This window comes from Polymorphospora sp. NPDC051019, from assembly GCF_040683055.1.
Taxonomy (GTDB): Bacteria; Actinomycetota; Actinomycetes; order Mycobacteriales; family Micromonosporaceae; genus Polymorphospora; species Polymorphospora lycopeni.
On the sequence record NZ_JBFBCH010000017.1, the window covers coordinates 1 to 54,848 of the forward strand.

Here is a 54,848-nt window from a genome sequence, read left to right on the forward strand (position 1 = left end):
CCCGCCGCCTACGAAGCCACCGCCCACACCAACACGATCAGCAAGGTAGCCTGACCAACTCATCGACCCTGTCCGTCAAATCGGGGCAAGACCACGGGAGGGGGTGGCCACCGGCCACCCCCTCCCGCGATCGTTCCTCCGGATCCTCGGTCAGACCTTCGCCTTCCCCAGGATCCGGTTGACTGTTGTGCCGCAGACCGGGCACTTGCCCTTGGCCATGTTCATCCCGGTCTTCGACACGGTGACCGTGCCTTCGAAGTCGCGCTTCTCCTTGCATTTGACGCAGTAACCGTTGTAGGTCTGGGCCTGATCGGCCACGATGTCCTCCTCGTCCGTTTTGTCGGGCGGTTGACTCCCGACGTGCACCCTGCGGTGAGAGCCATCCGGGCTCCGGCGCTGGGGGAACCTGTGGGCCACCTGATGTGACCACCGGTCCGGCGGACCCTACCCAGGTGTGGTCGGGTTCATGTCAGCGACGCGTCGACCTGTGAGCAAGCCGACGACGAGAGTGTGCATGCCGGAATAGATCGCATAAGTCAGGTTCGCTGGGACACGCCGGGTGAAGGCCCTCAGAAGTCACCTCGGGGGGCGGTTGGACTCCCCCGTGGATGATCCCCTAACGTGGGATGGACCGCTCGAGAACGCGCCAGAAGGACCGCGTCTCGCGGTCAACTGGCGCATGCCGTCAAAGAATTTTTTCGGACGACTGGTCGCTAACCGTTACTTTCCTGGCGCAACTCGGCACGTTGACACTTGCGGTGACCAGGCCATCAGGCATTAGCGTGCCATCGTGAACCAAACCCGGGGCGACGCGGGCCGGTAATGGCTGGGGCGCGGAAGCCGGTCGTCGAGGTACGGCGCAGCCAGCGCCGGCGCCGGACGGTGTCCGCCTACCGGGAGGGCGAGCGGGTCGTCGTCCTGATCCCCGACCAGTTCTCCCGCGCCGAGGAGACCGAGTGGGTCGACCGGATGCTCGCCCGGCTCGCCGCCCGCGAGGAGCGCCTCTGCCGCTCCGACGCCGAGTTGCTGGTCCGCGCCCAGCGCTTGATCACCCGCTATCTCAGCGAACACGCCCGGATCGCCGTACCCGCCAGCGTGCGGTGGGTCACCAACCAGAACGGCCGGTGGGGCTCCTGCACCCCCGCCGACCGCACCATCCGCATCTCCCACCGGATCCAGGAGATGCCCGAGTGGGTCATCGACTACGTGCTCCTGCACGAGTTGGCCCACCTCGTCGTGCCCAGCCACAACGCCCGGTTCTGGGAGCTGGTGGGGCGCTACCCGAAGACCGAACGTGCCCGTGGCTACCTTGAGGGGGTGGCCGCCGCCACCGGGGTCGTACTCGCCGACTGAGGGCCGGCCGAGGGCCTGCCGTCCCGCCGCGCCGGCCGAGGGCCCGCCACCCTGTCGCGCCGACGGCGGACTAGGGTCTTGCGGGTGGCACGACGAGTGGTGGTGGCGCTGATCGGCCCGGTGCGCTGGGCTCCCCCCGGCATCGAACCGGCCGCCTGGCGGGCGGCGCTCGCCGAGGACGTGGTCGACCTGCTGGCCACCATGAACGAGGTCGAACCGGCCATCGCCGCGGTCGCCGCCGACCGGCCGCTCGCCGACGCGGTCGCCTGGCCCGGGATGCCGATCTACGACCTGCCGACGCGTGACGTCAACGCCGCCCTCGCCGCCGCCGCCCGGGACGGCTTCGAGCAGGCTGCCGTGGTCACCACCGACGCACCGGACGTGCCGGGGCTGATCCTCGGCAAGCTGCTCCGCCCACTGACCACCCGGCCACTGGCCGTCGCCCCGGCCGAGGGCGGCGGGGGCCTGCTCGGCGTGGCGAGCCGGCTGCCGGTGCCGGACTGGCTGCCGCCGGTCGACCTCGACACCGCCGACCCGGCCGTGGTGCGGGCGGCGGCGCCCCGCCCCGCCGACGTCGTGGTGACGCCGGCGTGGCGGCGGCTGCGTGGTCCGGCCGACCTGGCCACCCTGGATCCGGCGGTCGAGGGCTGGGACAGCACTCGTCTCCTGCTCAGCCCCTGACCCGCGGCGTCAGCGCTGGTCCGGCTTGTCGCCCCCGAGGTCGGTGTCCGGGCCGAAGTCGAAATCGTCGAGATCGCCGAGATCGAGTTGGGTGCGGGCGTACGCGTCCGGGTCGGCGAAGTCGTCGCCGGACGGCAGCAGGTCGGGGTGCCCCCACAACGCGTCCCGGCCGGAGATGCCCCGGTGCTCGGTCAGCGCCGCCCACACCGCCGCCGCCTCGCGCAGCCGGCGCGGGCGCAGTTCCAGCCCGACCAGGGCCACGAAGGTCTGCTCGGCGGGTCCGCCCGCCGCCCGGCGCCGCCGGAACGCCTCACCGAGGCGTACGACGTTCGGCAGCCGCTCGCCGGCCGCGCTGTCGACGACGTGGCACACCCAGCCCTCGACCAGGGCCAACGCGGTCTCCAGGCGGGCCAGGGCGGCCTTCTGGGCGGGCGTGTCCTCGGGCGTGAAGATGCCTTCGAGCGCGATCGCCTGCATCGACTCCGGGTTCATCGGGTCGACCCGGGTCATCGCCTCCTCGATCGCCTCGCGGTCGACGGTGATGCCGGACGCGTACGCCTCGACCGCCGTCAGCACGTGCCCGCGCAGCCACGGCACGTGGCCGAAGAGCCGCTGGTGCGCCGCCTCGCGCAGCGCCACGTAGAGCCGTACCTCGTCCTCGGGCAGCTCCAGGCCCTCGCCGTACGCCTTGATGTTGGCCGGGATCAGCGCGGCGGTGCCGGCCGGGCCGAGCGGCAGCCCGATGTCGCCGGCCGACAGCACCTCCGCGGCCAGCGAGCCGAGCGCCTGACCGAGCTGGCCGCCGAAGAGCGCGCCACCGAGCGCGGCCACCATCGACTGCATCGGTCCGAGCTGGGCGCGGGCCTCCGGCGGCACCAGGTCGCCCATCGCGCCGACCATGCGTCCGGCGACCGGGTCGCAGAGCTTCTGCCACACGTCGAGCGTTTTGAAGATCCACTCGTTGCGGTTCCACGCCACCGACTTCTTGATCCCTGACGGCAGGGAACTGGCCGGTTCGAGCCACAGGTCGGCGAGGCGCAGTGCCTCCTCGACGGTGTGGCGCTCATAGACGTTCACCGCCGGATCGCCGGCCGCGGCCAGTTGACCGGCCGCTACCTGGCGCGCCAGGTCCCAGTTGACGGGCCCGTTGCCGGGCGCCGCGAGCAACTGCTGCAACTGGGCCATGAACTGCTGCATCTGCTGCGGGTCGTTGGGGTCGGGCGGCTGGCCACCCGGGAGCGCGAAGCCGAACGGAATATCAGGCACCCGTCAACCGTACGCGCGTCGGCGGCCGTGATGCCCGCCCCCGGCTTCTGCTCAGGGAGAACTCCGGGCGGCACCGTCAGGGACGATAGGTACTCTTCCGCGCATGAGACGTCGCGGGGTCACGGTTCTGATCGGTGCGCTCTTCACCGCGTTGCTCAGCATCGGCGTGCTCGCCGCGCCGATCCCGTACGTCGTTCTCGGCCCCGGTCCGACGGTCGACACGCTGGGCACCGAGGACGACAAGGAGGTCATCCAGATCTCCGGCACGCCGACGTCGACGTCGCAGGGCCAGCTACGGCTGACCACGGTCGGTGTGCAGCCCGACGTGAAGCTGCTCGCGGCGATCATCGGCTGGTTCTCCGACGACGAGGCGGTCGTACCCCGTGAGCTGATCTACCCGCCGAACGAGACCAGGGAACAGGTCGACCAGCGCAACGCCGAGGACTTCGCCGCCTCGCAGACCAGCGCGGAGACGGCGGCGCTGCGCAAGCTGGGTTATCCGGTGCAGGTGGTGGTCAAGGTGGTGAGCCCGGGTGGGCCGGCCGATGGCCAACTCCAGGTCGGTGACGTGATCACCTCGATCGACGGGCAGCCGGTGACGACCGCGGCCGGGCTGACCGGGGTGATCCGCGGCAAACCCGCCGGCAGCACGGTGACCGTCGGCTACACGCGGAACGGGGCCGCGGCGACCGTGCCGCTGACCACCCGGGCGGAGAGCGGCCAGCCGCCCCGCGTCGGCGTGGAGATCAGCCAGGAGCAGCCGCACCCGTTCGAACTCAAGATCGACCTGGACGAGATCGGCGGTCCGAGCGCCGGCCTGATGTTCGCCCTCGGCATCATCGACAAGATCGATCCGGAGGACCTGACCGGCGGGCACGTCATCGCCGGCACCGGGACCATCGACGACGTGGGCAACGTCGGCGCCATCGGCGGCATCCCGCAGAAGCTCGTCGGCGCCAAGGCGGCCGGCGCCAAGGTCTTCCTCGTACCGGCCGACAACTGCGAGGAAGCCGTCCGCAACGCCCAGCCCGACCTGCCGCTGTTGAAGGTCGGAAACCTCGACGAGGCCCTCGCCGCGCTGGAGGCGGTACGGGCCGGACGGGAGGCTCCCAGGTGCTGAGACCGACGGCGACCCGAGGCTTGACAAATCACAGATGGAAACACCCCGTAGTCTTGGTCACTGGTCGGAGCGGGTCGAACTCGAAGTGCGGAGCCAAACGTGGTCATGCGTAGCAGTCCCATGCCGAGAATGAGCCGACGCGGGCGGGTGACCGTCAGCGTGCTGATCGGCGTATTCCTGCTCTTCACCCTGCTCGGGTGGGGCGTGCAGGCGTGGACCGATTGGCTCTGGTTCGACGAGGTCGACTACACGCAGGTCTTCACCGGGGTGCTTACCACCCGCATCCTGCTCTTCCTGGCGATCGGCCTGGCGATGGCGGTGCTCATCGGCGGCAACCTGTGGCTGGCCTACCGGCTCCGGCCGCTGCTGCGCCCGCACTCGCCGGAGCAGGCCACGCTGGACCGCTACCGGATGTTGCTGAGCCCTCGGATCGGCACCTGGATCGCGGTCATCTCGATCGTCGTCGGCCTCTTCGCCGGCCTGTCGGCGCAGAGCCGGTGGAGCGAGTGGCTGCTCTTCCGCAACTCGCAGGAGTTCGGCGTCACCGACCCCGAGTTCAACGCCGACATCGGCTTCTACATCTTCGAGTTCCCGTTCTGGCGCTATCTGATCGGTGTCGGCTTCACCGCCGTGGTCCTCTCGGTGATCGGCGCGCTGGCCGTGCACTACATCTTCGGCGGGGTACGGCTGCAGGGCGTGGGCGACCGGATGACCAACGGCGCGCGGGCCCACCTGACCAGCCTGGTCGCCGTCTTCGTGCTGCTCAAGGCCGTGGCGTACGTGCTCGACCGGCGTGCCCTGCTGCTGGAGTACAACGAGGAGGCGAAGATCTACGGCGCCGGCTACGCCGACATCAACGCGTTGCTGCCGGCCAAGGAGATCCTGGCCTACATCTCGATCGTGGTCGCCATCGCGATCATCGTCTTCTCCAACGCGGTGATGCGCAACCTCGTCTGGCCCGGTGTCTCGCTCGCCCTGCTGGGCATCTCGGCGGTGGCGATCGGCGGCATCTACCCGTGGGCGGTGCAGACCTTCGAGGTCAACCCGAGCCTGCGGGACAAGGAGTCGGAATACATCGGCCGCAGCATCGAGGCCACCCGCCAGGCGTTCGGGCTGGCCGACGCCACGACCACACCGTACGGGGCCAACAACCTGACCCCGCCCGAGTCGCTGGCCACCGACACCAACGTCGTGCCGAACATCCGGTTGCTCGACCCGCAACTGGTCTCCGAGACCTACACGCAGTTGCAGCAGGTCCGTGGCTTCTACGACTTCGGTCCGAAGCTCGACATCGACCGCTACAACGTGAACGGCAGGACCCAGGACTACGTCGTCGGCGTTCGCGAGATCAACTACCGTGGCCTGAGCGAGCAGCAGAGCAACTGGATCAACCGCCACACCGTCTTCACCCACGGCTACGGCCTGGTGGGCGCGCCGGCCAACCAGGTGGTCTGCGGCGGGCAGCCGTTCTTCGTCTCCGGCTTCCTCGGCGACCAGGCCCAGGAACAGTGCTCCTCGTCGACCGAGCAGATCCCGGCGCAGCAGCCGCGGATCTACTACGGCGAGCAGATGGACGCTACCGACTACGCGATCGTCGGCCAGGTCGACGAGGGTCGCAACGTCGAGTTCGACCGGCCGACCAGCGGCGGCGGCGAGGACTACTACACCTACACCGGCGAGGGCGGCGTCGCCATCGGCTCGTTCGCCCGCAAGCTGCTCTACTCGATCAAGGAGCAGGAGACGAACTTCCTGCTTTCCGACGCGGTCAACGAGAACTCCAAGCTGCTCTACGTCCGTAACCCGCGCGACCGGGTGGAGAAGGTGGCGCCGTTCCTGACCGTGGACGGCGACCCCTACCCGGCCCTGATCGACGGCCGGGTCCAGTGGATCGTCGACGGCTACACCACCGCCGCGACCTACCCGTACGCGGAGCGGATCAACCTGCAGACCGAGACCGCGGACGAGCTGACCGGGCTGGGCACCTTCGCGCTCGCCCGGGAGAACGTCAACTACATCCGCAACTCGGTCAAGGCCACCGTCGACGCCTACGACGGCACGGTCCGGCTCTACGAGTTCGACGAGTCCGACCCGGTGCTCAAGGCGTGGAACAAGGCGTTCGGCGGTGACCTCATCACTCCGAAGGCGGAGATCCCGGCCGAACTGAACCAGCACTTCCGCTACCCCGCCGACCTGTTCAAGGTGCAGCGCAACCTGCTGGCGAAGTTCCACGTCACCGACCCGTCGGAGTTCTTCTCCGGGCAGGACTTCTGGGAGGTGCCGAACGTCCCGGACGCGCCGGACAGCAACAAGAAGCAGCCGCCGTACTACCTCTACACCCAGTTCCCCGGGCAGGAGGGGCCGCGCTTCCAGCTCACCTCGGCGGTGACCCCGGCCGGCCGGCAGAACCTCGCCGCGCTGATCTCGGGCTCCTACGTGGACGGTAAGCCGCAGTTGGCGATGTGGGAGCTGCCCGACCAGACGGCGGTCTCCGGCCCGGTCCAGGTGCACCAGCGGATGACCAACAACGCCACGATCCGGCAGCAGCTCAACCTGCTCTCGTCCAACCAGGCCCAGGTCCAGTACGGCAACCTGCTGTCGCTGCCGTTCGGCAACGGCATGCTCTACGTCGAGCCGGTCTACGTGAAGAGCAACCAGCAGAACGCCTATCCACTGCTGCAGCGGGTGCTGCTCTCGTACGGCGACGGCGGCTCGTACGTCGTACTGGCCAACAACATCAAGGAAGGCATCGAGCAGCTCATCGAGCAGGGTCGCCAGGCGGGTACCGGACAGCCGCCACCGACCGGTAACGAGCCACCGCCGACCGGCAACGAACCGCCGCCGATGACCGGTCCGCTCGCCGAGGCCGCGGCCCAGGTGCAGACCGCCATCGCCGAGGTCAAGGCGGCGCAGACGTCGGGCGACTTCGAGCGGTACGGCCGCGCCCTGGCCGCGCTCGACCAGGCGATGACGGCGTTCCAGCAGGCCCAGCAGGCGGCCGGCGGTGGCGCCCCGGCCAACCCGCCACCGGCGTCTCCGTCGCCGGGCGCGTCGGAACCGCCGCCACCGTCACCGACGCCGTCGGGGTAACCGGCAGCATGCGAGAGGGGCCCGCCATGGCGGGCCCCTCTCGTTCTGCCCGGCCGTCGCTGCGATGTGTCGACGGACGGCGGGACTTCTCCTGGTCGGCGGCATTGCCCGGGGCTCGGCTGCGGGAGTGGACGGCGGTGCGCTAGTGTTATCCCGGCACGAACGAGCGAGACCACGGCCAAGCCCCGAAACGGGTACGGCGCGAGTCAGCGGCGTGAGGCGACGCGGTGCGAAGTCAGCGCGGCGTCAGGCAGCGCGGGGTGGAGCAGCTCGGTAGCTCGCTGGGCTCATAACCCAGAGGTCGCAGGTTCAAATCCTGTCCCCGCTACCACGGAAACGGCCCCGAAGAGAGATCTTCGGGGCCGTTTCGCTGCGCCCGATGGGATCTGTCCGCCCGACCCGATTCTCAGGCAGTGATCTCGATGGTCCTGGCCGGCCTGATCCTCGCCGGGATGGGCGGTCCGACGAAGCGGGTCCAGGACACCTATGTCGCGGGCTCGCCGGACGGATCCGCGATCATCGTGACCACGAAGGTGCCGCGTCCGGCCACCGTGTCGGCTCTGCGCGAGGCGTTCGGCACCGAGCGGGTCAGCGGATCCCGGATCACGACGGTGCCCAGACGCGTGCGCTGAACTCGGGAAACCGTCTGATCCACCGGCGGAGCCCCGGCCCGTGGGTGCGCCAGCCGCGCCCGGGGCCGGGGCTGTTTTGCGGGTGTGACGATGGGTGCGCTAGTGTTGTCCAGGCACGAACGAGCACGGCAAGTGTGAGGCTGGACAGCCAAACACAAGCCATCGCTCAGGCTACGCGGGGTGGAGCAGCTCGGTAGCTCGCTGGGCTCATAACCCAGAGGTCGCAGGTTCAAATCCTGTCCCCGCTACGAGATGAACGGCCCCGGAGAGAGATCTCCGGGGCCGTTTCGTTTCAGCCGTGTACGGGCAGCACCCGCCTCGAGGGGGCGAAATGAGTGAGCCGGTAGCCGACGTGGTGGCCAGGGGCTACGACCGGGTGGCGCAGGCGTACGCCGGGCTCGAGGACGGTGTCGAGTGGCCCCGACTGCGCCGGCTGCGGGAACTGCTGGCCCGGCTGCCGGACAGGTCCCGGGTGCTCGACCTCGGTTGCGGCAACGGGGTTCCGGCCACCGCCGAGATTGCTAAACGGCACGTCGCGGTCGGTGTCGACGTGTCACCCCGCCAGATCGAACTCGCCCGGCAGAACGTCCCGGACGCGACGCTGTCCGTCGGCGACGTCCTGGAGCTGCGCTACGAGCCCGGATCGTTCGACGCGATCGTCGCCTTCTACACCTTCGACCACATCCCGCGCGAGCGCCTGCCGGAGATGCTCGACCTGATGCGCGGCTGGCTTGCCGACGGCGGCTGGGCGCTGTTCACGGTCGAGGCCGAGGAGCAGGTCGACACGGTCGCGAAGTGGCTGGGCGAGCCGATGTTCTTCAGCTCGTACGACGCGGAGACCAGCCGGCGACTGGTCGTCGAGGCCGGCTTTGAGATCGTCGACGCCGAGGTCGAGGAGCAGTTGGAGGGCGGCCACCCGGTCAGCTACCTCTGGATCACGGCCCGTCGGCGCGAGGAGGAGCGGTGAAGAACCCCGACGAGTGGGACCGGGCGTACGCGGCCGCCGGCCTGGCGTTCGATGTGGAGCCACATCCCGAGTTGGCGCGGGCGGTCGGTGACCTGCCGCCCGGGCGGGCCGTGGAGTTCGGCTGCGGGGAGGGACGTCCGGCGATCTGGTTGGCCACCCGGGGCTGGCGGGTCACCGCCGTCGACTTCTCGCAGGTGGCCGTCGACCGGGGGCGGCAGGTGGCGGACCGGCACGGGGTCGAGGTCGACTGGCAGGTCGCCGACGTACAGGCGTACGAGCCGGCCGGTCCGATCGACCTTGCCGTGGTGCTCTACCTGCACATCGGCAGCGCGGAGATCGCGACGGTACTGCGCCGGGCCGCGGCCGCGCTGGCGCCGGGCGGCACCTTGTTCGTGCTCGGCTGGGACCGGAGCAACGCCGTCGCGGGGACCGGGGGCCCGCGACCGGCCGATCTGCTCTACGACGCCGCGGAACTGACCCGTGCGGTCGCCGGGCTGCGGGTGCGGCGGGCCGAGGCGGTGCCGCAGCTCGGCTCGGCCGACGCGGCCGACCTGGTGCTGACGGCGTACCGGCCGCCGGCCTGACCGGACCGCCACACTCCGGCTACCTCCCAAACGATCGTTTGGCTATCGTTCGGGGAAAGTCGCCGCTCCAGAAGTTGGTGGTCCGATGTCAGAGGCTTTCCTCGTCGGCGGGGTCCGCACCCCGATCGGCCGGTACGGCGGCGTGCTCGCCGGCGTACGGCCGGACGACCTCGCCGCCCTGGTGGTCGGTGCCGCCGTGGAGCGCGCCGGCGTCGAACCGGCGGCGGTGGACGAGGTGATCCTCGGCGCGGCCAACCAGGCGGGCGAGGACAACCGGAACGTGGCCCGGATGGCGGTGCTGCTCGCCGGCCTGCCGGACGAGGTGCCCGCGTACACGGTGAACCGGTTGTGCGCGAGCGGCCTGACCGCGGTCGCGAACGCCGCGCAGGCGGTCCGGGCCGGCGACGCGGACATCGTCGTCGCCGGCGGCGTCGAGTCGATGACCAGGGCGCCGTGGGTGACCGAGAAGCCGGCGACCGCCTGGGCGAAGCCGGGCGCCACCTTCGACACCGCGCTCGGCTGGCGCCTGGTCAACCACCGGATGACCGGGCTCGACGGGGGCAAGGCCACCATCTCGATGGGCGAGACCGCCGAGGAGGTCGCGAAGCTCGACGGAATCAGCCGGTCGGCCAGCGACGCGTACGCCCTGCGCAGCCAGGAGCGGGCGGCGGCGGCGATCGCGGCCGGCCGGTTCGCCGCCGAGATCGTGCCGGTGCCGACCCGGACCGGACCTGTCGACACCGACGAGTGCCCGCGGCAGACCTCGCTCGACCGGCTGGCCGGCCTCAAGCCGGTGTTCCGGGCGGACGGCATCGTCACCGCCGGCTCGTCCAGCCCGCTGTCCGACGGCGCCGCGGCCATCGTGGTCGCCAGCGCCGAGGCCGTACGCCGGTACGGGCTCACCCCCCGCGCCCGGATCCTGGCCGGTACGTCCGCCGGGGTGCCGCCGCACCTGATGGGCCTCGGGCCGGTGCCCGCGACCGAGAAGGCGCTCGCCCGGGCCGGACTGTCCATCGGCGACCTCGATGCGGTCGAACTCAACGAGGCGTTCGCCGCCCAGGTGCTGGCCTGTGCCGGCCGGCTCGGCGTCGACGGGGAGCGGCTCAACGCCGACGGCGGGGCGATCGCGCTCGGCCACCCGCTGGGCGGCTCCGGCACCCGGCTGGTGGTCACCCTTCTCGGCCGGCTGGAACGCGACGGTGGCCGGCGCGGCCTGGCGACGATGTGTGTCGGTGTCGGCCAGGGCGCGGCGCTGCTGGTCGAGCGGTTGTAGATCCGGCCCGGTGCCGGCGCGGTGGCGGGTCCGGCCACTGTGTAGTGTCGGCCCGGCTCCGAGTCACGACCCGCGCGTGGGGTGACGGCTACGGGTTGGTAAATGTGTTGGCTGATCGGCTGAAGCCGTCAGCCCGGGACTCGACCTAGGCTCCGATGCCATGTTGTTATCCCATCGCCGGAAAGACGCCGGCCCGGCCATCGCCGAGTTCTGGCGGTGGTGGCCACAGGGCCGCCCGTGCGTGGAAGCCGCCATCGCCGACGGTGACTGGTCGCCGGCGCTCGTCGCCGAGATCGCCGGCCGGGTCAAGGCCATCCACAAAGGTCTGGAGTGGGAGTTCTCGCGGGGCAACCGGTCGAGTCATCTGCTCGTCGTCTCCGCGGCCGGTGACGCCCGGTTGCGGTCGATCGCCGAACGGTGGCGGCGGGCCGCCCCACCTCCGGACCGGCACTGGGAATTCCAGTCCACCCGCCAGCCCGACCCCGACGCGCTGAGCGCTGCCCTCACGGTCGCCGGCTTCGAGGTCAAACTGCCCGACCTGGCGTACGGGTTCGCCGTCGACAGCGGTCGCCACGAGGTCGACATCGTGGTCTACCACCCGATGTTCGGGCAGATGCCGGTCCTGGAACGACTCCGGGTGGTGTTCCTGGCCCTGGACTGGCTGCTCGGCGAGGTCGCCGCCGAACTGTGGATCGGCACGGTCGAGACCGCCGTCGAGCCGACCCCCGACATGCGCGGCGGCGAGGCGCTGGTGGCGGCGGTGGCGGACGTGGCCGCCCAGGTCGACGACCAGACCTGGGAACTGCGGGAGTTGCGGGACGGCCGACGGACCTACATCGCCTCGCTCCGGCATCCGCTCAAACCGGTCCGGTGGCCGCATCTCGACACCCACCTGCGGGTCGAGGTCGGCTTCCCGGGCGTCGGTGACAGCGGGATGCCCGACGACACCACCCTGGCCGACCTGCGGGCGCTGGAGGCCCGGCTGATGGCGGCGCTCGGTGCCGACGCCGTACTCGTCGCGCACGAGACGCGCGCCGGGCGGCGGATCTTCCACTGCTACGCCGAGGCCGATCGGCCGACCGAGGCGACCGCGGCGGCGGTGATCGGCGGCTGGGCACGGGGCCGGACCAGGGTCCGCTGCCGGCCCGATCCCGGCTGGGAGGGTATCCGTCACCTGGGCTGATCCGGGCTGTTGGGGTACGCGACTTGCTCCCGGCCGTCAGGATGGACCCATGTCTTCACTCGGAAAGTGGTGGGTGCGGCTCGGCGCGCTGGTCAGCACCCTGACTCTGGCGGTGTTCGTGCCGGCGGCGGCCTGGGCCGCCCAGACCGGCGTCGACGGGGTGGCCGGTGAACTCGCCCGTGGTCGCGGGCGTGGCTTCGGTGGCTTCCTCATCGGGCTGTGCTGTCTGTTCGTGGTCGGGATCATCGTGGTCGCGCTCGTGCTGGTGATGCGCAGGAGGGGTGGCGGCCGGCGCTGACCCGCCCCGGCCCGCGTGGTGCCGGCGTACGACGTCGGAGCCGCGCCGCGCGTTCAGGTGGCCAGGGCGGCGCGGGCCTCGGCGACGAACTCGTAGGCGGCCGTGCGCGGGGTGGCCCGGCCGAACTGCACGTCCTCGGCGTGGGCGACCAGCAGGGCCCGGATCCGGGCGTGGCCCTTCGGCGGCGGTGCCGGCGCGGGGCCGAAGTGCTCCGCCATCCGGGCCTCGAACGTCACCGTGCGCTTCATCTTCTCGTCGGTCAGGTTCGCGTTCACCGCGTCCCGGACCCGGGCGTTCGGGCTCAGCCCACGCTCGGTGCCGAGGATGGCGCCAGCCTCCGGATCGTTCACCAGAAAGTTGATCACGTCGACCACGGTGTCGGCGTGCCGGGTGCCCCGGAAAGCCGCCCAGTACATCGACGCCTGCGTCCACTGCCCCTTCGGCGAACCCGGGTAGGAGACGACCCGGAGATCATCCTTGGTGTACCGCTGCAACTCGGTGAGCTCGTTCGACCACGCGAACGACGTGGCGGCCCGGCGGTTGACGACGAGTTGCCGGGCAGCCTCACCGCCGTTGGCCTGCTGGGTCACCGCCGCCGACGGGGTGGCCCGGGAGGCACGGGCACGCTGCCACAGTTCGAACCAGCGGGTCACGTCCGACTCGCTGAAGCCGATCTCGCGGCCCTGGTAGAACTCCTTGCCCTGGGTCCGCAGCCACAGCCACAGCGCCCGGTGGTCGGCGGAGGCGTCCATCGTGCCGGCCGTCTGCCCGCCGCTCGCGCGGGTCACCTCCGACGCCCACCGGAAGAACTCGTCGTACGTCATGCCGATCCGCGGCTCGTCCAGTCCGAGCCGGTCGAGCAGCGACCTGTTGTAGACCATCGCGGGCGTGTTCGCGGCGGCGGCGACCGCGACGGTACGCCCGCCGACCTGCCCGTACTGGGCCAGGCCACGGGGGAACTGGCTGAGGTCGAGCGCGCCGGAGGCGACGTGACCGCTCAGGTCCAGCACGATGCGGCTGTCGACGTACTCGGTCAGGTAGTCGTCGTCGATCTGGAACAGGTCGGCGACGTTGCCGGCCGCGGCCTGGGTGGCCAGGCGCTCGTAGTAGCCGGTCTCGCCCTGCCAGGTGACCCGGAACGTGACCTCGGGGTGCCGGGACGAGTAGAGCTGCAGCGCCCGCTCGGTCAGTTCGGCGCGGCGTTCGCCGCCCCACCAGAAGACGGACAACTCGACGCGGTCCCCGCTGTCGACCGTACGGTCGTCGGTGCACCCGGTGAGGCCGATGGTGGCGAACAGGACGAGCGCCAGCATCGGGGAGAGTCGGCGTAGCCGGCCTGGGGCGGGGGAGAGCCGGCTCAGCCGGCCTGGAGTGGGGGCGTGGCGGCTCAGCCGGCCTGGGGCGGGGGTGAGGCGGCTCAGCCGGCCTGGAGCGGGGGAGAGCCGGCGGCGCGGCTGCCCCGGGGGCGGGGGCGGGGCGGGTACGGCAGGTAGCACGGCATCTCCAGATGGGCGCCGCCGGTGCACGGCGATCCGGATCATTTACACAGGTGGGCCGGCGGGGTGTCAACGGACTGCCGGTCAGGCTGGCCGGACAGGACGGCTGAAAGCGCCGGATGGTAGCCGGATCAGGTGGCGTGTCCGGGTGGCGGGCCGGCCCGGTGCCGGGGCGGGGCGAACGGGGCCGCGTGATGTACTGACCGGGTGAAACTGCTGCACTCGGGCAAGGTCCGCGACGTATACGCCGACGGCGACGATCTCATCCTGGTCGCCTCCGACCGGGTTTCGGTCTACGACGTCGTGCTGCCGACCCCGATCCCGGACAAGGGCAGACTGCTCACCCAGCTTTCGCTGTGGTGGTTCGAGCAGCTTGCCGACCTGGTGCCCAACCACGTCGTCTCCGCCACTGACGTACCGGCGGAGTTCGCCGGCCGGGCGATCCGTTGCCGCCGGCTGGAGATGGTTCCGGTCGAGTGCATCGCCCGGGGCTACCTGACCGGTCTCGGCCTGAAGGAGTACGAGCGGAGCGGGTCGGTCTCCGGCCTCCAGCTCGGCCCCGGCCTGGTCGAGGCGTCGAAGCTGCCCGAGCCGATCTTCACCCCGACGACCAAGGCGCCGGTCGGCGAGCACGACGAGTTCATGACGTACGCCGAGGTCGTCGACAAGGTCGGCGCGGAGACGGCGGAGCAGCTGCGGGACATCACCGTACGGGTCTACCGGCGGGGCGCCGAACTGGCGGCCGAGCGGGGGATCATCGTCGCCGACACGAAGATCGAACTGGGCTGGGCGCCGGACGGCACCCTGGTGCTCGGCGACGAGGTGCTCACCTCGGATTCGTCGCGGTTCTGGCCGGCGGACTCCTACGAACCGGGCCGGACCCAGTTCTCGTTCGACAAGCAGTACCTGCGGAACTGGGCGGCCGGCACCGGATGGGACAAGCAGGCGCCCGCGCCGGAGGTGCCGGCCGAGGTGGTCGAGATGACCCGGGCCCGCTACGTCGAGGTCTACGAGCGCCTGACCGGCCGCACCTGGTGACCCCGTACCCCACGATCTGACCCGCGCCGCGACCCGTGACCCCGTACCCGCGATCTTGCACTTGTCGCCGCCCGATCCGGGCGAATGGGGGAGACAACCGCAAGATCGCGGGAAGGTGGGGGTGGTCAGTCGACCCAGTCGAGGGTGCGGGCGACCGCCTTTCGCCACTGGGCGAGTTCGCGGTCGCGGTGCGCCGAGTCCATCGCCGGCCGCCACCGGGCGTCCTCGCGCCACTGGGCCCGTAGCGTGTCCAGGTCCGGCCAGTAGCCGACGGCCAGCCCGGCGGCGTACGCGGCGCCGAGGCAGGTCGTCTCGGCGACCGTCGGCCGCACCACCGGCACGTCCAGCACGTCGGCGAGGAACTGCATCAGCAACTCGTTGGCGGTCATGCCGCCGTCGACCCGCAGCCGGCGCAGTGCCACGTCGGAGTCGGCGTTCATCGCGTCGACGACCTCTCGGGTCTGCCACGCGGACGCCTCCAGCACCGCCCGGGCCAGGTGCCCCTTGGTGATGTAGCCGGTCAGCCCGGCGATGACGCCCCGGGCGTCGGTGCGCCAGTGCGGGGCGAACAGCCCGGCGAACGCCGGCACGATGTAGCAGCCGCCGTTGTCGTCGACGGTGCGGGCCAGCGTCTCGACCTCGGCGGCGGTGGAGATCAGGCCCAGGTTGTCGCGCAGCCACTGCACGAGCGACCCGGTCACCGCGATCGCGCCCTCCAGGGCGTACGTCGCCGGCCGGTCACCGATCCGGTAGGCGACCGTGGTCAGCAGCCCGTGGCCGGACACGACCGGGGTGGCACCGGTGTTCAGCAGCAGGAAGCTGCCGGTGCCGTACGTGCACTTGGCCTCGCCGGGCTGGAAGCAGGTCTGGCCGAACAGGGCGGCCTGCTGGTCGCCGAGGGCGCTGGCCACCGGCACCCCGGCCAGCGTGCCGCGCGCCTCGCCGTACACCTCGGCCGACGACCGGATCTGCGGCAGCATCGCGGCCGGGATACCGGCGGCGGCGAGGATCTCCTCGTCCCAGTCGAGCGTGCGCAGGTCCATGAGCAGGGTCCGGCTGGCATTGGTGACGTCGGTGACGTGCCGCCCGGTGAGCTTCCAGATCAGCCAACTGTCCATGGTGCCGAAGAGCACCTCACCGCGCTCGGCCCGCTCCCGCAGCCCGTCGACGTGCTCCAGCAGCCACATCAGCTTCGGCCCGGCGAAGTAGGTGGCCAGCGGCAGCCCGGTCCGGGCCCGGAACCGCTGTTCGCCGTACGCCTCGTCGAGCCGCCGCAGTTGCCCGCCGGTCCGGGTGTCCTGCCAGACGATCGCGTTGTGCACCGGCCGGCCGGTGTCGCGGTCCCAGACCACCGTCGTCTCGCGCTGGTTGGTGATGCCGATGGCGGCGAGGCGCTCCGGGACGATCGACGCGGAAGCGAGTGCCTCGCGTACGACGGTCTCGACGTTGGCCCAGATCTCCTCGGCGTCGTGCTCGACCCAGCCGGGCCGGGGGAAGATCTGCCGGTGCTCGCGCTGGGCCACGGTGACAATGGCACCGGTGGAGTCGAAGACGATGCACCGCGAAGACGTGGTGCCCTGGTCGATGGCGGCGACGTACGAGTCGGTCACCCGAGCACCGTAACGCCGGGGCCGGGCCTTCGCGAGCCGCTGGTAGCGTGCCGGGATGGCGTTGTTCGATCTTCCGCTGGACCGGCTGTGGACCTACCGGCCGGAGGTTGCCGCACCGGCCGATCTGGACGGATTCTGGGCCACGACGCTCGCCGAGGCGCGGGCCGCGGCCGCACCCGCCGAGGTGCGCCGGTTCGAGACCGCGCTGCGCGGCGTGACGACGTACGACGTGACGTTCACCGGCTTCGCCGGTCAGCCGGTGCGGGCCTGGCTCAACCTGCCGGCGGCCGCGTCCGGGCCGCTGCCGCTCGTCGTCGAGTTCATCGGGTACGGCGGCGGCCGGGGTCGCCCGCACGAGTGGTTGCTGTGGTCGGCGGCCGGCTACGCGCACCTGGTGATGGACACCCGTGGCCAGGGCGGGATGTGGCGGGGCGGGGACACCCCCGACCCGGGGCCGGACGGCGCCGGGCCGTCGGTGCCGGGGTTCCTGACCCGCGGCGTGCTCGACCCGGCCGGCTACTACTACCGGCGGCTGCTGACCGACGCGGTGCGGGCCGTCGACATCGCCCCGGAACTGCCCGGCGTCGACGCGTCCCGGCTGGCCGTGGTGGGCGGCAGCCAGGGCGGCGGGCTGGCGCTGGCGGCGGCGTCGCTGTCGGGCGGCCCGGTGCGGGCGGTCGTGTCGCAGGTTCCGTTCCTGTGCCACGTACGGCGGGCGGTGACGATCACCGACGCCGACCCGTACGCCGAGCTTGTGCGCTTCTGCCGGGTGCACCCGGAGCGGGCGGCCGCCGCACTGTCCACGGTGGACCATGTGGACCTGCTGCACCTGGTGCCCCGGGCGACCGCGCCGGCGCTGTTCAGTGCGGCGCTGATGGACCAGACGTGTCCACCGTCGACGGTGTTCGCGGCCTACCACGCGTACGCGGGGCCGAAGGAGATCGAGGTCTACGAGTGGGACGGGCACGAGGGTGGCCGGGCGCACTTCGCCGCCCGCAGCCTGGAGTTCGTCGCGGCACATCTGCCCTGACCGCCCTCTCCTTCCCCGCGATCTTGCAGTTGTCTCCCCCCTTTGTCGGGTTCGTCGGGCGACAACTGCAAGATCGCGGGGAGTGGGAAGGTCAGGCGCGACGCCACTTCTGGTTGGCGCCGCCGTTGCACTCCCAGAGCTGGAGCGGGGTGCCGTCGGCGGAGTTCCAGGCGGAGACGTCCACACACTTGTTGGCCTGTGGATTGACCAGGTCGCCGGCCGCGCTCAGCACGAACTGCTGGGCCGGATTGCCGCTGCAGTTGGCGAGCTGGATCGCCGCGCCGTTGGCGGACGAGCCCCACGCCACGTCCATGCACTTGCCCAGCGCGCGCAGCGTGCCGTCGCCGGGAGCGGTCCACTGCTGCGCGGCGGTGCCGTTGCAGGTCCAGAGCTGGAGCCGGGCGCCGTCGACGGAGTTGCCGCCGGGCACGTCGATGCACTTGTTGGCGTAGCCGACGATGGCGTTGCCGCCGCCCCCGCCGTTGTTCTGGTGGGCGTAGACACGTACGTAGTCGATCGTCATCTGCTGCGGGAACTGGGTGGTGCCGTCGGGGTAGCCGGGCCAGTGGCCGCCCACCGCCACGTTGAGGATCATGAAGAACGGGTGGTCGAAGACCCAGCGGTTGCCCCGGAGGTCGGCGGGGGTCTTGCGGCCGTACTGGATGCCGTCGATGTACCAGGTGATCGAGTCCGGTGCCCAGTCGACGGTGTAGACGTGGAAGTCGTCGGCGAGCCGCCGGCCGCCGGGCAGGGTGTAGCTGCTGGTGATGCCGGCGCCGCCGGAGTAGCCGGGACCGTGCAGCGTGCCGTGTACGGTGCTCGGCTCGCGGCCGATGTTCTCCATGATGTCGATCTCGCCCGAGTTGGGCCACCCGACGCTGCCGAGGTCGTTGCCGAGCATCCAGAACGCCGGCCAGATGCCCTGGCCGCGCGGCACCTTGATCCGGGCCTCGAAGCGCCCGTACGCCTGGGTGAACTTGCCGTTGGTCAGCAGCCGGGCCGAGGTGTACTGGCAGCGGCCGTAGTGGCAGTTGTAGTTGGCGGGGTTCTCCCGGCGGGCGGTGATCACCATGTTGCCGTTGCCGTCGAGCGCGGAGTTGCTGCGGCTGTTCGTGTAGTACTGCTGCTCGTTGTTGCCCCAGCCGCCGCCGCCGATGTCGTAGGACCACTTGCTCGGGTCCGGTGCGCCGCCGGCCGGCCCGTTGAACTCGTCGGACCAGGTCAGCGGGCCGGGTGCGGCCAACGCGGTGCCGGACGTCTGTGGTGCCACCAGCATGGCGGCCAGGCTGGCGCCGGCGACGGCCAGCGCGAGCAGGGTGCGGGGTCTGGTTCTGGACACGATGCACACTCCCTGTGGCTGATGTCCATCAATCAGTAAGCAAACTTTATAGATTGATGTAAATCAGAATTTATGTGCGGTTGACCACAGTGTCAAGAGAGCGCTCTCGCGTTGCCGTGGGTCCGGCCGTGCGAGGGCTGTGCGGCTGCGGTTGGCCTGGTCACGTCGCAGTGGTCCCGTGGTCCCGTGGGGTCCGTGGCCCCGTGGTCGCGTGGGGTCCGGGCTGATCAAGGAGCAATCGTGGCCTGTGTGGGGCGGAATGCCGGATACATTCCCCTGATCGGTGTCGTGGGGTGGGGGAGCCGCGCCGGCCCGTGCTCGGCCATGCTGATCGAGGGGTAGTCGTGGCCTGTGCGGGGCGAATTGCCGGAGACATCCCCTTGATCGGCGCGGCCCCTCGGCGCGGCGCCTCGGTGCGGCCTTGCGGGCCCCGCGGCGCGACCCCGCCGCGCGGCGCATGGGCGGGCGGCGGAGGTCGGGCGGGGAGGCCCGGGGGTGTACGGGGCTGGCCTAGCATGGCGGCGTGCGTGACATGGCGACGGAGCTGCGGGTAACCACCCGCAATGCCCGCTTCCAGCAGTGGTCCGCCCTGTTGGAGAACCGGAACCGCCGGCACCGCGCCGGCGAGTTCCTGGCGCAGGGCGTACGGCCGATCACCATGGCCGTCCGCCACGGCTGGGAGATCCGTGCCCTGCTCCACGACCGCAGTGGCCCGCTGTCCCGCTGGGCCCGGGAGATCCTCGACGCGACGCCGGCCACCCGGGTCGCGATGGCCCCCGAACTGCTCGCCGAACTGGGGGAGAAGGCCGAGGAGTCGCCGGAACTCGTTGCCGTCGTCGGGCTGCCCGCCGACGACCTGGAGCGCATCCCGACCGGCCCGGATCTCCTCGCGGTGGTCTTCGACCGCCCCACCAACCCGGGCAACATCGGCACCCTGTTGCGCTCGGCGGACGCGTTCGGCGCCTCCGGCGTCATCGTCACGGGTCACGCCGCCGACGTCTACGACCCCCGTGCGGTACGGGCCAGCACCGGTTCGCTGTTCGCCGTACCGGCGGTCCGGTTGTCCTCGGCCGAGCCCGTGCTGGACTGGTTGGACGCCCTGTGGGCCGCCGGGATCGAGGTCGACGTGGTCGCCACCGACGAGCGCGCCGAGGTCGACCTGCCGGACGCCGACCTGACCGGCCCGACGTTGCTGCTCGTCGGCAACGAGACCACCGGCCTCAGCGCCGCGTGGCGGGAGCGTGCCGACCGGGCGGTCCGGATTCCGATGGGTGGTTCGGCCAGCTCGCTCAATGCCGCCACCGCCGCGTCGATCGTGCTGTACGAGGCGGCCCGGCAGCGGTCGGCGGGTCACCCGGCCGGTTGAGCGGCGTTACCCCGGGCCGCCACCTCAGCGGTCGCGGCACGAACCGGACCGTCGGCGCCGGTCAGTCGCCGGAATCGGCTGCGACCGGGTCGGGGCCGAGTGCCGCGCTGATGCGTACGGTGGTGCCGGTCGGGCTGCTCCGCACCACCATCTCGTCGCTGAGCTGGTCGGCGAGCCACAGCCCCCAGCCGCCGGCGGTGTGCGGGGCGGGCCGGTCCCGGTTGCCGAGCCGCTCGGCGCCGATTCCGCCACCGGCGTCGGAGACCTCGCACAGGACGGTGTCCTCCTGGCTCCACAACCGCAGCCGGCCCCGGCCGCCGCCGTGCCGTACGGCGTTGGTGATCAGCTCGTTGACGGCGAGCACGAAGTCGTCGAGCCGTTGGCCGGTGAGCCCGGCGGCCGTCGCGCACGACGCGACGACGTGACGCAGGTTGGTCACCTGGTCACGGTCGAAGGTCTCGGTGAGCAGCGGCGGAGGTTCGATGGGCATAACCGTACGCGGTGGATGCTGCTCTGCGTCGGTCATGTGTTGTCCAGCCACCGATAGTCGGGTCCCCGGCCACACCACGCTACGTCGGACGACGGCGCCACGCATCCCTGACCTGCGCGGAGAAGCCTCACGATCGTTTATCAGTCAGGCATATGACATCGTCGGGACGTGATGGATTGCGGGGGTGGGCGGTGGCCCGCCGGTTCGGTCCGCCGGGCGGGCCGGTGACGACGATGGGGCCGGGCAGCCTCCAGCAGCCGATGTGGCGGGCCATCACGGTGTTCCGGTTCGCCGCGCTGGCGTACGTGCTGGTCATCGTCGCCCGGGACGTGCGCGACTACACCCGGCCGCTGGCCGCGCTGCCGGTGCTCGTCGTGCTGCTCGGATGGACGGTCGCGACCGCGTACGCGTACGCCCGGCCGGTCTGGCGCCGGTGGCCGCTGCTCGGTGCCGATCTGCTGATGTCCGTCGCGGTCCTGGTGGTCACGCCGTGGGTGGTCGGCCGTACGGCGTTGAACGCGGGCGCACCCACGCTCGGGGTGGCCTGGCAGGCCGGGCCGGTGCTGACCTGGGCGGTGTCCGGTGGCCGGCGACGTGGCGTGGTCGCCGCGCTGGTGGTCGGTGGTGCCGACCTGGCAGTCCGGGAACGGCTGACCCGGTCGTCGCTGACCGGCACCGCGTTGATGCTGCTCGCCGCGCTCGCGGTCGGGCACGTGGTGCGGTTGACCAGCGCCGCCGAGGAGCGGTGGCAGCGGGCGGTGGCGCTGGAGGCGGCGACCCGGGAGCGGGAAGCCGCCACCCGGGAGCGGGAGCGGCTGGCCCGGGGCATCCACGACTCGGTGCTGCAGGTGCTCGCGCTCGTACAGCGGCGGGGCGCGCATCTCGACGGCGAGGCCGGTGAACTGGCCCGACTGGCCGGTGAGCAGGAGGAGGCGCTCCGCGCGTTGATCGCGCGGGAGCCGGCTGATGACGACGGTCAGCTGCTGGACCTTCGTACGTTGATCGGCCGTTACACCTCCCCGCTGGTGTCGGTCGCCACGCCGGCCACTCCCGTACGCCTGCCGGCCGGGACGGCCCGGGAGATCGGCGCGGCGGTCGGCGCGGCACTCGACAACGTCGAACGGCACTGCGGTCCACAGGCCCGGGCCTGGGTGCTGGTCGAGGACGAGGGCGGCGCGGTGATCGTCTCGGTCCGCGACGAGGGGCCCGGTCTGCCCCCCGGCCGGCTGGACGAGGCGGCCGGCCAGGGGCGTCTCGGCGTCGCCCAGTCGATCCGGGGCCGCATCGGCGACCTCGGCGGCACGGTCACCATCACCTCGGTGGCCGGTGAGGGCACCGAGGTCGAACTCACCGTCCCTAGGCTGGACCCATGAGCGAAGGCACACCAGAGCGAGGGGACGCGGTGAGCGAGCGGAGCGAGCGAGTCGGTTGGCTCGGGTTGACTCACGGCGGCCGTGAGCGAAGCGAGGGGACGCCGTGAGCGAGCAGCCGATCCGGGTGATGGTGGTCGACGACCATCCGATGTGGCGTCAGGGCGTGGCGCGCGATCTCGACGAGGCCGGCTGCGAGGTGGTCGCGACCACCGGTGAGGGGCGCCAGGCGGTCCGCATCGCCGGGGCCACCCGCCCCGACGTCGTGGTGCTGGACCTCCAACTGCCCGACATCTCCGGCGTCGAGGTCATCCACGGCCTGGTCGCGGCCGTACCCGGCGTGCGGGTGCTGATGCTGTCGGCCAGCGGTGAGCAGCAGAGTGTGCTCGACGCGGTGAAGGCCGGCGCGACCGGCTATCTGGTGAAGTCGGCTGCGCCGCACGAGTTCATCGAGGCGGTACGGCGGACGGCCGCCGGGGACGCCGTCTTCACCCCGGGGCTCGCCGGGCTGGTGCTGGGGGAGTACCGGCGGCTGGCCACCGAGCCGGAGACGACCGACGACGCCGGTACGCCCCGGCTCACCGACCGGGAGACCGAGGTGCTGCGGCTGGTGGCGAAGGGGATGTCGTACAAGCAGATCGCGCAGCGGCTCGGCCTGTCGCATCGCACCGTGCAGAACCACGTGCAGAACACGCTGGGCAAGCTCCAGTTGCACAACCGGGTGGAACTGACCCGGTATGCCATCGAGCGCGGCCTGGACTGAACCCCGGCCACCCGGTCCGGTTCAGTGCAGCGGCGGTGGCTCGGTCTCGTGGATCGCCAGTTCCTCCTCGGTCGCGCCGCCACCGGCCGCGCCCGCGTCGTGGGCGATCGAGTCGGTTTCGCGGTCGGTCTCCAGGCCCTCGTCGGATTCGACCAGCCGGCCGACCGTCCCGCCGATGGAACTGTCCAGGCTCCCGTTGTCGTAGATCGACACCTGGGACGACGGGTCGGACGTCGGACCAGGGTTGAGCACGTCGGAGTCGAACTGCGCCTGCGCGGCGGCCTCCTCGCTGGTCGCCTCGTCGGCCAGCCTGGGATCGGCCGGGGTACCGAGGCGTTCCTCGACCGGGGGGTCGAGCCGCTCGCGGGCGATCTTGGCGTCCAGCGACTCGCCGTGCAGCTGCTCCTCGGCCGTGGTGCCGAAGCTGTCGACCGCCATCGGCTCGTCGGCCGGCAGGGTGGCCGGGTTGGGGCCGTCGGCTTCCCGGCCGGTGTCGACGCCGTCCTTGGCGGCGGAGTCGTCGTCGGCGACCCGGGGTATGCCGTCGGCCTCCGGGTCGGAGACCGGCTTCGGATACTCGTCAGCACGCATGCCATCCGGACTACCCAGCGGGCCACAGCGGTAACCGGATCTTCGCCGCGTCCGGCTTCCTGGAAGTCTGCTGAAAATGATCCGTCGATCATTGCCCCGCGCGATCAACGGCCAGTAGGGTCGCCGGCAAGAAGTCCCATGAACCGGACTTCACGGGGTGCTCAAGACGCGGGCATCAGTCAGCACAGCGGCGCTGTGCCGCGATCCTCCGCCAACCGCCCGGTGCGGTGGCGGCCCCCTGGAGGCTGCCCATGGTCCCTACGTCCGTCGCGACCGTACCGACCGATCCCGGCATGCTCGACGAACTGGCCGAGTCCTACGCGGCTCGGGTCACCGGACTGGCACCGGACGCCGCCGAGCGGTGCCGGCTCCGGGAGCGGCTCGTCCACGCCGCGCTGCCGCTGGCCGCCCGGCTCGCCCGTCGTTACCAGGGGCGGGGAGAGCCGCTGGAGGACCTGGAGCAGGTGGCCCGCCTCGGGCTGCTCAAAGCCGTCGACCGCTACGACCCCGGGCGCGGCGCCTTTACCGGCTTCGCCGCCATCACCATGGCCGGCGAACTGCGCCGGCACTTCCGCGACCGCACCTGGGGCGTGCACGTCCCGCGCCGGATGCAGGAACGCAGCATGGAGGTCAGCCGGGTCACCGCGGAGCTGACCACCGAACTGCACCGGGCACCGACCACGGCCGAACTGGCCGACCGGATGGGCACCGGCACCGAGGACATCCGGACCGCGCAGGAGACGTCGGCCGCCTACAGCGCGATGTCGCTGAACGCGCCGGCCCACGCCGACGCGACCGGCGAGCTGGCCGACCAGCTCGGCGACGCGGACGGCAACCTCGACTCGGTCGACGACCGGCTGACCGTCAGCGCCCTGCTGTGCCGGCTGCCGGCCCGTGAGCGGCGGATCCTCGCCCTGCGGTTCTACGGCAACCACACCCAGGCCGAGATCGCCGCCGAACTGGGCATCTCGCAGATGCACGTGTCCCGGCTGCTGAGCCGGGCGCTGGCCTGGCTGCGGGAGGCGATGTTCAGCGACGCGCCGCTGCGCTGGCAGGCCGGGGTGGTGCCGACCGACGCGCGGGACCTGTCGGTGCGGATCCGGCTCACCGGGGCGGTCGCGGTGGTCGCGGTCGCCGGCGAGGTCGACCGCGACAACGCCGGCCTGCTGCGGGACCGGTTGCTCGAAGCGGTCCGCCGGGGCGTTCCGGAGGTCGCCGTCGATCTGGGCGGCGTACCGTTCATCGACGCGGCGGGCATCTCCGCGATCCTGGTCGGCTTCGAGGCCGGGCGCGGCGCCGGGGTCCGGCTGCGGATCACCGCGCCCCGGCCGCAGGTGCTGCGTACGCTCCAGGCCGCCGGGCTGCAACCGCTGCTCGAATCGTCCCCGAAGTCCGCCGGCTGACGCCGGCGGTCGCCCGGCGACGGGCGGGATGTGGCTAGGTCGGCTCGTCGTCGGGGTGCAGCATCGCCCACATGACCTTGCCGTCGTCGAGGGCGGTGGTCCCCCAGCGGCGGGCGACCGTGTCGATCAGAAGCAGGCCCCGGCCGCCGGTCGACGACGGCGCGACCGGCCCGCCGAAGCGCGGCAGCACCGTCGACCAGTCCCGTACCGACAGGTGCAGGGCGCCGTCGCGGGCCGCCAACCGTACGGTCATCGGGGTGTGGGCGTGGGCGACCACGTTGTTGACCATCTCGGTCGCCGCGATGCACGCCGAGCCGGCGACCTCCGGCAGGTCCCACCGCCCGCACCCCTCGGTCACCAGGTCGCGGACCCGGCGGGCGGCTCCCACGACCGGCTCCAGGTCGTCCCGGAGCGTGGTCACCGGTCCCGGGGCGGCCAGCCGGGTGAACGCCTCGGGCAGGTCGCGCGCCACCGGCACCCCGGCCTCGCCCCAGGAGGTGTCCGGCATGCCGGGCGGCACGTAGAGCACGAACCGGCCGGCCGGCCACTGCTCGGCCTCGGCGGCGACCGCCCGGAACACGGTTAGCGCCGCCGGCTCGTCGACCCGCAGCCCGGACACGTCGACGACCACGGTGTCACCCCGGTCGGCGAGACATCTCAGCAGCGCGCCCCGCAGCGATTCGGCGGCGGACAGGTCGAGGACGCCGACGAGTTCGACGAGCCCGCTCGGGTCGTCACTCTTCACCAGGCATCGCACGTCGGTCGGCATGATCGCTCCATTGTGCATGTCGGTCCACCGGCGCGCAGCGGATGATTCCGCACCGATGGTCGCAGGCCGCCACGCACCCGGCCGGGTTCCGTGTTTCCGGTACCCCGTGCCACACCGGGACATGCGGCCGGGCGTTTCCCCGGGGCGATCTTCCGGGTACCGGCCCGGCCATGTGCCGGAACAGATCATGGTGGCCCACCGCCCGGGACCTGTCGTGACGGAGGGGCCGGATCCGCTCGCCGCCGTCGTCGAGCAACTCCGGGCCGAACGCGACGGTCTGCGTACCGCGATGCGCGGCCGGGCGATCATCGAACAGGCCAAGGGCGTGCTGATGGCCCGTGAGCGGATCACCGCCGAGGAGGCGTTCGACCGGCTCCGCCGGGTGTCGCAACGGACCAACGTCCGGCTGGTCGAGGTGGCGGCGCGTACCGTCGCCCGGGTCGCCCCGCCCCCGACCGTCGGCCGGCTCCGGGCCGCCGCCGCCCGGCCGTCGGTTCCGGCCGACGACGACGGTACGACCGCGCCCGCGACCCCGGACCGGGACGACGGACGGGCCGGGACCGACCGGCTCGTGGCGCACAGCCGGCACCTGCTGATGGTCACCCGGGTGGACGCGGCGGAAGCGTACGACGACCTGGTGGAGGCGCTGGCGGAGACCGGACCGGACTGGCCCGGCCCCGGCTCGGTGGTGCTGGCGCTGACCGAACCCGACGGGGCACTGCGGGTCGTCGCCGCCCGTGGGATACCGGCCGAGCTGGCCAGCCAGTGGGCCCGGATACCGCCCCAGATCGACACCCCGCTGACCGACGCCGCCCGCGACCGGAGCCCCGTCCTGCTGCCCGACCGGGACGCGGTACGGCGGACGTACCCACGGCTTCTGGAGCTGAACGCCCGGCTGGCCGCCTGCGCGGCGCTGCCGCTCACCCACCGCGGCCGGCTGCTCGGGGTCGTCGGCCTGACCTGGCGGGTGCCGGTCGACCTCGACCACACCCGGCAGACCTACCTGATGGCGGCCGCCGACGTGGTCACCCGTGGCGTGGTGCGGCTGACCGGCGGTGCCGGCGCCGCACCGCCGGACTGGATCCGGGCCGTGCTCGACGCGAACGTGGTGCCGGCCGCCGCACTGCGGGCGCGTCGGGCCGGCGCCGAACCGGCCGACTTCGAGTTCGCGCAGTTCAACGACCTGGCCGCGCGGTGCGCGGACCGGCACGGCGTACGGCTGGCCGGCACGACCCTGCTGACCGCCCTGCCCGGTGTCGGCCCCGGCGAACTGTTCCCGTTCTGTCGCGACGTCCTCACCGACGGGCTGCCCCGGTCCCTCGCCGGGGTCCGGCCGCCGACGGCCCAAGAGGGGCAGCCGGGCGGCGGGTACGAGGTACGGGCGGCGCGGCTCGGCGACCTGGTGTTGATGAGCTGGCGACCGGTCGCCGCCGACCCGGGCGGTCCGGCCACCGGACGGCGTACCGGCGACCGGGGCGGCACCGGCCGGTTCGGGGCCGTCGGACGGCCACCCGGCGGCCGCCCCGCGCCCGGCCGACCGAGTTGACACGTTTCGTCTCCCCGCCCAGTGGTTAATGGGAGCCTCTGACCAGAGGCTCCGACAACCCTGACCGTCGCGGAGGTGAGCCTATGCGTGTCGGACTCGTGTGCGCCCATGCCGGACCGGTGGGTACGGACCGGACGACATCCGCCAGCACCCACGAGCACGTCGCCCGGGTCGCCGCCGAACTGACCGGCCTCGGGCACGAGGTACGGGTCTACGAACGGCGCGAGGATCCCGCCGCCGAGGCCACCGTCACGGTCGACGGCTACCGGATCGAGCGGGTCCCGGTCGGCCCGTCCAGCCGCACGCCCACCGCACCGCTGGTGCCGTACGTGCCCGAGTACGGCCGCTGGCTCAGCGAACGCTGGTCCGGCGGTGACTGGGAGCCGGAAATCGTCCACGGGCACTTCTGGCTGGGCGGGCTCGCCGCGGCCAACGCCGTCCGCGCCACCGACATCCCGGTCGTGCAGACGTTCCACTCGCTCGGCGCCGAGCAGTTGCGTCATCTCGGCCGTGACTACGACGGGCCGGGGGAGCGGATCCCGCTCGAACTCGCCCTCACCCGGGCCGTCGACATGGCCGTCGCGCAGTCCACCGACGAGGTCGACGAACTCACCCGGATGGGACTGCAACGGGCCGCGGTGACCGTGGTGCCGGCCGGGGTCGACACCACCCGGTTCCACCCCGACGGCGAGGCCGTACCCCGGGACCGCAAGCCGCGCATCCTGTCCGTCGGCGGTCTCGGGCCGCGGCACGGACACGACGACCTGATCCGGGCGATGCGGCTCGTCGGTGACGTCGAACTCGTCATCGCCGGCGGCCCGCCGGCCGGCGAACTGGCCAACCACGCCGAGGCCCGCCGGCTGGGCGAACTCGCCCGGCGCCACGGGGTCGGCGAACGGGTACGCCTGGTCGGTGCGGTGCCGCACGAGCAGATGCCGGCCTGGTACCGCTCCGCGGACGTGGTCGCCTGCACCCCCCGCTACGCGTCGGCCGGCCGGGTCCCGCTGGAGGCGATGGCCTGCGGCGTGCCGGTCGTCGGCTACGCGTTCGGCGGGATCACCGACACGGTCCTCGACGAGGTCACCGGCCGGCTCGTCCAGACCGGCGACGTACGCGGGCTCGGTATCACCCTGCGCCGGCTGCTCGCCGACGACGCGGGCCGGTTCGCGTACGGGCACGCGGCGGTGGACCGGGTCCGGTGCAGCTACACCTGGGACCGTACGGCCGGGGCGCTGGAGCGCCTCTACGAGCGGGTGGTACGCCGTCGCCGCCCGGCGGAGAACTGACCGACGGATCAGCGCCGGCCGACAGGGGCGGCCGACCGGGCATCCGTGCCGGCCGGCTGGCCGGCCACCGCGTGGTGGTGCTGCGGTTCGGCGTACCGGGTCAGGCCGATCACCGAAACCAGGGTGACCAGGAAACCGAGCGCGGCCAGCCACTCCCGGCCCGGCCAGATCTTGTCGTTGAGCAGGGCCAGGCCGACGACCGCCGCCGGCAGCGCGCCCGCCGCGTCCATCGCGGCCACCGCCGCCGTCGTCGAACCGCGCTGCATGGCCAGCGCGAGCAGCAGTTGCCCGACGACCGAGTGGGCGATCAGCAGGTGGAACAGCGGGCTGCGGACGCAGGCGCCCCACGAGTCGACCGACGCCAGCGGGCGGGCCGCCACCGCGGCGGCGGAGAACGCCAGCCCGGCGAGGGAACCCAGCGCCACCGAGCCGGGCACCCCGTGCAGGCGTACGGCGAACACCCCGAGCAGCGCGACCACGCCCAGGGCCACCGCCAGCCCGACGACCAGGGCGATCCCGATCGGCTTGGCGGGCGCCGGCCGGGCCGACAGGACCAGCGCCGCGATCCCGACGAAGAGCAGCACCAGCAACGCGATCTCCGCGCGCGGCAGGCGCCATCTCAGCACCAGTACGCCGAGCACCGCGGTCACCCCCAGCCCGGCGGCGACGCTGGACTGCACGAGGAACAGCGGCAGATCCCGACGGGCCAGGAATGCCAGCCCGAAACCGAGGGTCTGGAAGCCCAGCCCGAAGAGGTAGACCGGCTGGCCGGCGAGCCGGACCAGCAGCCCCGGGTCGATCCGGCGGTGCACCCCGGTCCGGGTCGCGGCGATCGACTGGAGCAGGTTGGCGAGGCCGTACGCGGCGACCATCGCCGCCAGGAAACACCAACCCGTCGAGATCACTGGGCGAGGATAGATGCTTCGGCGCCCCGCTTCATCTCGTGGTGCTCACGGCACCCGCGCCCGCGCGGGCCGACCGGTCAGCGGGTCAGCCGGAGCAGGATGTCCTCGTGCAGCGGGCCGTTGGTCGCCACCGCGCTGCCGCCGCCGGGGCCCGGCCGGCCGGCGAGGTCGCTGAACCGGCCACCGGCCTCGGTGACGATCGGGATCAGCGCGGCGAGGTCCCACAGCGACAGTTCCGGCTCCACCATCACGTCCACCGCGCCCTCGGCGAGGAGCATGTAGCCGTAGAAGTCGCCGTACGCGCGGGTGCGCCAGCTCTGCCGCATGATGCCGAGCATCGCGTCGAGCCGGCCGTTCTCCTCCCAGCCGGACAGCGACGAGTAGCAGAAGCTGGCGTCGCCGAGCCGGCGTACGGCGGAGGTCCGGATCGGGGTGGCGGCGGCGGTGTGCCGGCCGGCGTACGCCCCGTGCCCGACCGCCGCCCACCAGCGCCGGCCCAGCGCCGGTGCGGACACCAGCCCGACGACCGGCTGGTCGCCCTCCATCAGGGCGATCAGGGTGGCCCAGATCGGCACGCCACGCACGAAGTTCTTGGTGCCGTCGATCGGGTCGACGACCCACTGGCGGGTGCTCGGGCCGGCGGCGGCCTCGGACGCGCCGAACTCCTCGCCCAGCACCCCGTCGCGCGGCCGGGTACGCGCCAGCGTGGCGCGGACGGCCTTCTCCACGGCGGTGTCCGCGTCGGAGACCGGGGTCAGGTCGGGCTTGGACTCGACGTGCAGGTCCAGGGCGCGGAACCGGGCCATCGAGATCGAGTCCGCGGTGTCGGCGAGCAGATGGGCAAGGGAGAGGTCGTCGGCGTACCGGGCCATGGCGGGAAACGTAGCCGATGGCGGCGAGCGGCCCGCGCGCGGACCGCTATTCGATCTCGCCGGCCCGGGATGCCAGCAGGCGGCGGTAGGACTGCAGCCGGCGCGGGTCGGCGTTGCCGGCCGCCACCCAGGCGTCGAGGGCACACTCCGTCTCGCCGGCGGTGTGCTCGCAGTTGGGCGGGCAGTCGACGGTGCCCTCGACCAGGTCGGGGAAGCCGTGCAGCAGGCTCTCGGCCGACACGTGGGCCAGCCCGAAGCTGCGTACGCCGGGGGTGTCGACGATCCATCCCGGGTCGGTGGCGCCGGGCAGCGGCAGCGCGACCGCGCTGGTCGACGTGTGCCGGCCGCGACCGATGGCGCTGACCGTGCCGACCGCCCGGTCGGCGTCCGGAACCAGCCGGTTGACCAGCGTCGACTTGCCCACCCCGGAGTGGCCGACGAGGACCGAGATCCGGCCGGCGAGCCGCTCGCGCAACTCGCCCAGGTCGGAGTCCGGCCGCACCAGCACGTACGGCAGGTCGAGTTCGGTGTAGTAGTCCAGGACCGCCTCCGGGCCGGCGAGGTCGGCCTTGGTGAGGCAGAGCAGCGGCTCGATGTCGGCGTCGTACGCGGCGACCAGGCAGCGGTCGACGAACCCGGTCCGCGGCGGCGGGTCGGCCAGGGCGGTCACGATGACGAGCTGGTCGGCGTTGGCGACCACGACCCGTTCGAGCCGGCCCTCGGCGGTGGTCTCGTCGTCGTCGGCGGTGCGCCGCAGCACCGAACTGCGCTCGGCGATCCGTACGATCCGGGCCAGCGCGCCGGGCGCTCCCGAGGTGTCGCCGACCAGCGAGACGCGGTCACCGACGACGACCGACTTGCGGCCCAGTTCGCGGGCGCGCATCGCGGTGACCCGGGTGGCCGACTCGTCGAGCACGCAGGTGTAGCGGCCCCGGTCGACGGCGATGACGAAGCCGTCGACGGCGGCGGCGTGCCGGGGCCGGGTCCGGGTGCGGGGCCGCGACGATCTACCCGGACGGACCCGTACGTCGTCCTCGTCGTATTCCCGCTTCCGACCCGCCAGCGGTCCGCCCCCTCAGTCTCCGGCCACCATTGCCGACCATAGTGCCGGAAACTCGGGCTGTGTCTTCGCGGTGCACGTCACGTCGCTGAGTTCGACCCCGGGCACCGCCAGCCCGACGATCGCCGCGGCGTGCGCCATCCGGTGGTCGTGGTAGGTCTCGAAGCCACCGCCGTGCAGCGGACGCGGCCGGATGTCGAGGCCGTCGGAGGTCTCGGTGACATCGGCGCCGAGCCCGGTCAGCTCGCGGGCGAGGGCGGCGAGCCGGTCGGTCTCGTGGCCGCGGATGTGGGCGACGCCGCGCAGCTTCGACGGCGAGTCGGCGAGCGCGGCCAGCGCGGCGACCGCCGGGGTCAGCTCCGCCACCTCGGACAGGTCGGCGTCGATGCCGTGGACCGTCCCGGTGCCGCGTACGGTCAGCCCCTCGGCGTCGAGGGTCACCTGACCGCCGAGCTGGTGCAGCAGCGTACGAAGCTGGTCGACCGGTTGCGCGCTGTTGCGCGGCCAGCCGCGCAGGGTCACCCGGCCGCCGGTGACCAGGGCGGCGGCGAAGTAGGGCACAGCGCCGGACAGGTCGGGTTCGATGTCCCACTCGCGCCCGGAGAGCCGTCCGGGTTCCACGGTCCACACGTCCGGGGTGCCGTCGTCGACGGCGGCACCGGCGGCCCGCAGCATCCGGGTCGTCATCCGCAGGTGTGGCGCGGACGGGACCGGCGGGCCCTGGTGGCGCACCACCACGCCGCGGTCGAAGCGGGGCGCGGCCAGCAGCAGGCCGGAGACGAACTGGCTGGAGGCGGAGGCGTCGATGGTGACCTCGCCACCGGCCACCCGGCCGGTGCCGTGGACGGTCAGCGGCAGCCCGCCGGTGGGCGCGACGTCGAGGCGTACACCCAGCGCGCGCAGCGCCCCGAGCAGCGGGCCGAGTGGCCGGGTGCGGGCCACCGGGTCGCCGTCGAAGGTGACCGGCCCGTCGGTGAGGCCGGCGACCGGAGGCCCGAACCGCATGACGGTGCCGGCCAGCCCGACGTCGACGTGCGCGGGACCGCGCAGCGGCTGCGGCCGGACCACCCAGCGGTTGTCGTCGTTGGTGGAGACGCCGATGCCGAGGTTGCGCAGCCCGGCGGCCATCAGTTCGGTGTCGCGGGCGCGTAGCGGCAGGTGCAGGGTCGACGGCCCGTCGGCGAGCGCGCTGAGCACGAGGGCCCGGGCCGTGATCGACTTGGAGCCGGGCAGGTGCACGCCCAGGTCGACCGGATCGGTCGCGGTCGGTGCGGTCCACGGCTGGGGCGGGCGGGTCGCGGTCGGGTTGGCCACGCCTACAGTCTGCCGTGCCGCGCCGACCGGGCGGGACCGGCGCCGGGCCGGCTCCCGCTGATCGGGACGGGTGGTCCCGGTGGATTAGCGTGTGTCGCATGTGTGGGCGGTACGCGACGACCCGGAGCGCGACGGATCTCAGCGCGCTCTTCGAGTCGTACGACGACACGGGCGGGCGGGTCGGGGCCGACTACAACGTCGCGCCGACCGACCCGGTGCCGATCGTGCGGATGTCGACGACCCATGCGGGCCGGACGCTCTCGGTGGCCCGGTGGGGGCTCGTGCCGTCGTGGGCCAAGGACGCCCGGGGCGCCGCCCGCATGATCAACGCCCGGGCCGAGACGGTCGCCACCACGGCCGCGTACGCCCGTCCGTTCGCCCGCCGGCGTTGCCTGGTCCCGGCCGACGGCTGGTACGAGTGGGTGCGGGGCACCGGGGGTGCGCGAAAGCAGGCGTATTTCATGACCCCGCGCGACGGCGGCGTGCTCGCCCTCGCCGGCATCTGGTCGGTCTGGGGTGACGGGGCGGAGCCGCTGCTGACCTGCAGCGTGCTGACCATGGCCGCGGCCGGTGACCTGGCGCTGGTCCACGACCGGATGCCGTTGCTGCTCACCGCCGACCGCTGGGACGGCTGGCTGGCCGGTGGTGGCGAGCCGGCGGAACTGTTGGTGCCACCCGGCGACGAGGTGCTCTCCGGAATCGAGATCCGTCCGGTCGGACCGGCTGTCGGCGACGTCCGCAATGACGGACCGGAACTGGTTTCCCGGGTGCCGGCGGGGCCACTCGGAGCGCCTGCCGAAGCGCCGGTGGAATTGACATTGTTCTGAACAGAAGCCCATCCTGTTCATCGCTTTTAAGGGCGATATGTCGCCTTGTATTTTCCCCTGTTGGGCGGCAAACCCTTGTCTCCACTGCTGTTTGTGCGATACAACACAGCGCCGGCAGTGGGTGTCGATTCGCACCGGGCGAATGGCGTCCATGGATGCTTTGCCGGTCCCACGGGGGAGGTGGGTGGATGACACGGGCGCGGATGCCACGCCCGCACGAGGTTGCCGCGGCACGAAGGGACCCGAGACTGATCCGGGCCCTCGACGAGCGACAACTCGACGATGCCTGGCGGACCAGGGGTGTATGCCAGAGCGTGGACCCAGAGACGTTCTTTCCGGCGCCGAGCGAGCCGGCGGACGCGGCCATCGCGTTGTGCCGCACCTGCGACGTGCAGGGTGCCTGCCTCGCCTGGGCGCTGGACGTCGGTGACTGTCACGGGGTGTGGGGCGCGACGACCCCACGCGAACGGCGGGCGATGCTGGTGGCCTGGCGCAGCCAGCTCGGGCCGGACCCGGACGGGGCCGACGAGCCGGGGCCCGACCTACGCCAACTGCTCGACCTGGTGCCGACCCGCTGACCCGTGCGCCCGGGCCGTCCCGGGCGCACGCCGGAGGCGACCGCCACGCCGGCGACACCACGGGGCGATCTGCCGGGCCGTCGGGTCTACGCGACGCACAATGGCCGGATGGGGCGTACCTGGGAAGTTCCGACGCCGCGCGGACCCGCGCGGCTCGCCCTCGATCCCGCGGCCGGTCCGGCGCGTGGCCTGCTCGTGCTCGGCCACGGGGCGGGTGGTGACGTTGACGCGCCCGACCTGGTCGCCGTGCGGGAGCGGGCGGTCGCGGCCGGACTGACCGTCGTCCGGATGACCCAGCCCTACCGGGTCGCCGGCCGCCGGGCGCCGGCACCGGCCGCCCACCTCGACGAGGCGTGGACGGCCGCCGTCGCCGCACTGCGGGCCGACGGCGCGGTCGCCGCCGGCCTGCCGCTGCTGGTCGGCGGCCGGTCCAGCGGAGCGCGGGTCGCCTGCCGCACCGCCGCCGCGCTCGACGCGGCGGCGGTCGTGGCGCTGGCGTTCCCGCTGCACCCGCCCGGCCGGCCGGAACGGTCCCGGGCCGCCGAACTGGCGAGCGGGGTGCCGACCGTGGTCGTGAACGGTGACCGGGACGCCTTCGGGGTGCCGTCCGCGTCGCCCGGGGTCGAGGTCTTCGTCCGTCCCGGCGAGGGGCACGACCTGCGGCGCGATCCCGCCACCACGGCCACGGTGGTGGTCGACTGGCTGCGCGCCCACGGCTTCGCCGGCTGACCGGCGCGCGGTCCGGGCACGGACCGTGTCCTGGCCCGCCCGGCCGTCGTTGCACCCGGTGAGCCGGCAGGCTCCCCGGACCGTCCGGCCGACACCGGCCGGGTCCGACTCTCCCAGGCCCTTCCTGGTCCCAGTGGTGGCCCACGCCACTGCCGGGACCAGGGTGGGTGGCCACCCGGACGGAATGTCGGGGCGGTAGCTGTGCGTTACAACCCCCGGAAGCTTCGCGAGCGAGGGGGGTTTGATCCGGTGCGAACCGAGACACGCGACCGGGAGCAGAGCGACCGGGAGGCGACGCGCGTCCAGCGGCTGCTCACGGCTCCCGAGTGGCCGGCGACGCCCGAGCCTGACGGCGTGACCGTCGGCACTCCCGCCCGAACCCGAACTGCCGGCGCTGTCGAGCGCGTATCCTCGGCGGGACGGGTCACGCGAGGAGACGTGCGGTTGACTTCAGAGAAGACGGACGAACGCCGGACACGGTTCGAACGCGACGCGTTGCCGTTCGTCGACCAGTTGTACGCCGCCGGACTGCGGATGACCCGCAATCCGGCTGACGCCGAAGACCTGGTCCAGGAGACCTACCTGAAGGCATACTCCGCCTTCCACCAGTTCGAAGAGGGCACCAACCTCAAGGCCTGGCTCTACCGGATCCTGACCAACACCTACATCAACTCCTACCGGCGCCGGCAGCGCCAGCCGATCCAGGCGCCGACCGAGGAGATCACCGACTGGCAGCTCGCCGAGGCCGAGTCGCACACGTCGAGCGGGCTGAAATCGGCCGAGACCGAGGCGCTCGAGCGGCTGCCCGACAGCGACATCAAGAACGCCCTCCAGCAGTTGCCCGAGGAGTTCCGGCTCGCGGTCTACCTCGCCGACGTCGAGGGGTTCTCCTACAAGGAGATCGCCGAAATCATGGGCACCCCGATCGGCACCGTCATGTCCCGGTTGCACCGCGGACGCCGGAATCTGCGCAAGATGCTGGAGCGCTACGCTGCCGATCGGGGCTTCAACGGGGTCCCGTCGACGTCCGGGACCGGATCAGCCGGTCAGGAGGTGTGAGCGACCGTGAGCTGCGGTGAACCACACGAGACCGACTGCACCGATGTCCTCGCCGAGGTCTACCTCTACCTCGACCTCGAGTGCGGCGACGAACGGCGCGACCTGATCCGCGACCACCTCGACGAGTGCTCGCCCTGCCTGCGGCAGTACGGCATCGAGCAGGAGGTCAAGGCGCTGGTGGCGCGCTGCTGCGGCAACGAGACCGCGCCGGTGGAGCTGCGCGCCCGGCTGCGGGCCCGCCTCGGCGAACTGGTCGTCGAGGCCGAGACCCGCGAATACCTGCCCGACTAGGGGACCGGCCGCCGCGCCGGCCCGCCCGATCCACGAAACGACGATCGCCGCCGTCGTACCGGACTCCGGTACGACGGCGGCGATCGTCGTCGGCGCTCAGGAGTTGGGGCGCTTGCCGTGGTTGGCGGCGCTCTTCTTCCGGGCCTTCTTCTTCCGGGACTTCTTCGCCATGCTGGCCTCCCTGAACGGAACGGCTCTCCCGTTTGGCGGGAGCGGACCCGATGATGCTAGTCCGGCCCGCCACCCTTCCCACCTTTCACCCTGCCGCATGCCGTCGCATGATTGGATACCGTTCGCACGCACACTCACCGACGAGGAGGGCGACCCGATGGCCGAGGAGATCCGCGCCGAAATGGTGGCGAACGTCTGGAAGGTCGTCGCGGCGGCCGGCGACTCCGTCGCCGACGGCGACACGCTGGTGATCCTGGAATCGATGAAGATGGAGATCCCGGTCGTCGCCGAGTCCGCCGGGGTACTCGCCCGGCTCGCCGTCAACGAGGGTGACGTGGTCCAGGAGGGCGACCTGATCGCCGTCATCGAATGAGCCCGGTGGTCGTACGGCCGGCCGAGCCGGCCGAGTTCGACACGGTCGCCCGGCTGACCCTCGCCGCGTACGAGGCGGACGGCCAGCTCAAGGAGGACCGCGGCTACGCGCCGACGCTCGCCGACGTGGCGGGCCGGGCCGCCACGGGTGAGCTGCTCGTCGCGGTCGACGAGGTGACCGGCCGGCTGCTCGGCTCGGTCACCTTCGTGCTTCCCGGTTCCAGGTACGCCGAGCTGGCCGGCACCGGCGAGGCCGAGTTCCGGATGCTGTCCGTCGATCCCGCCGCCCAGGGCCGGGGGGTCGGCGAGGCACTCACCCGGGCCTGCCTGGCCCGGGCCGCCGAGCTGGGCTGCCACGCCGTGGTGATCTCCACCCGGACGTTCACCGAGCCGGCGCACCGGCTCTACCACCGGGTGGGCTTCGTGCGTACGCCCGGTGCCGACTGGTCGCCGGTGCCCGGGGTCGACCTGATCGCCTGGCGGTACGACCTCACCACCGCCGGGCCGTAGAACGCGGCTGCGCGGCTCAGCCGCGTCCGGTCAGCCAGCGGCGCAGGCGGCGCAACGGCCCGCCCCGGGCCGTCGCCGATTCCATGGCCGACGTCTCCTCGACGATCAGCCGGGCGGCGGTCGCCGCGGCGGCGTTGTCGAGCCCGGGGGTCGCCAGGGCGAGCTGCGCCAGCGACCAGTTGATCGTCACCGGCCGGGTGTTCGCCACCGTCACCCCGTCGGCCAGCCGCTCGGCCACCACGCCGGCCACGTCGGCGCGTACGGACGGGTCGACCCAGGCCGCGGTGACCAGGGCGAACAGGGCGGCCTCGGTGGTCCAGTCCTCGACGCCCCAGAGCAGGTCGACCAGTACCCGGCGGCGGGTCGACTCCGGCCACGGCTCGTCGGTGCGGTGGTGCAGCAGGCCGAGGCAGGCCCAGACCTGCACGCACCGTACCCACAGTGCCGGGTCGTGTTTCGCCAGCGCCGCCCCGAGTTCGGTGTCGGGTACGGGCGGCGGGTGCACCAGCAGGCCCAGCAGGTCGTCGATGTCGACGGCGGCGAGGGTGACGGCGCGGTCGTACGCGGCCGGCGGGTGTGGCCACGCCGGGTAGGCGAGATGACGTACGCGTTCACCGGCAGCCGCCGAAGGCGGGGGCAGTGCCGGGCTGGCGGTGGTGCCCTCGTAGCGCCACAGCTGGCGGGTGCCGGCGCGGCGCGGCCGCCGGATGTCGGGTTCGCCGATCCCGGTCACCACCACCTCGGCGTCGGGCAGGGCGGTGGCGACCGTACGCATCGCGCTCGGCGGCTCGAGGCCGCTGACGGTCAGCCGGTGCGGGGTCGCCTGTTCGGCGAGTGCCTGCCGCAGCACGTTGGCGACCGCCTCGGCGGCGGTCGGCAGGTGGCCCAGCCACGGCCGGTCCTGGCAGCACTCGGCGAGGTCGTTGTGCTCGTGGGAGTTGTCGGGGTGGTCGCGCTGGAAGTCGGCCAGGGCCACCAGGTGGGCGAGGTCGCCGTCACGCCGGTAGCGCAGCCGGTGTGCGGTGTGCACGGCGCAGTCGAACGTCGGGTCCTTGGCCAGTGCCCGGTCCGTCCAGCCGATGGCCTCGTCGAGCCGGCCGTGGTCGGCGAGGGTGCCGGCGATGTCGGCGTACACGGACAGGTCGTCGGGGTCGTGATCGACGGCCCGGCGCAGCGCCTCGATCGCCTCGGTGGTGCGGCCCGCGCTGCGGTAGGCGTAGCCGAGCCAGACCTCGGAGAGCTTCGACGGCAGGGCGGCCACGCCCCGGCTCGCCCACTCGACGGCGAGGGTGACCTCGCCGAGCCGGCGGGCCAGCGCGGACGCCGCGCCGAGCAGCAGCCCGTGGCCCGGATACTCGTCGACCGAGTGCCGGGCCAGTGCCAGGTACGGCAGCAGCGGCGCCCGGTCGGCTTCCGGCACCGGGTCGCCGATGCCGGCGCAGACCTGCATCATGATCCGGGCCAGCAGGTCGGGTTCGAGGCGGGCCGGCAGTTCGGGCGCGGCGACCCAGGGCACCCCGGCCCAGTCGCCGCCGGGGGCGTGGCCGGTGGCCGCGGCGAGCAGTTCGAGCCCTTCGCCGGGCCGCCCGGCGGCGGCGAGCAGGTGGGCGCGGGCGACGGCGGTGCCGATGAAGACGTGGTCGTCGACGGGGAAGAGGGGGACCCCGCCCCCGGGGAGTACGGCGAACTGGGCGAGTACCTCGTGCACCTCGGGCATGGTGGGGGCGTGGGCGACCGCTCCGGCGACGTGGTCGGCGGCGTGCGACAGGTCGCCTTCGTCGAGTGCCAGCCGGGCGAGTGCCAGCTCCCCTTCCGCCGACAGGCGGGGGTCGTTCATTCCCTCGGACACGTCGTGGTTCCTCGTTCTCCGATCGGGCTCCGGGCTTGCGCAGCCTAGGCCATGCCGGCGAAGAGCGTGATCCACTGCGCATTGCTGCGCGAATAGTTGCGAGATTTGGCTGTACCGTGCAAAGCTGCGCATGAAACGCGCGGGAAGCGCGCATGAGCGGGGAGGTCGACATGGGGGAGAATCCGGTCCCACAGCCCGGCGCGGGCATGGCCGCCGACATCGCCGAACAGCCGGCCGGCTACGCCCGCCTGCTGGAGCCGGTCCACGCCGACCCGATCGCCGAGGTGGCCGCCGCCGTCGCCGCCCGCCGCCCCCGGCACGTCGTCTTCACCGCCCGGGGCACCTCCGACCACGCCGCGCTCTACGCCGCGTACCTCACCGAGATCCGCCTCGGCCTGCCCGCCGGCCTCGCCTCGCCGAGCGCCGTCACCGTCTTCGGCGCCCGCCCCGACCTGTCCGACGCCCTCGTCGTCGGGGTCAGCCAGAGCGGCGGCTCACCCGACCTGACCGAGGTGCTCCGGGTGGCGCGGGCCTCCGGCGCGCTCACCCTCGCCGTCACCAACAACCCGTCGTCGCCGCTGGCCGAGACCGCCGAACTCGCCATCGACGTCGCCGCCGGGCACGAGCGCGCGGTCGCCGCCACCAAGACGTACACGGCCGAACTGTTCGCCCTGCTCATGCTCGTCGAAGGCGTACGCGCCGGCGACGGCGTACTGCCCGCCGAGGAACGCGACGCCCTGGCCGCGCTGCCCGACCTCGCCGCCCGGCTGCTCGACGACCCGACCGCCCGCGGTCTCGCGCCGCGCTACCGGTTCGCCGCCCGGATGGTCACCACCGGCCGGGGGTACGCCTATCCGACCGCCCGCGAGGCCGCGCTGAAACTGATGGAGACGTCCTACCTGCCCGCACTCGCGTTCTCCGGCGCCGACCTGCTGCACGGGCCGCTCGCGATGGCCGACCCGGACGTGCCGGTGCTGGCCGTCGTCGGTGCCGGTCCCGGCGGGGAGTCGATGCGCGAGGTGCTGGCCAAGCTCGGCGAACGCCGGGCCGATGTCGTCGCGATCGGACCCGGCGACGTCGCCGGGTCCGCCAGCCGGATCGCCGTGCCGCCGGTGGACGAGAGGTACGCCCCGCTGCTCGACATCCTGCCGGTGCAGCAGCTCGCGCTGGCCCTGGCGCTGGCCCGCGGCGAGGACCCGGACGCGCCACGCGGCCTGAAGAAGGTCACGTCGACGCTCTGACGCCACCCGTGGGAGGCTGTCCCGGTGTCCACGCTGCGTGACCTCGTCGAGGAGCACACCGGGCTGCGCCCGGTCGACATCGACCACCTGCACCGCATCGCCGGCGACTGGCAGCTCCTCTCCGACCTGTCCTTCGCCGACCTGCTGCTCTGGGTGCCGATCGACGAGGACGCCGAGTCGTTCCTGTGCGTCGCCCAGGTGCGCCCGACGACCGCGCCGACGGCGTACCTCGACGACCAGGTCGGCCGGATCGTCGGTGGGCCCGAGGTCGCCCACCTGACCATCGCCTACCGGCAGGGCCGGATCTGGCGGGAGGGCGACCCCGTCTGGTACGGCGACACCCCGGCCCGGCACGAGGCGATCCCGGTCCGGCTGCGGGCCGCCGACGGCGAGTCCGGCGAGGTGATCGCGGTCATCGGCCGGGACACCAACCTGTCCACCGCCCGCACCCCAAGCCAGCTCGAACTGAACTACCTCACCACCGCCGACGACCTCGCCCAGATGGTCGCCGACGGCACCTTCCCGCCACCGCGCCGGCCGGGAGAGACCACGTCGGCGCCGCGCGTCGGCGACGGCCTGGTCCGCCTCGACGCCAGCGGCAAGGTCACCTACGCCAGCCCCAACGCCCAGTCCGCCTACCGGCGGCTGGGGTTCGCGTCGCACCTGGTCGGCGAGGACCTGGCGGCGCTCAGTGGCCGGCTCGCCGACGACCCGCTGGAGGGCACCGAGGCCGCCAACCGGGTGCTCGCCGCGCTGGGCGGCGAGGCGCCGAGCCGGCAGGAGATCGACGCCCGGGGCGCCACCGTGCTCACCCGTGCCCTGCCGCTGATGCCCGCCGGGGTGCCGATCGGCGCGCTGGTCCTGGTCCGTGACATCACCGAGGTACGCCGGCGCGACCGGGCGCTGATCACCAAGGACGCCACCATCCGGGAGATCCACCACCGGGTCAAGAACAACCTGCAGACGGTCGCCGCCCTGCTCCGGCTGCAGGCCCGGCGGGTCGGCATCCCGGCGGCGAAGGCGGCGCTGGAGGAGTCCGTACGCCGGGTCGCGTCGATCGCGATCGTCCACGAGACGCTGTCGATGTCGACCGACGAAGAGGTGGAGTTCGACCAGATCATCGACCGGATCGCGGTGGCGGCGGCCGAGGTGGCGAGCACCGAGACCCCGATCCGGATGCGCCGGGAGGGCACCTTCGGGGTCCTGCCGGCGGAGATCGCCACCTCGCTCGCGATGGTGCTCAACGAGTTGCTGCTCAACGCGGTCGAGCACGGGTTTCCGCCGCCCGGCGAGGAATCGGCGGCCGCCGCGCCGGCCGAGGTCGTGGTCTCGGCCTACCGGTTCCGCAAGCAGTTGCACGCGACGGTGGCCGACAGCGGTCGTGGCCTGCCGGCCGACTTCGACGCCGAGCGGGGTGGCCGGCTCGGCCTGCAGATCGTCCGCGCCCTGGCCACCGGCGAGCTGCGCGGCACCATCGAGTTGCGCAACCGCGCCGAGGGCGGCACCGAGGCGATCCTGGTAGTCCCGCTGACCAAACGCTGACGCCCTCTCCTCTTCTCTTCTCTTCCGCCCATGATCCGCGTGATCAGGGACCAGGTCGGGCGTGTCGTCGGCGCGGCGGGGTGCAAACTCCCTGATCACGACGATCTTGCGGATCTGCGGCGAGGACCCGGGGCGGGGTCAGCGGGGGGTGGGTGACAGCAGGGCGACGGTCAGGCCGTCGACGGTCCAGGTGTGGTCCACGGTGAAGCCCGCCCGCAGCGCGCCCGCCTTCGGCTCCGGCACCGCCGCCAGCGGATCGGCGCCGTGCTCGCCGGAGAGCAGCAGCCATACCCGGCCGGCCGGCGCCAGACAGGGGGCCGGATCGGCGCACTCGTCGGCCCACAGGCTGCCGGCGCGTACCGGGTCCCGGACCGCGAGCAGGTCGTCCGGCCGTCCGTCGCGCAGGTGGTAGGCGAGCGCGAGGTCCAGGAACCGCCAGCCGTCGCGGGGCGAGTAGACGACGGCGTCGCCGGGCCGGTCGCCCGCGTCGATGATCCGCGCCGCGGCGGCGTAGTCGACCGGCCGCGTCCGCGGCCACTCGTGGGTCCGGCGCATGCCGGCCTGTTCCGGCCCACCGAGTACGGCGACCACGGCGACCACCGGCAGCGCGGCGCGCACGTCGACGGCGGCCAGGGCGGCACCCGCGAGCAGGCCGGCGAACGGCACGGTGAAGACCAGGTAGCGGGGCACCCACAGCGGGGTCACCAGCCCCGCGACGAACAGCACGGCAACCGGTAGCAGCACGCACGCCCCGAGCACCACCGCCCACCCCCGCCGCCCGATGCGGCCTGGGTGGGCGGCGGCCGGGCCGCCCGGGTCACCCGTGCCGGCGTCGCTGTCCGCACCGGCCGGGTCGGGCCGGGCGGCTCCGTCGGCCGTACCGGCTCGGGCGGCTCCGTCGGCCGTACCGGCTCGGTGGAGCAGCGTGGCGAGCCCGAGGGCGGCCAGCACGGCCAGCGCCCCGCCGACCGCCGCCGCGCCGGTCACCCCGCCGGGAAACCGCACCAGTTCGCCGAGGCCGGGCCGGCCCACCCAGTCGAGCTGCCGCTGGTGCTGCCCGCCGCCGAGCAGCACCAGCGGGGTGACCGCCGCCACCGCCGGCAGCAGGGCCACCGGCCAGCGCAGCAGGCGCCGGTCCCGGGTCCGCCGCAGGGCGAGCAGGACGGCGACGGCATGGCCGGCGAGCAGCGTCGCCGCGACGAGGTGGCCGAGGCCGAGCCCGGCCACCGCGAGCCCGTACGCGAGCCAGCGCCACCACCCGGGCCGGTCGATCGCCCGGACCAGCAGCAGGGTGGCCAGCACGGCCAGCATCGTGACGAGCGCGTACGGCCGGGCCTCCTGCCCGTACCGGGAGGTGCTGGGCACGACGGCGAAGAGCAGCCCGGCGAGCAGCCCGGTGCCGGGACCGAGGAGGCGACCGCCGAGGACCGCGGCCAGCGCGGCGGCGGCGGTCATCGCCAGGGCGGACGGCAGCCGCAGCGCGGTGGGGGAGTCACCGAAGAGGCCGGTCCAGCCGTGCATGAACAGGTAGTACGGCGTCGCGCTGGCGTCGACGGTCCGGGCCATCCGGAGCAGGTCGGACAGGTCGCGGGTGGCGGCGCTCCAGGTGGCCAGCTCGTCCCGCCAGGGCTGCGGCCGGCCGAGTTGGACCAGGGTCACCGCCAGTGTCGCCAGGGCCGGCCACCACCATGCCGTACGGCCCGGTCGAGGGTCGCCGCGTGACGCGATCCGAAGTGGCAAAATGCCCCTCTAGAAGGCATTGGCTCTGATTGGTCGGCTATTCCCCGCCTGTTGTGAAGCCTCCCACAGCCGGACCGTCATGTGGGATCGAAACCGCACACTCTGGCTGGTGGGACCCGGGTGTGGCAGCATGGTCGGCATGACCGACGCTGTCGACCGCCGTCTCGTGGCACGCCGCCACGTGGACTACGGCCGCGTCCGCAGCGCCATCTGTCCGGCCCACTGACCCCGCCCGAAAACTCTCTCTCGGGCGCGCACCGCGCCGGCTCCCGACACCGACGTCGTCAGGCCCCGCATCACAGGCGGGGCGGCCGCTCGCACACCGCGTGTCCACCGCAGAGCAATCCCCAAGCAGGAGGACGCCGCGATGGCGGTCAGCGACACCCCGACCCGCGCCGGCGCGTCCGGCGGCACGGCAGCCCCGCGCCCGGCCGCCCGGGCGGCCCGTAAACCACGTGGCGAGGGGCAGTGGGCGGTCGGCCACCGCGAGCCGCTCAACCCCAACGAGCGGACGAAGAAGGACGACAACCCGCTCAACGTACGGGCCCGGATCGAGAACATCTACGCCCGGGGCGGCTTCGCCTCGATCGACCCGCAGGACCTGCGCGGCCGGTTCCGCTGGTGGGGCCTCTACACCCAGCGCAAGGCCGGCATCGACGGCGGACGCACCGCCGTCCTGGAGCCGCACGAGCTGGAAGACGAATACTTCATGCTCCGGGTCCGCATCGACGGCGGACAGCTCAACCTGGCCCAGTTGCGGGTCATCGCGGACATCTCGCAGGAGTTCGCCCGGGACACCGCCGACATCACCGACCGGCAGAACATCCAGCTGCACTGGATCCGGGTCGAGGACATGCCGGAGATCTGGCGCCGGCTGGAGGCCGTCGGCCTGGAGACCACCGAGGCGTGCGGCGACTGCCCGCGCATCGTGCTCGGCAGCCCGGTCGCCGGGGTGGCCGCCGACGAACTGCTCGACCCCACGTCGGCCATCGACGAGATCGTGGCCCGCTACGTCGGCGACCCCGCCTTCTCCAACCTGCCGCGCAAGTTCAAGTCGTCGATCTCCTGGCTGGCCGACACGCCGTACGAGGTCAACGACGTCTCGTTCGTCGGCGTCGACCACCCCGAGCACGGCCCCGGCTTCGACCTCTGGGTCGGCGGCGGGCTGAGCACCAACCCGATGCTCGCCCAGCGGCTCGGCGTCTGGGTGCCGCTCAGCGAGGTGCCCGACGTCTGGGTCGGCGTGGTGTCGATCTTCCGCGACTACGGATACCGCCGGCTGCGGCACCGGGCCCGGCTGAAGTTCCTGGTCGCCGACTGGGGCGTGGAGAAGTTCCGGGAGATCCTGGAGAAGGAGTACCTCGGCCGGACCATGCTCGACGGGCCGGCGCCCGAACTGCCCGGCAAGCCGATCGACCACATCGGGGTGCACGAGCAGAAGGACGGCCGGTCCTACGTCGGCGCCGCCCCGGTCGTCGGCCGGGTCTCCGGATCGCAGCTCGCCCGGCTCGCCGACGTGGTGGAAGCCGCCGGCAGCGACCGGGTACGGCTGACGCCGTACCAGAAGCTCCTGGTTCTTGATCTTGAGTCGGACCGGGTCGAGCCGCTGGTGACCGCGCTACGGGAGATCGGGCTGGAGGCCCGGCCGTCGGCGTGGCGGCGCGGCACGATGGCCTGCACCGGCATCGAGTACTGCAAGCTCGCGATCGTCGAGACCAAGGCCCGCGGCATGGAACTGGTCGCCCGGCTGGAGGAACGGCTGCGCGAGTTCGACGCCGACATCTCGATCCACATCAACGGCTGCCCGAACGCCTGCGCCCGCACCCAGGTCGCCGACATCGGCCTGAAGGGCCAGCTCGTGGTCGGCCCGGACGGCCGCCAGGTCGAGGGCTACCAGGTGCACCTGGGCGGCGGCCTCGGCATGGCCCAGGGCCAGACCGCCGGGTTCGGCCGCAAGCTGCGCGGTCTCAAGACCACCGCCGAGGAGCTTCCCGAGTACGTCGAGCGGCTGGCCCGCCGCTACCTGGCCGGCCGGACCGACGGCGAGTCGTTCGCCGACTGGGTCGTCCGCGTCGACGAGGAGGAACTGCGGTGAGCGAGCGAGCCAAGGGGCTCAGTGCCGGACACGGCGGCGCCGAGCGCAGCGAGGTGACGTCGTGAGCGAGCGGGCGGCGCCGCTGTACTGCCCTTACTGCGGCGAGGAGAACCTGCGGCCCAACGAGGAGTCGCACGGCGCCTGGGAGTGCCACGCCTGCGCCCGGGTCTTCACCGTGAAGTTCAACGGCCTGCTCACGAAGGGGGTGACCCGATGATCCCGGTTTCCGCCACGGACCTCGGCCTGGTCAGTCTCGCCGGACCGGTCGCACCGGCGCGCCGGCGTCCCGAGGAGTTGAAGTCGCTCGCCGAGGAGGCGGCCCGCGAACTGGAGGGCGCCCCGGCCGAGGAGATCGCCCGCTGGGCGGCGGAGGAGTTCGGTGACCGGTTCTGTGTCACCAGTTCGATGGCCGACGCGGTGCTGGCCCACCTGGTGTCGCGGGTCGCGCCCGGCGTCGACGTGGTCTTCCTCGACACCGGGCTGCATTTCCCGGAGACGCTGAAGGTGCGCGACACGGTCGCCCGCACGCTGCCGGTCAACGTCCGGTCGATCCGGGCCCGGATGACCGTCGGCCAGCAGGACGGCGAGTACGGCCCGCGGCTGTTCTCGAAGGCGCCCGACGAGTGCTGCGCGCTGCGCAAGGTGGAGCCGCTGGAGCGGGCGCTCGGCGACTACGACGCGTGGGCGGCCGGGTTGCGCCGCGACGAGTCGCCGACCCGCGCCAACACGCCGGTGGTGACGTTCGACGCCCGCCGGGGCCGGGTGAAGGTCAACCCGATCGCGGCGTGGACCCAGGGCGACGTCGACGCGTACATCTCGCGGTGGAACGTGCCGGTGAACGAGTTGTTCCGGCAGGGCTACACCTCGATCGGCTGCTGGCCGTGCACGCGGCGTACGAAGGCCGGCGAGGACCCCCGGGCGGGCCGCTGGGCGATGTTCGAGAAGACCGAGTGTGGCCTCCACACCTGACCGTTCCGGTGGTCGCAGCGGCCGGCTGACGGCGTCGCCGGTCGTCCTGGTCGCCCACGGCAGCCGCGATCCCCGGGCGGCCGCCGCCACCCGCGCGCTGGCGCGTGCGGTCGAGGCCGCCGACCCGGCCGTCGCGGTCCATCCCGCCTACCTGGACCACACCACGCCGCGCCCCGCCGACGTGCTGCACGCCCTGGCCGCCGCCGGGCACCCCGGGGCCACGCTGGTGCCGCTGCTGCTCACCGCCGCCTATCACGGCCGGGTCGACGTGCCGGCGGCGGTTGCCGACGCCTACGCGGCCGGGCTGCGGATCCCGGTACGGGTCACCGAGGTGCTCGGGCCGGCCGGTGGGATCGTCGACCGGTGGCTGCTGGCCGGGCTGGTGCGGCGGCTGGCCGCGGCCGGCACCGGGTTCGACGCCGTGGTGCTCGCCGCCGCGGGCACCCGGGACGCGGCGGCGCGGGCCACGGTCGACCTGGCGGCGGCCGCGCTCGGCACGGCCCTGGGAGTGCCCTGTGTGGCCGCGTACGCGTCCGCCGCGCCGCCGGCCGTCGGTACGGCGGTCGCCCGGCTCCGGGCCCGTGGCGCCCATCGGGTCGGGATGGCGGCGTATTTCCTCGCCCCCGGACGGTTGTACGCCGAGGCGGCCGCGGCGGCGCGGTCGGCGGGTGCGGTCGGCGTCGCCGGGCCACTGGAGGGCGCTCCGGAAATCGCCCGGCTGGTCCTCGCGCGGGTGGAATTGGCCGGCAGATCTCCGATACCACTCCTCGCGGCCTGACTGCCCGTATTCCTCACCGTTACCGAGTGAATAGTCGGCGTTCGATGGGGTGCCGATCCTTCGGCGGTTCGCATTCGCCGGGACGCACCCGCTGCGTAGCTAAAGGTGTACAGAACTCAGATACAGCGAAACGCCCCGGGAGTACCCGGGGCGTTTCGCTGTGAAGCTCGTTGGTCAGGCGGAGTGAGCGCGCAGGACCCGAAGGCCACCGCGGCGCTTAACGGCGCGCCGCTCTTCCTCGCTCATTCCGCCCCAGACGCCGGCGTCCTGACCGGACTCGAGCGCCCACTTGAGGCACTCGTCGGTCGCGGGGCAGCGCCGACAGACGGCTTTGGCCTGCTCCACCTGCAGCAGAGCGGGGCCGGACGTCCCGATCGGGAAGAACAGTTCCGGGTCCTCATCGCGGCAGGCAGCATGGTGGCGCCAGTCCATGGCGGCAACACTCCTCATTCTTGATCGGTGGTGATAAACACGCTGATCTTTATTTCCTATATGCATCCGCACGGCTGGTACGCGACGGAGTGCAGCCGTCGGATCAGCAGTGCGTGAGCAAGCTTTGAAAACCTTGGGAGATCGATCGGTGCGTGCCGCAATGGGCACGTCCGCGCAACATCCCGGTAACTCAGTTCGCTTGTGAATGCTTTCACGAACTCTGGCGATGTCAAGGGTGGCGCTCAGAAAAAATCTGAACGGGTGAGCAAGCTCACGACCCCTTTGTCCGATTTCCAGCGCTTGCCGGCAACCGGTGTGCCACAGCCACTAGTCAATGTAGTACAGTCCGCCCGACATTGCAGGCATATCAGGCAGGTGTCTCGCGGCGCTCTTGTGCGACCGGTCGCAACACCGCTTACCCACGTCTCAGCAGATTACTCTTAACGCGTCCGTCACAGCTGTGAACCGGACCTTCTCCCGCTCGCCGAGGTAGTCGCCGTCGAGCTGGAACGCCTGCGGGCGGTCCGACACGAGGGTGAACTCCGCCAGGTCGTGCAGCCGCAGCACGTGCCGACCCTGCGGGCCGGCGTCGCGGGTGATGAACTGCGCCATCGTCAACGCCGTGGTCGGCACCCGCAGCCGGCGCAGCGCCAGCACGTCGAGCCCCAGGTCGAAGGAGGCGTTCGGGTTGGGGTTCACCGGCCGGTCACCGAGGTAGGTCCACGGCGCGGTGTTCTGGATGATCGCCGTCGCCAGCTCCGGCACGTCCTCCTCGCCCGGCCGCTCCAGCGTCATCGCCGGATGCCGGCGGTCCGACGCCAGGAAGTAGCGGTTGAGGATCGAACGCATGTAGAGCCCCGGCGTCGACACCCGACCGCGCCGGCGGGCGCCCTCGACCCGCCGGATCACCTCGGCGTCCAGCCCGAACCCCGCGCAGAACGTGAAGTAGCGGTCGTCGGCCAGCCCCAGCCCGATCGTGCGGTAGCGGCCCAGCCGCAGTCCCTCCAGGATCACGCTGGTGCCCTCCGCCCACCCCTTCGGCAGGCCGAGGGCACGGGCGAAGACGTTCGTCGACCCGCCGGGCACCACCGCCAGGGCCGGCAACCGGGTCGCCGGCGGCTGCGCCGGGTCGACGGTGGGCGGCGCCGCGGTCATCAGACCGTTCACGGTCTCGTTGACCGTGCCGTCGCCGCCCAGCGCCACCACCAGGTCGATGCCCTGCTCGGCCGCCTCCCGGGCGAGCGCCACCGCGTGGCCGCGCCGACGGGTGTAGCGCACCGTGAGGTCGACCTCGGTGCTGAGCGCCCGGACGAGCACGTCACGGCCGCGTTCGCTGGTCGTGGTGGCTTTCGGATTGACCACCAGGAGGGCCCGCATTCCCGGGACTGTACCGCGCACCGGCGCGGGTATCGTGGCGCCGTGACGACCTCGGACCAGGCGGCCCCACCACCGCCGCCACTGCGCTGGGCCGTACGGCTGCTGATCGGTGAGGCGGTCGCGCTCGGCCTGGTCGCGGCCTACCTCGTCTGGCAGGACCTGACCGCCACCGCCAACGATCTCGCGACCGCGCTGCTGCTGACCGCGTTCGCGGTCGCCGGGGCGCTGGCCCTCTGGGCGCTCGCGGTGGCGCTGCGACGGCGCCGGGCCGGCGCACGGGCGCCGGCGATCGTGCTCCAGCTCATGCTGCTGCCGGTCGGCTACTACATGATCCAGGGCGGCCTGGCCTGGTTGGGGCTGCCGTTGATCGTGCTCGGTCTGCTGGTGACCGCGCTGCTGGTGAGCCCGCCGACCACCAGGGCGCTCGGGCTGGGGTAGCCGGGCCGGCCGTCAGTGTGCGGTGGCGCGGCGGCTGAGCAGCCTGATCGTCGCCTCGCTGCCCGACGCGGTCGCCGAGGCCGACGTGGTCAGGGCGGTCAGCACCTTCCAGGCGAACGACGACTCCGACGGCAGCCGGGCCTCCGGCACCGTCGGGACCGTGACCTCGACGGTGAGCGCGTCGTCGGTCACCGCGAAGCGGCACCGCAGCTCGGTGCCCCGGGGGGCGATGGCGAGCAGCATGGCGCACGCCTCGTCGACCGCGATCCGCAGATCCTCGATCTCGTCGAGGGCGAACTGGAGCCGGGCGGCGAGCCCGGCGGTAGCCGTACGGAGCACGCCGAGGTAACCACCGTCGGCGGGCACGGTCAACAGCACGATGTCGTCATCGACCATCGGCTGGAAGTCTGTCGCGAGCTGGCCCACCATGCCCTCCCCCCGATGGCGGACTCTACCGCCCCGGAGCACCCCTCGTGCGCGGCGGTGCCGAAAGGGGGGACGGGCTACCCCACCGGCGGGGTGACCGCCGCGGCGAGGGTGACGAGCGCCGGGCCCGTCAGGCGGTAGGGCACCCACTCGTCCATCGGCCCCGCGCCGATGGCGTGGTAGAAGTCGCGGGCCGGATTCCAGTTGAGCACCCACCACTCCAGCCGGGCGTAACCGCGCGCCACGCAGATGCCGGCCAGCGTCGACAGCAGCAGCCGGCCCGCGCCGGTGCCCCGGGCCGCCGGCCGTACGTAGAGGTCCTCCAGGTAGATGCCGTGCACGCCTTCCCAGGTGGAGAAGTTGAGGAACCACAGGGCATAGCCGACCGGCGTGTCGGCGGCGTCGACCGCCACGTGACCGAACAGCGCGGGTCGGGGGCCGAAGAGCGCGACCGACAGTTGCGCCTCGGTCAGGTGGCACAGTTCCGGCGCCCGCTCGTATTCGGCGAGTTCGTGCACCATCGCGACGACGGCCGGCACGTCAGCGGGACGTGCCGGCCGTACGGTCGGGCCGGGTGGGGCTCCGGTCACGCCTGCTTGGTCTCCCAGAAGATCTTCGCGATCTCGTCGATCTTCTGGAGCAGCTCGTCCGCCTTGGCCAGGTCGGTCGAGCCCTTGGCGCCGGACGCGCCGGCCAGCTTGGTGGTCTCGTTGAAGAGCTGGTGCAGGTGCGGGTACTTCTCGAAGTGCGGGGCCTTGAAGTAGTCGGTCCACAGCACCCACAGGTGGTGCTTGACCAGCTCGGCGCGCTGCTCCTTGATGATGAGCGCCCGGGTGCGGAACTCCGGGTCCTCGTTCGCCTGGTACTTCTCGATGATGCCCTTGATCGACTCGGCCTCGATGCGGGCCTGGGCCGGGTCGTAGACACCGCACGGCAGGTCGCAGTGCGCGCTCACGACGGTGCGCGGGGTAAGAATGCGTGGAAGTCGCATCAGGACGCCTCCATGAGATGTTTGCGATGATCCGAGCCGACACTACTCCTGAGACCCGTGCCCCGCGGGACGGAGGTGAAACCTGTGCCGAACCCGTTCGGGCTGTTCGCCGTACTGGTCAGGGGACCGTCGATGGCGCCGACGCTGCGGCACGGCGACCTCCTGCTGGTCCGGCGCGGGGGGCGCGCGGTCCGACCTGGCGACATCGTGGTGGCGACCTTCCGGACCCGGCCGGACCTGCTGGTCGTCAAGCGCGCCGTCCGTGCCGACGACGGCGGTTGGTGGGTACGCGGTGACAACGAGCTGGTGACCGACGACTCCCGTGCGTACGGCGTAGCCGACGTACGCGGTCGGGTCCTGTTGCGCTACTGGCCGAGGCCCGGACGGCCGCGTTACCGACCGGTATGACCCTGGTCACAGGCGCCTTCCGGGGCCGACACTATGCTCGGTTGCCGTGAACCGGGTGACCCCCGCGCCGCACCGCCGGCCAGCGCAGACCTAGCACCCGAGCCGGTCGGACCGTACGCTCGACGCTCCAGGAGTCACCATGTCTTCGTCTATTGTGGACCCTTCCGATACCGTCGCTCCCTCGCTGGACGGCGACCCGGTCTTCGAGTTGCACCGGGGCGGCAAGATGGTCGTCGCCTCGACCGTGCCGCTCACCAGCCGGGAGGATCTCTCACTCGCCTACACCCCCGGCGTCGCCCGCGTGTGTGAGGCGATCGCCGCCGACGAGTCGCTCGTCGACGACTACACGTGGGTTTCGCACACGGTCGCGGTGGTCACCGACGGCTCCGCCGTACTCGGGCTGGGCAACATCGGCCCCCGCGCGGCGATGCCGGTCATGGAGGGCAAGGCGGTCCTGTTCAAGCAGTTCGGCGGCGTCGACGCGGTGCCGATCTGCCTCGACACCCAGGACGTCGACGAGATCGTCTCGGTGGTCACCGCGCTCGCACCGTCGTTCGGGGGCATCAACCTGGAGGACATCAGCGCGCCCCGCTGCTTCGAGATCGAGCGCCGGCTCGACGAGGCGCTGCCGATCCCGATCTTCCACGACGACCAGCACGGCACCGCGATCGTCGTACTCGCCGCGCTGCGCAACGCCGCCGCCCTGCTCGACCGCAAGCTCGGCGACCTGCGGGTGGTCATCAGCGGCGCCGGCGCGGCCGGGGTGGCGGTGGCGAAGATGCTGTTCGCCGGCGGGGTCAGCGCCGGTGACACCGTCGTCTGCGACTCCCGCGGGATCATCCACCGCGACCGCGCCGACCTCGGCCCGACGAAGGCCGAACTCGCCGAACTCACCAACTCCGCGGGCCGTACCGGCGGCATCGCCGACGCGCTGGCCGGCGCGGACGTGCTGATCGGGGTGTCCGGCGGCCAGATCGCCGAGGAGGCGGTCGCCGGCATGGCGCCGGGTGGCATCGTGTTCGCCCTGGCCAACCCGACCCCCGAGGTGCACCCCGACGTGGCCGCCCGGCACGCCGCCGTGGTCGCCACCGGCCGCAGCGACTTCCCCAACCAGATCAACAACGTGCTCGCCTTCCCGGGCATCTTCCGGGGGGCGCTCGACGCCCGGGCGACCGCGATCACCGACGGGATGAAGGTCGCCGCGGCGGACGCGATCGCAGGCGTGGTCGCCGAGGCGCTGAGCGCCGACGCGATCGTGCCCTCGCCGCTCGACCCCCGGGTGGCTCCGGCGGTCGCCGCCGCCGTGGCCGCCGCCGCCCGTCGCGACGGCGTCGCCCGCGCCTGACGGTTTCCGAACTGGGGCCGGCCCGAACGGGCCGGCCCCAGTTTCGTCGGGGCCCGGTCCGTTCGGGCCGTCAAGATCCGGGTGATCAGGGAGTACGTCGCACGACACACCGAGGACACGCCCGGCTTGGTCCCTGATCACCGTGATCGAGAGTGCATGATCTTGAAGGGGGTCGGGGGCGCTGCTAGCGTCCGGACATGCGCGCCGCCTACGCCTCGAAGTTCGACGATGACAACCCGCTCGCGGCCCTTGCCGTCGGCGACCGGCCCGAACCGGTGCTGCCCGACGACGACTGGGTGACCGTCGAGGTGCGGGCCAGCTCGCTCAACCACCACGACCTGTGGTCACTGCGCGGCGTCGGCCTCGGCGCCGCGCAGTTGCCGATGATCCTCGGCTGCGACGCGGCCGGGATCGACGACCGGGGCAACGAAGTGGTCGTCTACCCGGTGGTGCCGACCCCGGCGGATCCCCGGGGCATGTCCATCCTGTCCGAGCACCACCAGGGCACCTTCGCGGAGCGGGTGGCGGTGCCGCGCGCCAACCTGGTGCCCAAGCCCGCGGAGCTGTCGTTCACCGACGCGGCCTGCCTGCCGACGGCCTGGCTGACGGCCTACCGGATGCTCACCACGAAGGGGCGGGTCGACGAGGCCGAGGCGGTACTCGTGCAGGGGGCCGGCGGTGGGGTCGCCACCGCCGCCGTGGTGCTCGCCCTCGCGCTCGGCAAGCGGGTCTACGCGACCAGCCGCGATGCCGCCAAGCGGGACCGGATCGCCGGACTGGGGGCGACGGCGCTGGAACCCGGCGCCCGCCTGCCGGAACGGGTCGGCGTGGTGATCGAGACCGTCGGGGCGGCGACGTTCGACCACTCGCTGAAGTCCGCCGCGACGGGCGGCCGCATCGTCGTCTCCGGTGCGACCGCCGGACACGAGCCGAAGGTCAACCTGCGGCGGGTCTTCGCCATGCAGTTGGAAATCCTGGGCACGTCGATGGGCACCCCGGCCGAGCTGCGTGACCTGCTCGCCCTGTGTCGGGACCGGTCGGTGCGACCGGTGGTCGACAGCGTGCACGGGTTCTCCGCGGTGGGGGAGGCGTTCGCCCGGCTGCACTCCGGAAACGTCTTCGGCAAGGTCGTGCTCGACCACACCCGCTGACCGGTCCACCGACCCCTGGGCGGACCGGTGTGGACACGCTCGTTCCGCAATCTGTAATCCGGACCTATGCGGCGTTTCAAAACGGACACTAAGGGAGCATAAGAGGCTGGAAAAGAACAAATAAGCTTCAGTAAAGGGTGACCTAAAGAAAACTAAAGGTTCGACGGGCGTCCTTGCCGCTGTGCAACTGATGAACTTCCCGGGCCGGGTAGAGTCGGTCCGTTCGTAACTCTGATCATCGCGAACGATTGTGTTCGAAGGAGTCAGATCTTGAAGTTCTCGGCAGCGCACAGGAGCACCGGGCGAGCCACCCACCGGCGCCCGACAGAGCCTCGGGTGCTCCGTCGTCCGACCCGCACACTGCTGGTTGTCCTGACCACGGTCGGCCTTGCTGTGACGGGTATCGGGGTTGCCGTGGCCGGTAGTCGCGGCGACTCCGTGACGGTGACCCGCGCCGGCACCGTCATCGACGGCGAGAAGATCAATGGTTATCTGCACATCAAAGCGAACAATGTGACAATCAGGAACGCCACTCTGCGTTACGGCGGCAATCATACGCTGCGCGTATTCAGTGGCTTCACTGGAACCGTCATCGAGGACACCAAGATCTATTGCGAGGCGGCGAAGACCAACGGTGTCGTGTTCGGCAACTACACCGCCCGCCGGGTCGACCTTTTCGGCTGCAAGAACGGATTCATGTATTCCGACTCGGCGCCGGCCGTCATCGTGGACTCGACATGGAACGGCAAGCCCGTCTCGGTCGGCTCGGACTCCGGCGGCCGGCCCGCGCCGGCCCCGTCACCGACCAGGTCGACCGCGCCGAGCCCGTCCCCGTCC

Annotated in this window: 55 protein-coding genes and 2 tRNA genes (1 of these 57 running past the window's edge); 38 read left to right on the plus strand and 19 right to left on the minus strand. The window is 72.4% G+C overall.

The features are described 5' to 3' along the window. Nucleotides 1-150 precede the first annotated feature (150 nt). Complete coding sequence (locus AB0M79_RS25700) at nucleotides 151-318, minus strand: DUF5679 domain-containing protein (protein ID WP_212826663.1); 168 nt, start codon at nucleotides 316-318, stop codon at nucleotides 151-153. A gap of 504 nt (nucleotides 319-822) precedes the next feature. Between AB0M79_RS25700 and AB0M79_RS25705 the strand changes: the two genes are divergently transcribed. Next, on the plus strand, nucleotides 823-1,353 hold the full coding sequence (locus AB0M79_RS25705) for a M48 family metallopeptidase (RefSeq protein WP_364218161.1): 531 nt from the start codon (nucleotides 823-825) through the stop codon (nucleotides 1,351-1,353). Between the two features lie 84 nt (nucleotides 1,354-1,437). Then, the gene (locus AB0M79_RS25710) at nucleotides 1,438-2,034 is read left to right on the plus strand and encodes a hypothetical protein (protein WP_364218163.1); all 597 of its coding nucleotides are present in this window, start codon (nucleotides 1,438-1,440) and stop codon (nucleotides 2,032-2,034) included. Between the two features lie 9 nt (nucleotides 2,035-2,043). Here AB0M79_RS25710 and AB0M79_RS25715 read toward each other — a convergent pair whose 3' ends face one another. Continuing rightward, entirely contained in the window at nucleotides 2,044-3,300 is a 1,257-nt protein-coding gene (locus AB0M79_RS25715) for a zinc-dependent metalloprotease (protein WP_357533263.1), read from the minus strand. A gap of 103 nt (nucleotides 3,301-3,403) precedes the next feature. On the opposite strand from AB0M79_RS25715, the gene AB0M79_RS25720 reads away from it, so the two are divergent. The 10 genes from AB0M79_RS25720 (at nucleotide 3,404) to AB0M79_RS25765 (ending at nucleotide 12,444) form a co-directional block, all read left to right on the plus strand. Then, nucleotides 3,404-4,420: a PDZ domain-containing protein gene (locus tag AB0M79_RS25720; RefSeq protein WP_364218165.1), complete on the plus strand. Its 1,017-nt coding sequence runs from the start codon at nucleotides 3,404-3,406 to the stop codon at nucleotides 4,418-4,420. A 105-nt stretch (nucleotides 4,421-4,525) separates the two neighbouring features. Next, nucleotides 4,526-7,507, plus strand: a complete 2,982-nt coding sequence (locus AB0M79_RS25725) for a UPF0182 family protein (RefSeq protein WP_364218167.1) — start codon at nucleotides 4,526-4,528, stop codon at nucleotides 7,505-7,507. A 254-nt stretch (nucleotides 7,508-7,761) separates the two neighbouring features. Beyond that, nucleotides 7,762-7,838, plus strand: a tRNA-Met gene (locus AB0M79_RS25730). 82 nt (nucleotides 7,839-7,920) lie between these two features. Then, entirely contained in the window at nucleotides 7,921-8,139 is a 219-nt protein-coding gene (locus AB0M79_RS25735) for a hypothetical protein (RefSeq protein ID WP_364218169.1), read from the plus strand. A 174-nt stretch (nucleotides 8,140-8,313) separates the two neighbouring features. After that, nucleotides 8,314-8,387: transfer RNA gene (locus AB0M79_RS25740), tRNA-Met, on the plus strand. 83 nt (nucleotides 8,388-8,470) lie between these two features. Continuing rightward, nucleotides 8,471-9,106: a class I SAM-dependent methyltransferase gene (locus AB0M79_RS25745; RefSeq protein ID WP_364218171.1), complete on the plus strand. Its 636-nt coding sequence runs from the start codon at nucleotides 8,471-8,473 to the stop codon at nucleotides 9,104-9,106. Then, complete coding sequence (locus AB0M79_RS25750) at nucleotides 9,103-9,690, plus strand: class I SAM-dependent methyltransferase (RefSeq protein ID WP_364218173.1); 588 nt, start codon at nucleotides 9,103-9,105, stop codon at nucleotides 9,688-9,690. The genes AB0M79_RS25745 and AB0M79_RS25750 overlap by 4 nt, the downstream gene beginning before the upstream one ends. An 85-nt stretch (nucleotides 9,691-9,775) precedes the next feature. Next, a complete protein-coding gene (locus tag AB0M79_RS25755; RefSeq protein ID WP_364218175.1) occupies nucleotides 9,776-10,963 on the plus strand; it encodes an acetyl-CoA C-acyltransferase in 1,188 nt (395 codons plus the stop codon). 160 nt (nucleotides 10,964-11,123) lie between these two features. Next, complete coding sequence (locus tag AB0M79_RS25760; protein ID WP_364218177.1) at nucleotides 11,124-12,146, plus strand: DUF695 domain-containing protein; 1,023 nt, start codon at nucleotides 11,124-11,126, stop codon at nucleotides 12,144-12,146. Between the two features lie 49 nt (nucleotides 12,147-12,195). After that, nucleotides 12,196-12,444 carry a hypothetical protein gene (locus tag AB0M79_RS25765; RefSeq protein ID WP_357533249.1) on the plus strand — a complete coding sequence of 83 codons (249 nt, stop codon included), beginning with the start codon at nucleotides 12,196-12,198 and terminating at the stop codon, nucleotides 12,442-12,444. A gap of 53 nt (nucleotides 12,445-12,497) precedes the next feature. Here AB0M79_RS25765 and AB0M79_RS25770 read toward each other — a convergent pair whose 3' ends face one another. Next, nucleotides 12,498-13,757, minus strand: coding sequence for an ABC transporter substrate-binding protein (locus AB0M79_RS25770; RefSeq protein WP_364218179.1), 1,260 nt, complete (start codon nucleotides 13,755-13,757; stop codon nucleotides 12,498-12,500). A 390-nt stretch (nucleotides 13,758-14,147) separates the two neighbouring features. Here AB0M79_RS25770 and AB0M79_RS25775 point away from each other — a divergent pair, with 390 nt between their 5' ends. Then, nucleotides 14,148-14,978, plus strand: a complete 831-nt coding sequence (locus AB0M79_RS25775; RefSeq protein ID WP_364218181.1) for a phosphoribosylaminoimidazolesuccinocarboxamide synthase — start codon at nucleotides 14,148-14,150, stop codon at nucleotides 14,976-14,978. A 125-nt stretch (nucleotides 14,979-15,103) separates the two neighbouring features. On the opposite strand, the gene glpK is transcribed toward AB0M79_RS25775, so the two are convergent. Further along, entirely contained in the window at nucleotides 15,104-16,588 is a 1,485-nt protein-coding gene (glpK, locus tag AB0M79_RS25780) for a glycerol kinase GlpK (protein ID WP_364218183.1), read from the minus strand. 55 nt (nucleotides 16,589-16,643) lie between these two features. Here glpK and AB0M79_RS25785 point away from each other — a divergent pair, with 55 nt between their 5' ends. Further along, nucleotides 16,644-17,618, plus strand: coding sequence for an acetylxylan esterase (locus AB0M79_RS25785; protein ID WP_364218185.1), 975 nt, complete (start codon nucleotides 16,644-16,646; stop codon nucleotides 17,616-17,618). Nucleotides 17,619-17,709: 91 nt separating this feature from the next. Here the strand turns inward: AB0M79_RS25785 and AB0M79_RS25790 are convergent, their stop codons facing one another. Next, nucleotides 17,710-18,894: a family 16 glycosylhydrolase gene (locus tag AB0M79_RS25790; protein WP_364218403.1), complete on the minus strand. Its 1,185-nt coding sequence runs from the start codon at nucleotides 18,892-18,894 to the stop codon at nucleotides 17,710-17,712. Nucleotides 18,895-19,489: 595 nt separating this feature from the next. On the opposite strand from AB0M79_RS25790, the gene AB0M79_RS25795 reads away from it, so the two are divergent. Further along, nucleotides 19,490-20,323: a TrmH family RNA methyltransferase gene (locus tag AB0M79_RS25795; RefSeq protein ID WP_364218405.1), complete on the plus strand. Its 834-nt coding sequence runs from the start codon at nucleotides 19,490-19,492 to the stop codon at nucleotides 20,321-20,323. A gap of 61 nt (nucleotides 20,324-20,384) precedes the next feature. Here the strand turns inward: AB0M79_RS25795 and AB0M79_RS25800 are convergent, their stop codons facing one another. Continuing rightward, a complete protein-coding gene (locus AB0M79_RS25800) occupies nucleotides 20,385-20,849 on the minus strand; it encodes an ATP-binding protein (protein ID WP_364218187.1) in 465 nt (154 codons plus the stop codon). Between the two features lie 197 nt (nucleotides 20,850-21,046). On the opposite strand from AB0M79_RS25800, the gene AB0M79_RS25805 reads away from it, so the two are divergent. Both AB0M79_RS25805 and AB0M79_RS25810 read left to right on the plus strand, forming a co-directional pair. Further along, nucleotides 21,047-22,186, plus strand: coding sequence for a DUF5931 domain-containing protein (locus AB0M79_RS25805; protein ID WP_364218407.1), 1,140 nt, complete (start codon nucleotides 21,047-21,049; stop codon nucleotides 22,184-22,186). A 127-nt stretch (nucleotides 22,187-22,313) separates the two neighbouring features. Beyond that, nucleotides 22,314-22,946 carry a response regulator transcription factor gene (locus tag AB0M79_RS25810; RefSeq protein ID WP_357533452.1) on the plus strand — a complete coding sequence of 211 codons (633 nt, stop codon included), beginning with the start codon at nucleotides 22,314-22,316 and terminating at the stop codon, nucleotides 22,944-22,946. Between the two features lie 21 nt (nucleotides 22,947-22,967). Here the strand turns inward: AB0M79_RS25810 and AB0M79_RS25815 are convergent, their stop codons facing one another. Further along, nucleotides 22,968-23,537, minus strand: a complete 570-nt coding sequence (locus AB0M79_RS25815; RefSeq protein WP_364218189.1) for a DUF5709 domain-containing protein — start codon at nucleotides 23,535-23,537, stop codon at nucleotides 22,968-22,970. A 251-nt stretch (nucleotides 23,538-23,788) separates the two neighbouring features. Here AB0M79_RS25815 and AB0M79_RS25820 point away from each other — a divergent pair, with 251 nt between their 5' ends. Continuing rightward, nucleotides 23,789-24,940 (plus strand): SigB/SigF/SigG family RNA polymerase sigma factor, encoded by a 1,152-nt coding sequence (locus AB0M79_RS25820; RefSeq protein WP_357533235.1) that lies wholly within the window; start codon nucleotides 23,789-23,791, stop codon nucleotides 24,938-24,940. A gap of 34 nt (nucleotides 24,941-24,974) precedes the next feature. Here the strand turns inward: AB0M79_RS25820 and AB0M79_RS25825 are convergent, their stop codons facing one another. Then, nucleotides 24,975-25,709 (minus strand): ATP-binding protein, encoded by a 735-nt coding sequence (locus AB0M79_RS25825; RefSeq protein ID WP_364218191.1) that lies wholly within the window; start codon nucleotides 25,707-25,709, stop codon nucleotides 24,975-24,977. A gap of 214 nt (nucleotides 25,710-25,923) precedes the next feature. On the opposite strand from AB0M79_RS25825, the gene AB0M79_RS25830 reads away from it, so the two are divergent. Beyond that, nucleotides 25,924-27,255 (plus strand): ANTAR domain-containing protein, encoded by a 1,332-nt coding sequence (locus AB0M79_RS25830; RefSeq protein WP_364218193.1) that lies wholly within the window; start codon nucleotides 25,924-25,926, stop codon nucleotides 27,253-27,255. A gap of 83 nt (nucleotides 27,256-27,338) precedes the next feature. Continuing rightward, entirely contained in the window at nucleotides 27,339-28,541 is a 1,203-nt protein-coding gene (locus AB0M79_RS25835; RefSeq protein WP_364218195.1) for a glycosyltransferase, read from the plus strand. Nucleotides 28,542-28,549: 8 nt separating this feature from the next. On the opposite strand, the gene AB0M79_RS25840 is transcribed toward AB0M79_RS25835, so the two are convergent. The 4 genes from AB0M79_RS25840 to aroA all read right to left on the minus strand — a co-directional run bounded on the left by AB0M79_RS25840 (nucleotide 28,550) and on the right by aroA (nucleotide 32,692). Then, nucleotides 28,550-29,413: a hypothetical protein gene (locus AB0M79_RS25840; RefSeq protein ID WP_364218409.1), complete on the minus strand. Its 864-nt coding sequence runs from the start codon at nucleotides 29,411-29,413 to the stop codon at nucleotides 28,550-28,552. A 110-nt stretch (nucleotides 29,414-29,523) separates the two neighbouring features. Next, nucleotides 29,524-30,318 (minus strand): histidinol-phosphatase, encoded by a 795-nt coding sequence (hisN, locus tag AB0M79_RS25845; RefSeq protein ID WP_364218197.1) that lies wholly within the window; start codon nucleotides 30,316-30,318, stop codon nucleotides 29,524-29,526. A 46-nt stretch (nucleotides 30,319-30,364) separates the two neighbouring features. Then, nucleotides 30,365-31,264, minus strand: coding sequence for a ribosome small subunit-dependent GTPase A (gene rsgA / locus AB0M79_RS25850; protein ID WP_364218411.1), 900 nt, complete (start codon nucleotides 31,262-31,264; stop codon nucleotides 30,365-30,367). Nucleotides 31,265-31,393: 129 nt separating this feature from the next. Further along, nucleotides 31,394-32,692 (minus strand): 3-phosphoshikimate 1-carboxyvinyltransferase, encoded by a 1,299-nt coding sequence (aroA, locus tag AB0M79_RS25855; protein ID WP_364218199.1) that lies wholly within the window; start codon nucleotides 32,690-32,692, stop codon nucleotides 31,394-31,396. Between the two features lie 98 nt (nucleotides 32,693-32,790). On the opposite strand from aroA, the gene AB0M79_RS25860 reads away from it, so the two are divergent. The 7 genes from AB0M79_RS25860 to AB0M79_RS25890 all read left to right on the plus strand — a co-directional run bounded on the left by AB0M79_RS25860 (nucleotide 32,791) and on the right by AB0M79_RS25890 (nucleotide 37,229). Further along, entirely contained in the window at nucleotides 32,791-33,519 is a 729-nt protein-coding gene (locus AB0M79_RS25860; RefSeq protein WP_364218201.1) for an SOS response-associated peptidase, read from the plus strand. Between the two features lie 188 nt (nucleotides 33,520-33,707). Beyond that, nucleotides 33,708-34,097, plus strand: coding sequence for a WhiB family transcriptional regulator (locus AB0M79_RS25865; protein WP_357533226.1), 390 nt, complete (start codon nucleotides 33,708-33,710; stop codon nucleotides 34,095-34,097). A 108-nt stretch (nucleotides 34,098-34,205) separates the two neighbouring features. Next, nucleotides 34,206-34,826 carry an alpha/beta family hydrolase gene (locus AB0M79_RS25870; RefSeq protein WP_364218203.1) on the plus strand — a complete coding sequence of 207 codons (621 nt, stop codon included), beginning with the start codon at nucleotides 34,206-34,208 and terminating at the stop codon, nucleotides 34,824-34,826. A gap of 249 nt (nucleotides 34,827-35,075) precedes the next feature. Next, nucleotides 35,076-35,885, plus strand: coding sequence for a sigma-70 family RNA polymerase sigma factor (locus AB0M79_RS25875; RefSeq protein ID WP_357533222.1), 810 nt, complete (start codon nucleotides 35,076-35,078; stop codon nucleotides 35,883-35,885). A 6-nt stretch (nucleotides 35,886-35,891) separates the two neighbouring features. After that, complete coding sequence (gene rsrA / locus AB0M79_RS25880; protein ID WP_357533220.1) at nucleotides 35,892-36,176, plus strand: mycothiol system anti-sigma-R factor; 285 nt, start codon at nucleotides 35,892-35,894, stop codon at nucleotides 36,174-36,176. A gap of 328 nt (nucleotides 36,177-36,504) precedes the next feature. Then, the gene (locus AB0M79_RS25885; protein ID WP_357533218.1) at nucleotides 36,505-36,720 is read left to right on the plus strand and encodes a biotin/lipoyl-binding carrier protein; all 216 of its coding nucleotides are present in this window, start codon (nucleotides 36,505-36,507) and stop codon (nucleotides 36,718-36,720) included. Continuing rightward, entirely contained in the window at nucleotides 36,717-37,229 is a 513-nt protein-coding gene (locus tag AB0M79_RS25890) for a GNAT family N-acetyltransferase (RefSeq protein WP_364218206.1), read from the plus strand. Before AB0M79_RS25885 ends, AB0M79_RS25890 begins: the two co-directional genes overlap by 4 nt. A 16-nt stretch (nucleotides 37,230-37,245) precedes the next feature. On the opposite strand, the gene AB0M79_RS25895 is transcribed toward AB0M79_RS25890, so the two are convergent. Then, nucleotides 37,246-39,066, minus strand: a complete 1,821-nt coding sequence (locus tag AB0M79_RS25895; RefSeq protein WP_364218414.1) for a tetratricopeptide repeat protein — start codon at nucleotides 39,064-39,066, stop codon at nucleotides 37,246-37,248. Between the two features lie 218 nt (nucleotides 39,067-39,284). Here AB0M79_RS25895 and AB0M79_RS25900 point away from each other — a divergent pair, with 218 nt between their 5' ends. Beyond that, nucleotides 39,285-40,319, plus strand: coding sequence for an SIS domain-containing protein (locus AB0M79_RS25900; protein WP_364218416.1), 1,035 nt, complete (start codon nucleotides 39,285-39,287; stop codon nucleotides 40,317-40,319). A 24-nt stretch (nucleotides 40,320-40,343) separates the two neighbouring features. Continuing rightward, nucleotides 40,344-41,861, plus strand: a complete 1,518-nt coding sequence (locus AB0M79_RS25905) for a histidine kinase N-terminal domain-containing protein (protein WP_364218208.1) — start codon at nucleotides 40,344-40,346, stop codon at nucleotides 41,859-41,861. A 138-nt stretch (nucleotides 41,862-41,999) separates the two neighbouring features. Here the strand turns inward: AB0M79_RS25905 and AB0M79_RS25910 are convergent, their stop codons facing one another. Beyond that, entirely contained in the window at nucleotides 42,000-43,589 is a 1,590-nt protein-coding gene (locus AB0M79_RS25910; RefSeq protein ID WP_364218418.1) for a glycosyltransferase family 39 protein, read from the minus strand. A 379-nt stretch (nucleotides 43,590-43,968) separates the two neighbouring features. Between AB0M79_RS25910 and AB0M79_RS25915 the strand changes: the two genes are divergently transcribed. The 4 genes from AB0M79_RS25915 to AB0M79_RS25930 all read left to right on the plus strand — a co-directional run bounded on the left by AB0M79_RS25915 (nucleotide 43,969) and on the right by AB0M79_RS25930 (nucleotide 47,443). Further along, nucleotides 43,969-45,696 carry a nitrite/sulfite reductase gene (locus tag AB0M79_RS25915; RefSeq protein ID WP_364218210.1) on the plus strand — a complete coding sequence of 576 codons (1,728 nt, stop codon included), beginning with the start codon at nucleotides 43,969-43,971 and terminating at the stop codon, nucleotides 45,694-45,696. A 61-nt stretch (nucleotides 45,697-45,757) separates the two neighbouring features. Beyond that, nucleotides 45,758-45,913 carry a hypothetical protein gene (locus tag AB0M79_RS25920; protein WP_364218212.1) on the plus strand — a complete coding sequence of 52 codons (156 nt, stop codon included), beginning with the start codon at nucleotides 45,758-45,760 and terminating at the stop codon, nucleotides 45,911-45,913. Continuing rightward, nucleotides 45,910-46,665, plus strand: coding sequence for a phosphoadenylyl-sulfate reductase (locus tag AB0M79_RS25925; protein WP_364218214.1), 756 nt, complete (start codon nucleotides 45,910-45,912; stop codon nucleotides 46,663-46,665). The genes AB0M79_RS25920 and AB0M79_RS25925 overlap by 4 nt, the downstream gene beginning before the upstream one ends. Next, nucleotides 46,649-47,443: a CbiX/SirB N-terminal domain-containing protein gene (locus AB0M79_RS25930; RefSeq protein ID WP_364218216.1), complete on the plus strand. Its 795-nt coding sequence runs from the start codon at nucleotides 46,649-46,651 to the stop codon at nucleotides 47,441-47,443. Before AB0M79_RS25925 ends, AB0M79_RS25930 begins: the two co-directional genes overlap by 17 nt. A gap of 174 nt (nucleotides 47,444-47,617) precedes the next feature. Here the strand turns inward: AB0M79_RS25930 and AB0M79_RS25935 are convergent, their stop codons facing one another. After that, nucleotides 47,618-47,875, minus strand: coding sequence for a WhiB family transcriptional regulator (locus AB0M79_RS25935; protein ID WP_212826726.1), 258 nt, complete (start codon nucleotides 47,873-47,875; stop codon nucleotides 47,618-47,620). A gap of 426 nt (nucleotides 47,876-48,301) precedes the next feature. Continuing rightward, the gene (locus tag AB0M79_RS25940) at nucleotides 48,302-49,252 is read right to left on the minus strand and encodes a diacylglycerol kinase family protein (RefSeq protein WP_357533206.1); all 951 of its coding nucleotides are present in this window, start codon (nucleotides 49,250-49,252) and stop codon (nucleotides 48,302-48,304) included. A 42-nt stretch (nucleotides 49,253-49,294) separates the two neighbouring features. Here AB0M79_RS25940 and AB0M79_RS25945 point away from each other — a divergent pair, with 42 nt between their 5' ends. After that, entirely contained in the window at nucleotides 49,295-49,690 is a 396-nt protein-coding gene (locus AB0M79_RS25945; RefSeq protein ID WP_364218219.1) for a hypothetical protein, read from the plus strand. Nucleotides 49,691-49,702: 12 nt separating this feature from the next. Here AB0M79_RS25945 and AB0M79_RS25950 read toward each other — a convergent pair whose 3' ends face one another. From AB0M79_RS25950 to sodN, 3 genes are all read right to left on the minus strand, one after another. Further along, nucleotides 49,703-50,086: an ATP-binding protein gene (locus AB0M79_RS25950; protein WP_357533202.1), complete on the minus strand. Its 384-nt coding sequence runs from the start codon at nucleotides 50,084-50,086 to the stop codon at nucleotides 49,703-49,705. A 107-nt stretch (nucleotides 50,087-50,193) separates the two neighbouring features. Beyond that, nucleotides 50,194-50,637 (minus strand): GNAT family N-acetyltransferase, encoded by a 444-nt coding sequence (locus tag AB0M79_RS25955; RefSeq protein WP_364218420.1) that lies wholly within the window; start codon nucleotides 50,635-50,637, stop codon nucleotides 50,194-50,196. A gap of 65 nt (nucleotides 50,638-50,702) precedes the next feature. Further along, nucleotides 50,703-51,107 (minus strand): superoxide dismutase, Ni, encoded by a 405-nt coding sequence (sodN, locus tag AB0M79_RS25960; protein ID WP_357533201.1) that lies wholly within the window; start codon nucleotides 51,105-51,107, stop codon nucleotides 50,703-50,705. An 84-nt stretch (nucleotides 51,108-51,191) separates the two neighbouring features. On the opposite strand from sodN, the gene AB0M79_RS25965 reads away from it, so the two are divergent. The 4 genes from AB0M79_RS25965 to AB0M79_RS25980 form a co-directional block, all read left to right on the plus strand. After that, nucleotides 51,192-51,515 carry a S26 family signal peptidase gene (locus AB0M79_RS25965; RefSeq protein WP_364218222.1) on the plus strand — a complete coding sequence of 108 codons (324 nt, stop codon included), beginning with the start codon at nucleotides 51,192-51,194 and terminating at the stop codon, nucleotides 51,513-51,515. Nucleotides 51,516-51,654: 139 nt separating this feature from the next. Next, nucleotides 51,655-52,860: an NADP-dependent malic enzyme gene (locus tag AB0M79_RS25970; RefSeq protein ID WP_364218224.1), complete on the plus strand. Its 1,206-nt coding sequence runs from the start codon at nucleotides 51,655-51,657 to the stop codon at nucleotides 52,858-52,860. 197 nt (nucleotides 52,861-53,057) lie between these two features. Continuing rightward, a complete protein-coding gene (locus tag AB0M79_RS25975; RefSeq protein WP_364218226.1) occupies nucleotides 53,058-54,011 on the plus strand; it encodes a zinc-binding dehydrogenase in 954 nt (317 codons plus the stop codon). A 438-nt stretch (nucleotides 54,012-54,449) separates the two neighbouring features. Next, nucleotides 54,450-54,848, plus strand: partial view of a hypothetical protein gene (locus AB0M79_RS25980; protein WP_364218228.1) — the 5' portion only. 834 nt of this gene lie beyond the right edge of the window; the window shows 399 of its 1,233 coding nt (coding positions 1-399); its start codon is at nucleotides 54,450-54,452; its stop codon lies off the right edge, out of view.

What these genes read in the sequence shown, in the direction of transcription:
- AB0M79_RS25865 (WP_357533226.1), top strand. Translation starts at nt 33,708, where the DNA reads ATGACACGGGCGCGGATGCCACGCCCGCACGAGGTTGCCGCGGCACGA.
- AB0M79_RS25900 (WP_364218416.1), top strand. Translation starts at nt 39,285, where the DNA reads ATGGCCGCCGACATCGCCGAACAGCCGGCCGGCTACGCCCGCCTGCTG.
- AB0M79_RS25720 (WP_364218165.1), top strand. Translation starts at nt 3,404, where the DNA reads ATGAGACGTCGCGGGGTCACGGTTCTGATCGGTGCGCTCTTCACCGCG.
- hisN (WP_364218197.1), bottom strand. Translation starts at nt 30,318, where the DNA reads ATGGCCCGGTACGCCGACGACCTCTCCCTTGCCCATCTGCTCGCCGAC.
- AB0M79_RS25870 (WP_364218203.1), top strand. Translation starts at nt 34,206, where the DNA reads ATGGGGCGTACCTGGGAAGTTCCGACGCCGCGCGGACCCGCGCGGCTC.
- AB0M79_RS25785 (WP_364218185.1), top strand. Translation starts at nt 16,644, where the DNA reads ATGGCGTTGTTCGATCTTCCGCTGGACCGGCTGTGGACCTACCGGCCG.
- AB0M79_RS25815 (WP_364218189.1), bottom strand. Translation starts at nt 23,537, where the DNA reads ATGCGTGCTGACGAGTATCCGAAGCCGGTCTCCGACCCGGAGGCCGAC.
- AB0M79_RS25765 (WP_357533249.1), top strand. Translation starts at nt 12,196, where the DNA reads ATGTCTTCACTCGGAAAGTGGTGGGTGCGGCTCGGCGCGCTGGTCAGC.
- AB0M79_RS25795 (WP_364218405.1), top strand. Translation starts at nt 19,490, where the DNA reads ATGGCGACGGAGCTGCGGGTAACCACCCGCAATGCCCGCTTCCAGCAG.
- AB0M79_RS25770 (WP_364218179.1), bottom strand. Translation starts at nt 13,757, where the DNA reads ATGCTGGCGCTCGTCCTGTTCGCCACCATCGGCCTCACCGGGTGCACC.
- AB0M79_RS25935 (WP_212826726.1), bottom strand. Translation starts at nt 47,875, where the DNA reads ATGGACTGGCGCCACCATGCTGCCTGCCGCGATGAGGACCCGGAACTG.
- AB0M79_RS25955 (WP_364218420.1), bottom strand. Translation starts at nt 50,637, where the DNA reads ATGGTGCACGAACTCGCCGAATACGAGCGGGCGCCGGAACTGTGCCAC.
- AB0M79_RS25745 (WP_364218171.1), top strand. Translation starts at nt 8,471, where the DNA reads ATGAGTGAGCCGGTAGCCGACGTGGTGGCCAGGGGCTACGACCGGGTG.
- AB0M79_RS25895 (WP_364218414.1), bottom strand. Translation starts at nt 39,066, where the DNA reads ATGAACGACCCCCGCCTGTCGGCGGAAGGGGAGCTGGCACTCGCCCGG.
- AB0M79_RS25890 (WP_364218206.1), top strand. Translation starts at nt 36,717, where the DNA reads ATGAGCCCGGTGGTCGTACGGCCGGCCGAGCCGGCCGAGTTCGACACG.
- AB0M79_RS25805 (WP_364218407.1), top strand. Translation starts at nt 21,047, where the DNA reads ATGGGGCCGGGCAGCCTCCAGCAGCCGATGTGGCGGGCCATCACGGTG.
- AB0M79_RS25760 (WP_364218177.1), top strand. Translation starts at nt 11,124, where the DNA reads ATGTTGTTATCCCATCGCCGGAAAGACGCCGGCCCGGCCATCGCCGAG.
- AB0M79_RS25975 (WP_364218226.1), top strand. Translation starts at nt 53,058, where the DNA reads ATGCGCGCCGCCTACGCCTCGAAGTTCGACGATGACAACCCGCTCGCG.
- AB0M79_RS25840 (WP_364218409.1), bottom strand. Translation starts at nt 29,413, where the DNA reads ATGGTCGCCGCGTACGGCCTCGCCAACCTGCTCCAGTCGATCGCCGCG.
- AB0M79_RS25885 (WP_357533218.1), top strand. Translation starts at nt 36,505, where the DNA reads ATGGCCGAGGAGATCCGCGCCGAAATGGTGGCGAACGTCTGGAAGGTC.
- AB0M79_RS25915 (WP_364218210.1), top strand. Translation starts at nt 43,969, where the DNA reads ATGGCGGTCAGCGACACCCCGACCCGCGCCGGCGCGTCCGGCGGCACG.
- AB0M79_RS25820 (WP_357533235.1), top strand. Translation starts at nt 23,789, where the DNA reads ATGGTCCCTACGTCCGTCGCGACCGTACCGACCGATCCCGGCATGCTC.
- AB0M79_RS25950 (WP_357533202.1), bottom strand. Translation starts at nt 50,086, where the DNA reads ATGGTCGATGACGACATCGTGCTGTTGACCGTGCCCGCCGACGGTGGT.
- AB0M79_RS25705 (WP_364218161.1), top strand. Translation starts at nt 823, where the DNA reads ATGGCTGGGGCGCGGAAGCCGGTCGTCGAGGTACGGCGCAGCCAGCGC.
- AB0M79_RS25790 (WP_364218403.1), bottom strand. Translation starts at nt 18,894, where the DNA reads ATGCTGGTGGCACCACAGACGTCCGGCACCGCGTTGGCCGCACCCGGC.
- AB0M79_RS25810 (WP_357533452.1), top strand. Translation starts at nt 22,314, where the DNA reads ATGGTGGTCGACGACCATCCGATGTGGCGTCAGGGCGTGGCGCGCGAT.
- AB0M79_RS25725 (WP_364218167.1), top strand. Translation starts at nt 4,526, where the DNA reads ATGCGTAGCAGTCCCATGCCGAGAATGAGCCGACGCGGGCGGGTGACC.
- AB0M79_RS25970 (WP_364218224.1), top strand. Translation starts at nt 51,655, where the DNA reads ATGTCTTCGTCTATTGTGGACCCTTCCGATACCGTCGCTCCCTCGCTG.
- AB0M79_RS25940 (WP_357533206.1), bottom strand. Translation starts at nt 49,252, where the DNA reads ATGCGGGCCCTCCTGGTGGTCAATCCGAAAGCCACCACGACCAGCGAA.
- sodN (WP_357533201.1), bottom strand. Translation starts at nt 51,107, where the DNA reads ATGCGACTTCCACGCATTCTTACCCCGCGCACCGTCGTGAGCGCGCAC.
- AB0M79_RS25925 (WP_364218214.1), top strand. Translation starts at nt 45,910, where the DNA reads ATGATCCCGGTTTCCGCCACGGACCTCGGCCTGGTCAGTCTCGCCGGA.
- AB0M79_RS25755 (WP_364218175.1), top strand. Translation starts at nt 9,776, where the DNA reads ATGTCAGAGGCTTTCCTCGTCGGCGGGGTCCGCACCCCGATCGGCCGG.
- AB0M79_RS25825 (WP_364218191.1), bottom strand. Translation starts at nt 25,709, where the DNA reads ATGCCGACCGACGTGCGATGCCTGGTGAAGAGTGACGACCCGAGCGGG.
- AB0M79_RS25800 (WP_364218187.1), bottom strand. Translation starts at nt 20,849, where the DNA reads ATGACCGACGCAGAGCAGCATCCACCGCGTACGGTTATGCCCATCGAA.
- AB0M79_RS25860 (WP_364218201.1), top strand. Translation starts at nt 32,791, where the DNA reads ATGTGTGGGCGGTACGCGACGACCCGGAGCGCGACGGATCTCAGCGCG.
- AB0M79_RS25835 (WP_364218195.1), top strand. Translation starts at nt 27,339, where the DNA reads ATGCGTGTCGGACTCGTGTGCGCCCATGCCGGACCGGTGGGTACGGAC.